General features: G+C 64.0%; 49 protein-coding genes and 1 pseudogene (1 of these 50 cut by a window edge). 23 read left to right on the forward strand and 27 right to left on the reverse strand.

Going from position 1 to position 56,665, the window contains the following annotated elements:
- Positions 1-100: 100 nt before the first annotated feature.
- From FJ434_RS17735 to FJ434_RS17760, 6 genes are all read right to left on the reverse strand, one after another.
- Positions 101-2,155, reverse strand: coding sequence for a M3 family metallopeptidase (locus FJ434_RS17735; RefSeq protein WP_140750584.1), 2,055 nt, complete (start codon positions 2,153-2,155; stop codon positions 101-103).
- Between the two features lie 90 nt (positions 2,156-2,245).
- Positions 2,246-2,680, reverse strand: a complete 435-nt coding sequence (locus FJ434_RS17740) for a nuclear transport factor 2 family protein (protein ID WP_027144540.1) — start codon at positions 2,678-2,680, stop codon at positions 2,246-2,248.
- A complete protein-coding gene (locus FJ434_RS17745; protein WP_027144539.1) occupies positions 2,677-3,321 on the reverse strand; it encodes a carbonic anhydrase in 645 nt (214 codons plus the stop codon). Before FJ434_RS17745 ends, FJ434_RS17740 begins: the two co-directional genes overlap by 4 nt.
- A 146-nt stretch (positions 3,322-3,467) precedes the next feature.
- The gene (locus tag FJ434_RS17750) at positions 3,468-4,259 is read right to left on the reverse strand and encodes a DUF429 domain-containing protein (protein WP_140750582.1); all 792 of its coding nucleotides are present in this window, start codon (positions 4,257-4,259) and stop codon (positions 3,468-3,470) included.
- A complete protein-coding gene (pdxY, locus tag FJ434_RS17755; RefSeq protein ID WP_140750580.1) occupies positions 4,256-5,140 on the reverse strand; it encodes a pyridoxal kinase PdxY in 885 nt (294 codons plus the stop codon). The genes FJ434_RS17750 and pdxY overlap by 4 nt, the downstream gene beginning before the upstream one ends.
- A 12-nt stretch (positions 5,141-5,152) precedes the next feature.
- A complete protein-coding gene (locus FJ434_RS17760; protein WP_140503944.1) occupies positions 5,153-5,404 on the reverse strand; it encodes a hypothetical protein in 252 nt (83 codons plus the stop codon).
- 162 nt (positions 5,405-5,566) lie between these two features.
- On the opposite strand from FJ434_RS17760, the gene FJ434_RS17765 reads away from it, so the two are divergent.
- From FJ434_RS17765 to ppa, 6 genes are all read left to right on the forward strand, one after another.
- The gene (locus FJ434_RS17765; protein WP_140750578.1) at positions 5,567-6,205 is read left to right on the forward strand and encodes a LemA family protein; all 639 of its coding nucleotides are present in this window, start codon (positions 5,567-5,569) and stop codon (positions 6,203-6,205) included.
- 255 nt (positions 6,206-6,460) lie between these two features.
- Positions 6,461-7,315, forward strand: coding sequence for a YgcG family protein (locus FJ434_RS17770; protein ID WP_140750576.1), 855 nt, complete (start codon positions 6,461-6,463; stop codon positions 7,313-7,315).
- Between the two features lie 4 nt (positions 7,316-7,319).
- Entirely contained in the window at positions 7,320-8,210 is an 891-nt protein-coding gene (locus tag FJ434_RS17775) for a YgcG family protein (RefSeq protein ID WP_140750574.1), read from the forward strand.
- 9 nt (positions 8,211-8,219) lie between these two features.
- Complete coding sequence (locus FJ434_RS17780; protein ID WP_140750572.1) at positions 8,220-8,858, forward strand: TPM domain-containing protein; 639 nt, start codon at positions 8,220-8,222, stop codon at positions 8,856-8,858.
- A gap of 144 nt (positions 8,859-9,002) precedes the next feature.
- Entirely contained in the window at positions 9,003-9,509 is a 507-nt protein-coding gene (locus tag FJ434_RS17785; protein ID WP_140503934.1) for a GNAT family N-acetyltransferase, read from the forward strand.
- Positions 9,510-9,698: 189 nt separating this feature from the next.
- A complete protein-coding gene (gene ppa / locus FJ434_RS17790) occupies positions 9,699-10,232 on the forward strand; it encodes an inorganic diphosphatase (RefSeq protein ID WP_140503932.1) in 534 nt (177 codons plus the stop codon).
- Between the two features lie 59 nt (positions 10,233-10,291).
- On the opposite strand, the gene FJ434_RS17795 is transcribed toward ppa, so the two are convergent.
- Entirely contained in the window at positions 10,292-10,885 is a 594-nt protein-coding gene (locus FJ434_RS17795; protein ID WP_140716699.1) for a hypothetical protein, read from the reverse strand.
- A gap of 44 nt (positions 10,886-10,929) precedes the next feature.
- A complete protein-coding gene (locus tag FJ434_RS17800) occupies positions 10,930-11,547 on the reverse strand; it encodes a TetR/AcrR family transcriptional regulator (protein ID WP_140716697.1) in 618 nt (205 codons plus the stop codon).
- Between the two features lie 73 nt (positions 11,548-11,620).
- Between FJ434_RS17800 and FJ434_RS17805 the strand changes: the two genes are divergently transcribed.
- Positions 11,621-12,904: an MFS transporter gene (locus tag FJ434_RS17805; RefSeq protein WP_181166020.1), complete on the forward strand. Its 1,284-nt coding sequence runs from the start codon at positions 11,621-11,623 to the stop codon at positions 12,902-12,904.
- 169 nt (positions 12,905-13,073) lie between these two features.
- Here FJ434_RS17805 and FJ434_RS17810 read toward each other — a convergent pair whose 3' ends face one another.
- The gene (locus FJ434_RS17810; protein ID WP_140503924.1) at positions 13,074-13,355 is read right to left on the reverse strand and encodes a hypothetical protein; all 282 of its coding nucleotides are present in this window, start codon (positions 13,353-13,355) and stop codon (positions 13,074-13,076) included.
- Between the two features lie 198 nt (positions 13,356-13,553).
- Between FJ434_RS17810 and typA the strand changes: the two genes are divergently transcribed.
- Positions 13,554-15,383: a translational GTPase TypA gene (gene typA / locus FJ434_RS17815; RefSeq protein ID WP_027145159.1), complete on the forward strand. Its 1,830-nt coding sequence runs from the start codon at positions 13,554-13,556 to the stop codon at positions 15,381-15,383.
- Between the two features lie 57 nt (positions 15,384-15,440).
- Here typA and FJ434_RS17820 read toward each other — a convergent pair whose 3' ends face one another.
- A complete protein-coding gene (locus FJ434_RS17820; protein ID WP_140503922.1) occupies positions 15,441-16,067 on the reverse strand; it encodes a DUF1062 domain-containing protein in 627 nt (208 codons plus the stop codon).
- Positions 16,027-16,278 (reverse strand): hypothetical protein, encoded by a 252-nt coding sequence (locus FJ434_RS29820; RefSeq protein WP_140503921.1) that lies wholly within the window; start codon positions 16,276-16,278, stop codon positions 16,027-16,029. Before FJ434_RS29820 ends, FJ434_RS17820 begins: the two co-directional genes overlap by 41 nt.
- A gap of 222 nt (positions 16,279-16,500) precedes the next feature.
- Here FJ434_RS29820 and FJ434_RS17825 point away from each other — a divergent pair, with 222 nt between their 5' ends.
- A complete protein-coding gene (locus FJ434_RS17825; RefSeq protein WP_140503919.1) occupies positions 16,501-17,115 on the forward strand; it encodes a LysE family translocator in 615 nt (204 codons plus the stop codon).
- A gap of 131 nt (positions 17,116-17,246) precedes the next feature.
- Here FJ434_RS17825 and FJ434_RS17830 read toward each other — a convergent pair whose 3' ends face one another.
- From FJ434_RS17830 to FJ434_RS17840, 4 genes and pseudogenes are all read right to left on the reverse strand, one after another.
- Positions 17,247-17,573 carry a hypothetical protein gene (locus tag FJ434_RS17830; RefSeq protein ID WP_027145156.1) on the reverse strand — a complete coding sequence of 109 codons (327 nt, stop codon included), beginning with the start codon at positions 17,571-17,573 and terminating at the stop codon, positions 17,247-17,249.
- 195 nt (positions 17,574-17,768) lie between these two features.
- Positions 17,769-18,968, reverse strand: coding sequence for an aromatic amino acid ammonia-lyase (locus FJ434_RS30265; protein WP_348640973.1), 1,200 nt, complete (start codon positions 18,966-18,968; stop codon positions 17,769-17,771).
- A gap of 73 nt (positions 18,969-19,041) precedes the next feature.
- Positions 19,042-19,599, reverse strand: a pseudogene (locus FJ434_RS30270) (aromatic amino acid lyase); the annotation flags it as partial.
- 128 nt (positions 19,600-19,727) lie between these two features.
- Positions 19,728-20,291: a peroxidase-related enzyme gene (locus FJ434_RS17840; protein ID WP_140750569.1), complete on the reverse strand. Its 564-nt coding sequence runs from the start codon at positions 20,289-20,291 to the stop codon at positions 19,728-19,730.
- A gap of 137 nt (positions 20,292-20,428) precedes the next feature.
- On the opposite strand from FJ434_RS17840, the gene FJ434_RS17845 reads away from it, so the two are divergent.
- Both FJ434_RS17845 and FJ434_RS17850 read left to right on the forward strand, forming a co-directional pair.
- Positions 20,429-25,216 carry an NAD-glutamate dehydrogenase gene (locus FJ434_RS17845; protein ID WP_140750567.1) on the forward strand — a complete coding sequence of 1,596 codons (4,788 nt, stop codon included), beginning with the start codon at positions 20,429-20,431 and terminating at the stop codon, positions 25,214-25,216.
- Between the two features lie 85 nt (positions 25,217-25,301).
- A complete protein-coding gene (locus FJ434_RS17850) occupies positions 25,302-26,678 on the forward strand; it encodes an MFS transporter (protein WP_140750565.1) in 1,377 nt (458 codons plus the stop codon).
- 52 nt (positions 26,679-26,730) lie between these two features.
- Here FJ434_RS17850 and purH read toward each other — a convergent pair whose 3' ends face one another.
- Positions 26,731-28,347: a bifunctional phosphoribosylaminoimidazolecarboxamide formyltransferase/IMP cyclohydrolase gene (gene purH / locus FJ434_RS17855; RefSeq protein WP_140750563.1), complete on the reverse strand. Its 1,617-nt coding sequence runs from the start codon at positions 28,345-28,347 to the stop codon at positions 26,731-26,733.
- A gap of 149 nt (positions 28,348-28,496) precedes the next feature.
- Here purH and FJ434_RS17860 point away from each other — a divergent pair, with 149 nt between their 5' ends.
- Positions 28,497-28,805: an antibiotic biosynthesis monooxygenase gene (locus tag FJ434_RS17860; RefSeq protein ID WP_140750561.1), complete on the forward strand. Its 309-nt coding sequence runs from the start codon at positions 28,497-28,499 to the stop codon at positions 28,803-28,805.
- 21 nt (positions 28,806-28,826) lie between these two features.
- Here FJ434_RS17860 and FJ434_RS17865 read toward each other — a convergent pair whose 3' ends face one another.
- From FJ434_RS17865 to htpX, 3 genes are all read right to left on the reverse strand, one after another.
- On the reverse strand, positions 28,827-30,551 hold the full coding sequence (locus FJ434_RS17865; RefSeq protein ID WP_140750559.1) for a heparinase II/III family protein: 1,725 nt from the start codon (positions 30,549-30,551) through the stop codon (positions 28,827-28,829).
- A gap of 140 nt (positions 30,552-30,691) precedes the next feature.
- Complete coding sequence (locus FJ434_RS17870) at positions 30,692-32,083, reverse strand: RsmB/NOP family class I SAM-dependent RNA methyltransferase (protein WP_181166019.1); 1,392 nt, start codon at positions 32,081-32,083, stop codon at positions 30,692-30,694.
- Complete coding sequence (htpX, locus tag FJ434_RS17875) at positions 32,080-33,099, reverse strand: zinc metalloprotease HtpX (RefSeq protein ID WP_140750555.1); 1,020 nt, start codon at positions 33,097-33,099, stop codon at positions 32,080-32,082. The genes FJ434_RS17870 and htpX overlap by 4 nt, the downstream gene beginning before the upstream one ends.
- Before the next feature lie 105 nt (positions 33,100-33,204).
- Here htpX and FJ434_RS17880 point away from each other — a divergent pair, with 105 nt between their 5' ends.
- Positions 33,205-33,426 (forward strand): DUF1674 domain-containing protein, encoded by a 222-nt coding sequence (locus FJ434_RS17880; protein WP_027145146.1) that lies wholly within the window; start codon positions 33,205-33,207, stop codon positions 33,424-33,426.
- Between the two features lie 156 nt (positions 33,427-33,582).
- Here FJ434_RS17880 and FJ434_RS17885 read toward each other — a convergent pair whose 3' ends face one another.
- Positions 33,583-34,248 (reverse strand): HAD-IA family hydrolase, encoded by a 666-nt coding sequence (locus FJ434_RS17885; protein WP_140750553.1) that lies wholly within the window; start codon positions 34,246-34,248, stop codon positions 33,583-33,585.
- Between the two features lie 171 nt (positions 34,249-34,419).
- Between FJ434_RS17885 and FJ434_RS17890 the strand changes: the two genes are divergently transcribed.
- From FJ434_RS17890 to FJ434_RS17900, 3 genes are all read left to right on the forward strand, one after another.
- Entirely contained in the window at positions 34,420-35,289 is an 870-nt protein-coding gene (locus FJ434_RS17890; protein ID WP_140750551.1) for a transglutaminase family protein, read from the forward strand.
- 466 nt (positions 35,290-35,755) lie between these two features.
- Positions 35,756-37,117, forward strand: a complete 1,362-nt coding sequence (locus tag FJ434_RS17895) for a pilus assembly protein (RefSeq protein ID WP_140750549.1) — start codon at positions 35,756-35,758, stop codon at positions 37,115-37,117.
- 363 nt (positions 37,118-37,480) lie between these two features.
- Positions 37,481-38,749 carry a cyclopropane-fatty-acyl-phospholipid synthase family protein gene (locus FJ434_RS17900; protein WP_140503898.1) on the forward strand — a complete coding sequence of 423 codons (1,269 nt, stop codon included), beginning with the start codon at positions 37,481-37,483 and terminating at the stop codon, positions 38,747-38,749.
- Between the two features lie 15 nt (positions 38,750-38,764).
- Here FJ434_RS17900 and FJ434_RS17905 read toward each other — a convergent pair whose 3' ends face one another.
- Positions 38,765-39,511: an MOSC domain-containing protein gene (locus tag FJ434_RS17905; RefSeq protein ID WP_140750547.1), complete on the reverse strand. Its 747-nt coding sequence runs from the start codon at positions 39,509-39,511 to the stop codon at positions 38,765-38,767.
- Positions 39,511-41,466: an acetate--CoA ligase gene (acs, locus tag FJ434_RS17910; protein WP_140750545.1), complete on the reverse strand. Its 1,956-nt coding sequence runs from the start codon at positions 41,464-41,466 to the stop codon at positions 39,511-39,513. The genes FJ434_RS17905 and acs overlap by 1 nt, the downstream gene beginning before the upstream one ends.
- A 305-nt stretch (positions 41,467-41,771) precedes the next feature.
- Here acs and FJ434_RS17915 point away from each other — a divergent pair, with 305 nt between their 5' ends.
- Complete coding sequence (locus FJ434_RS17915) at positions 41,772-42,044, forward strand: usg protein (RefSeq protein WP_140503972.1); 273 nt, start codon at positions 41,772-41,774, stop codon at positions 42,042-42,044.
- 317 nt (positions 42,045-42,361) lie between these two features.
- Here FJ434_RS17915 and FJ434_RS17920 read toward each other — a convergent pair whose 3' ends face one another.
- Together FJ434_RS17920 and FJ434_RS17925 are read right to left on the reverse strand one after the other, a co-directional pair.
- Complete coding sequence (locus tag FJ434_RS17920; RefSeq protein ID WP_140750543.1) at positions 42,362-43,396, reverse strand: aldo/keto reductase; 1,035 nt, start codon at positions 43,394-43,396, stop codon at positions 42,362-42,364.
- Between the two features lie 55 nt (positions 43,397-43,451).
- Complete coding sequence (locus FJ434_RS17925; protein ID WP_140750541.1) at positions 43,452-44,633, reverse strand: MFS transporter; 1,182 nt, start codon at positions 44,631-44,633, stop codon at positions 43,452-43,454.
- A gap of 118 nt (positions 44,634-44,751) precedes the next feature.
- On the opposite strand from FJ434_RS17925, the gene FJ434_RS17930 reads away from it, so the two are divergent.
- A complete protein-coding gene (locus FJ434_RS17930) occupies positions 44,752-45,657 on the forward strand; it encodes a LysR family transcriptional regulator (protein ID WP_140716663.1) in 906 nt (301 codons plus the stop codon).
- A gap of 60 nt (positions 45,658-45,717) precedes the next feature.
- On the opposite strand, the gene FJ434_RS17935 is transcribed toward FJ434_RS17930, so the two are convergent.
- Both FJ434_RS17935 and FJ434_RS17940 read right to left on the reverse strand, forming a co-directional pair.
- Entirely contained in the window at positions 45,718-46,767 is a 1,050-nt protein-coding gene (locus FJ434_RS17935) for an aldo/keto reductase (protein ID WP_140750539.1), read from the reverse strand.
- 101 nt (positions 46,768-46,868) lie between these two features.
- On the reverse strand, positions 46,869-47,531 hold the full coding sequence (locus FJ434_RS17940) for a YggS family pyridoxal phosphate-dependent enzyme (RefSeq protein ID WP_140750537.1): 663 nt from the start codon (positions 47,529-47,531) through the stop codon (positions 46,869-46,871).
- Between the two features lie 152 nt (positions 47,532-47,683).
- Here FJ434_RS17940 and leuS point away from each other — a divergent pair, with 152 nt between their 5' ends.
- From leuS to FJ434_RS17955, 4 genes are all read left to right on the forward strand, one after another.
- Positions 47,684-50,308, forward strand: a complete 2,625-nt coding sequence (gene leuS / locus FJ434_RS17945) for a leucine--tRNA ligase (RefSeq protein WP_140750535.1) — start codon at positions 47,684-47,686, stop codon at positions 50,306-50,308.
- Positions 50,295-50,873, forward strand: a complete 579-nt coding sequence (gene lptE, locus FJ434_RS17950) for an LPS assembly lipoprotein LptE (RefSeq protein ID WP_140503883.1) — start codon at positions 50,295-50,297, stop codon at positions 50,871-50,873. Before leuS ends, lptE begins: the two co-directional genes overlap by 14 nt.
- A gap of 59 nt (positions 50,874-50,932) precedes the next feature.
- Positions 50,933-51,064 (forward strand): hypothetical protein, encoded by a 132-nt coding sequence (locus tag FJ434_RS30500; RefSeq protein WP_281405560.1) that lies wholly within the window; start codon positions 50,933-50,935, stop codon positions 51,062-51,064.
- Between the two features lie 64 nt (positions 51,065-51,128).
- A complete protein-coding gene (locus FJ434_RS17955; protein WP_140750533.1) occupies positions 51,129-53,675 on the forward strand; it encodes a DNA translocase FtsK in 2,547 nt (848 codons plus the stop codon).
- A 79-nt stretch (positions 53,676-53,754) separates the two neighbouring features.
- On the opposite strand, the gene fsa is transcribed toward FJ434_RS17955, so the two are convergent.
- On the reverse strand, positions 53,755-54,411 hold the full coding sequence (fsa, locus tag FJ434_RS17960) for a fructose-6-phosphate aldolase (RefSeq protein WP_027145130.1): 657 nt from the start codon (positions 54,409-54,411) through the stop codon (positions 53,755-53,757).
- A 91-nt stretch (positions 54,412-54,502) separates the two neighbouring features.
- Between fsa and FJ434_RS17965 the strand changes: the two genes are divergently transcribed.
- Positions 54,503-56,665: the 5' portion of a primosomal protein N' gene (locus FJ434_RS17965; protein WP_140750531.1), read on the forward strand. Its footprint extends 21 nt past the window's final position; 2,163 of the gene's 2,184 nt are visible here — the first part of the coding sequence; it begins with the start codon at positions 54,503-54,505; the stop codon falls past the right edge of the window.

A 56,665-nucleotide genomic window follows, 5' to 3' on the forward strand; every position in this document is an offset into this window, starting at 1 on the left:
GAAAAGCCTCCAAAGCAACGAAAATGGCCGCCCTCAATCCTCACAACAAGCCTCCCGCAATATTGCGCAACGGGCCCTCAAGGGGAGAAGGAAAAGGGCGCTACACCAATCCGCGCTTGACCATCATTGCTTCCGGCGAAGGCATCTTGCCGCGAAACGCCGTGTAAAGCTCCTCAGGGTCCTTCGAGCCGCCGGCGGCATAGATGTTCTTCCTCAGCCGCTCGGCCAGCGCCGGGTTGAAGGGATCGCCTGTTTGCTCGAAGGCGGCGAAGGCATCGGCGTCGAGCACCTCGGACCACATGTAGGAATAATAGCCGGCCGAATAGCCTTCGCCCGCAAAGACATGGCCGAAATGCGGGGTGCGATGGCGCATCGCGATCGTGTCGGGCATGTCGAGCTTTTCCAATGTTTCGGCTTCGAAACGAAGCGGCTCTTCCGGTGCATCGGGCAGTGCATGGTAGGCCATGTCGATCAAGGCAGAAGCGGTGAACTCGACGGTGGCGAAGCCGGCGCCGAAAGTGCGCGTGGCCAGCATCTTGTCGAGCAGCGCCTGCGGCATCGGCTTGCCGGTCTTGACATGCAGCGCGTGCTTTTCCAGCACCGCCGGCACCGTCAGCCAGTGCTCGTAGAGCTGCGAGGGCAATTCAACGAAGTCGCGGCTGACCGAGGTGCCGGACACCGACGGCCAGGTAACGTCGGTCAGCATGCCGTGCAGCGCATGGCCAAACTCGTGGAACAAGGTCTTCGCCTCGTCGACCGACAGCAGGGCCGGTTCGCCCGCCGGCGGTTTGGCGAAGTTCATGATGTTGTAGATCACCGGCTGCGAGCCATGCCCGAGCTTGTAGCCGGACTTCAGCGCGCTCATCCAGGCGCCGGAACGTTTTGAAGGCCGCGCGAAATAGTCGGCCAGGAACAGGCCGCGCTCGCTGCCGTCGGCGTTCTTCACGGCGAAGACACGCGCGTCCGGATGCCAGGCGGCGATGCCCTTCTTCTCCTGGAAGGTGATGCCGAACAACCGCGTCGCGACGTCGAAACAGGCATCGATGATGCGGTCGAGCTGCAGAAAGGGTTTCAGTTCGGCCTCGTCGAAGGCGAACTTTTCCGCGCGCAGCTTCTCCTGGTAGAAACGCCAGTCCCAGGCAGCGAATTTTTCGTTGCTGCCGGCCTCGGCCGCCAGCCGCTCCAGCTCCTTCTGGTCGGCGGCGGCTTTTTCCAGCGCCTTTTCCCAGACCGGGTCGAGCAGCGCATGCACCGCCATCGGCGTCTTGGCCATGGTGTCGTCGAGCTTGAGCGCGGCGAAGGAGGCGTAGCCGAGCAGCTTCGCCTTTTCGGCGCGCAGCTTCAGCATGTCGCGCACCACGGTCGTGTTGTCGGACGCGCCGCCATTCTGGCCGCGCATGGTGAAGGCGCGATAGGCGATCTCGCGCAGGTCGCGGCGTTCCGAGAAGGTCGTGAACGGCTCGTAGATCGAGCGCGACAGGGTGACGGCGTAGCGGCCCTTCCGGCCGCGCATCTCGGCGGCCTCGGCCATCGAACTTTTCACGAAATCCGGCAGGCCGGCGAGGTCGGCCTCGTCGAGGAACAGCGCCCAGTCGCGCTCGTCGGCCAGCACGTTCTGACCGAAAGTCGTGCCGAGCGACGACAGCTCCTCGTTGATCTTGGCCAATCGTATCTTGCCGTCGGCGTCGAGTTTGGCGCCGGAACGCACGAAGCCTTTCCAGGTCTTCTCCAGGACGCGCAGCGTCTCGGGATCGAGCTTCAGAGCTTCGCGGCGCTGGTAGAGGTCGTCGATGCGGGCAAACAGCTTCTCGTTCATCGAGATCGCTGAGAAGTGCCTCGACATCTTCGGCGAAATGTCGCGCTCCAGCGCCTGGATCGTCTCGTTGGTATAAGCGCCGGCGCGGCACCAGAAGATTGACGAGACATGATCGAGCGCCTCGCCGCCAAGTTCCAGCGCGGCAAGCGTGTTCTCGATGGTCGGCACTTCCTTGTTGGTGGCGATCGCGTCTATCTCCGCCTCATGCGCCTTCAGCGCGGCGTCGAAGACGGGGGAAAAATCACCGTCGCCAATATGGGCAAAATCGGGCAGACCGAGCGGGCCTCGCCACACGGTCAACGGATGGGCGGCAAGATCGACGACTTTCGTGGAGGGCATGGAGGGTCTTTCGCTGGCGTCAGGAAGGAGGGTATCACCGATGTAGGACGCTGCCTGCTGACCCGCAATATACCAGTTGGCCGCTCCGCCTCAGTAGCCCTCGCAGGTTTCGGCGATCGCTGCTTGCGAGCTGGCGGTGATGCGGTTGTCGCTCACCGCGAAGGTTTCCTGCATCAGCATGTCATTGTTGGGGAAATCGTAGCAGGCGATCACGGTGGTCACCCCGCCTTCGCTCTTCTCGATGCGGTGGCGGATAGCAGCACCGGCAACCGCACCTTTCCATTCGTCGAGCGAAGCGATGAATTCCTGTTTGCTCTGGACGACGCCGAGGTCGTCGAGCTTGATGCGGACGTCGTCGGCGAGCAGGTCCGCCAGTTCGGTGCGATCGGCGACCAGCAGCGCCGAATACCAGCGGCTGATGATGGCGCGGTCATCGGCGCGAGCGGCCATGATCGCCAACAGCAATACGGCTGCCGTGAAGACGACCGGCCGGACGTCCGTCAGCTGTCGCGCGGCCCCGTTCATTCCAGCACCGGCCGCTCGAAATCGCCGGTCTCCTTATTCATCACCCAGAGCTCGCCGGTCGAAATGTCGAACCACGCTCCGTGCAGCGACAGCCGCCCCTTGCCCTCGAGGATCGAGACGCAGGGAAAGGTCCTGAGATTGGCGATGGAATAGCGGACCGAGATGCGCTCGAGGGCCGTCTGGCGCTCTGTCGCCGTCATGAAGGTGCTGGCCGACACCGTCTCGGCAGCCGGCGCGATTAGGCTCATCCATTTGCCGATGAAGTCGCCAGGAGACAGCGGCGCGGAATTGGGGTCGAGCGCGGCGCGAATGCCGCCGCAGCGGCCGTGGCCCATGACGACGATGTTCTTGACCTTGAGGCTCTGCACGGCGAATTCGAGAGCCGCCGAGGTCGAATGGAACTCGCCGTCCGGCTCGTAAGGCGGCACCAGATTGCCGACATTGCGCAACACGAAAAGCTCGCCGGGGCCGGCGTCGAAGATCGCCTCGGGCGCGGAGCGCGAATCGCAACAGGCGACGATCATGGTCTCGGGCGCCTGGCCTTCGCGGGCGAGCTCGCGATAGCGGCCGCTCTCGGTGAGGTAGCGGCCGTTCATGAAATTGCGGTAGCCGGCGAGGAGGTGGTCGGGAAGATGAGGCATGGGCGGCTAAGGCCTTTCCGGTTGGAGGCGGCAGCTCGTTGCGGTCGAGGAAAGGCTCTAACGGCAAAAGCCCGCTGCGAGCAATGCAGAATTGCGGGAGCTGGCCATAAATGCCATGCGCCAAAGCGGGACGCCCGCCGACTTTGTCACGCCCAGATGGCGACCGGTATGCCAAAGCCGTCAGCGAGCGGCGGATTGGGAAACGGCTTTGCTTCGCCACTGGCGATGCGGCCGGCGATCAGCATCATGGCCGCCGCATCGAGGAAATCATCGGCGGCCGCACCACGTGGCGGCGGCTGCTCGAGGAAATCCATGTCATAGCCGTGCCGGCAAAGCAGCGCCTTGCGTTCCGCCATGCCGGCTGGATTGACGCTCCCCTTGATCTTCTTCGGCAACAGCATGGCCCGATCGCCGTTCAGGCGGCAGAAGGCGACTTCCGGGTGCGATTCGAAGACACGGCCGCGCAGCTCGGGCCGCGCGATCAGCAACGCGTCGATCTCGCGGATTTTCGAGAAGATGCCGAAGGCCTGGATGGAAACGCCGCGCGGAGGGTCCGATGTCGTCCTGGCCACGTCGCTTGCCCTGAGATGTGCTGCGTACCAGGCTTCGGTCGTGGTGAAGCCGCTGGTGTCGGCATAGAGCGCGGCGCGCGACGGGATCGAAAAGACGCTGGACTGGCGCGCACCGAGCAGCGGCCGCACCTGCGCCTCCGGTCCGCGCCCGCCTTTGCTGGAAAGTTCGGGCAGGCCGATCGGCATGTCGACGGCGACGATCGCGTCGTGGGGGATCGCCGCCAGCAAGGCGGCGAAGGTGGGGAAGACATCGACCGAAGGCGCGGCGTCGGGGTTACGAGGTGTCGAACCGGGCTCGCGCAGCACGGCGATCCAGCCGGCCTTGTAGCCATCGGCGCCGACGAGCAGGACTTTGGCCGGGGTCACGCCCGGCGGTCCCGCCCCGGATGCGTGAGGTGGCGCAGCTGGACCATGGCCATCGGGTGCGACAGGCTCTGCGCATCGGTCTCGAGTTGCAACTCGTCGCCGCCGCGTTTTGCCGTGCGCGCCAGGATCTCGTAGACCGCCGCCGTGGTCGACTGCAGCGCCTTGATCGCCGGCTGGCCGGACAGGATGCGCGCCAGGTAGACCGCCGCGGTCAGGTCGCCCAGGCCGTTCGGCGGCTTGTCGATCAGGCGGTGTTCAGCGAGCAGCGCCTGGGTGCCGTCGAGCAGCAGATTGCCGGTGCCGCCTGAGATCATCGAAGGTGCCGAGGTGACCAGCATGGTCGACGGTCCGGCATGGAGTGCCGCCGAGATCACCGATTTCAGGTCGGGCAGCGGCGCGCCGGCCATCCATTCCAGCTCATAGCGGTTCGGAGTGGCGATGTCGGCGATCGGCATCAGCCGGTCGCGCATGACGGCGGCGGTGGGCTCGGGCACATAGAGGCCACCGGAATCACCCATCACCGGATCGCAGATATAGACGGCGTCGGGCGTTCTCGTCTTGACAGCGGCGACCAGAGAGGCGACCGCCTCTGCCTGGCCGGCCTCGCCGAGATAGCCCGACAGCACGGCACCGACCTCACCGAGCCACGGCGCGCGCTCCAGATCGGCCATCAGCGCCTTGAACTGGTCGAGCGGCGGCACGATGCGGGTCGCGCGGCCATGGCCGGGATGCCATGGCAGGATGATTGTCGGCACCGCCCAGACCGGAAAGCCCAGTGTCTCCAGCGCGAACACGGCGGCACGGTTGCCGACCGAGCCACGCGCGACATGGCTGGAAATGACGATGACCGCGCGCGGCGCGTCGGTTCTTTCGGCGCTCATTGTTTTTGATTCCTAGCTGCCCCGGGTGAGGAAAAGCACGAGCCAGACCATCAAGCCCAGCGCCAGAAGCAGGCCGAGTATCCTGCCAACGCGCGTACCCCAGACTTCGATCGGGTCCGAGCGGTCGGCATCGGCCGCGGAGACGTGGTCGTGCATGCCTTTTGCCGTCCGTGCCACGAAAGAATTGCCGGCCGGATCGGTCTCCTGCGCGACGCGCTGGAGGATACGGCGCGATTCCCTGTCGCTGTCCTGGCCTTCCGGCATGATGATGTCCCGTTTTGGTGGAACCTTATCGCGTTCGCGCGGCCAATCACAGGGCCTTGCGCGGGGTGATCCATGCCGAGCCTGATGCAGAGGTCGGGGCCGTTTTCTTGCGGGCCGATTGTGGTAATGCTTCGGATGCAACTTCTATCGAGGGACCCCATCATGCTTGCCCAGCGCCTTGCTCGACCATCGACATTACGCACGCTGCCCACCTTCCTGATGATGGCAATCGTGCTGCCGCTGCTTGCCGGCTGCGGCTACAACACGATCCCGACGGCGGAAGAAAACGCCAGGGCGGCATGGAGCGAGGTGTTGAACCAGTATCAGCGCCGCGCCGACCTCATCCCCAATCTGGTCGAGACGGTCAAAGGCTATGCCTCGCATGAAAAGGACACGCTCGACGCTGTTGTCCAGGCGCGGGCCAAGGCGACGCAGATCACGGTAACGCCGGAAACGCTGAAGGATCCGGAAGCGCTCAAGAAGTTCCAGGATGCCCAGGCAGGGCTGACCAGCGCACTTTCGCGGCTGATCGCGGTATCGGAGGCCTATCCCGACCTCAAGGCCAACCAGAATTTCCTGGCGCTGCAGGCGCAGCTCGAAGGCACGGAGAACCGCATCGCGGTGGCGCGGCGCGACTACATCCAGGCCGTCAGGGACTACAATCTGACGCTGAAGACGTTCCCGTCGGTGCTGTGGGCGACCTTCTGGTTCCGCGGCAGCGAGCCCTTCGCCAACTTCACCGTAGAGGAAGACAAGATGCAGCCGCCGAAGGTCGATTTCGGCACGAAGCAGGGCGGGTGAACGGCGACTGTCATCGAAATAAATTCCGCGAAAAGACGGATCGCTGGCGTGCAAACACCCCCCTCTGTCCTGCCGGACCCGGCCCTTCGCTGTCGCTCCGGGCGTTCGTCATTCGGAAAGCCAAGCAATTGGCTTTCCGTCCGCTTCGCGGACCACTCCTCACCCCCCGCAAGGGGGGAGATTGGCCGCTTTGCCGGCTTCCACTCTCAATCCCTGGCGATTGGCGAAACCCTGTATGACATCCAATCTCCCCCCGTGAGGGAAAGGGGTCCTGCCGGACAGAGGGGGGCGCGACAGAACGCCAACCCGGCTTTTCTTGGCGCGTTATTCTGCCTTTTCCTCCTCTTGCCCCTAACCGCCTTCGCTGCCGATCTGCCGGCGCTCACGGGCCGCGTGGTCGACAATGCCGGCATCATCGATGCCGCGACCAAGGCGGCGCTGACGCAGAAGCTGGCGGACTTCGAAACCAAGGGCTCGGACCAGATTGTCGTCGCCACCATCCCCAGCCTCGACGGCGAGGAGATCGAACCCTACGCCAACCGGCTGTTCCGTTTTTGGAAGCTCGGCCAGGCCAGGGAAAACAACGGCGTCCTGCTTCTGGTCGCGCCCAATGACCGCAGGATGCGCATCGAGGTCGGCTATGGGCTTGAAGGCACGCTGACCGACCTGCACACCAAGCTGATCATCGAGAACGACATGGTGCCGGCCTTCCGCGCCGGCGATTTCTCCGGCGGCATCTCGAAGGCCGTCGACGACATGATCATGGTGCTGGAGGGCAATCCGGAGGAGCTGGAGGCGCGCGGCAAGCGCAACGAGCAGGCCCCGTTCAATTCCGACGACCTGTTCTTCGCCATTTTCATCAGCATCTGGGCGATCATTTTCTTCGGCGGCATCGCGGCTTCGGTCCTGCCGCCGATCTTCGGCCAGAAGCTTGGGCCCGGACGCTATCGCTGGCTCGGCATGACCTTCGAGCCGCATCGGAGGTCCTCATCCGGGGGCGGCTGGTCGTCCGGAAGTTCCGGCGGCGGCTGGTCTTCGGGTGGCGGCGGTGGCGGTTTTTCGGGCGGCGGCGGTTCGTCCGGCGGCGGCGGCTCCTCGGGAAGCTGGTAAGGGCATGACGACGCGCAGCATCAGCCTGCTGAGGTCCGGCCACCTTATCCCGGCTATCCATGCTGTCCTGATGGTGCTGGCGCTACTGCTGTCCAGCTTCGCGGGTTTCGCCGCCGAGCTGCCTGTTCTGAGCGGCCGCGTCGTCGACAATGCCGACATCATCGATGCCGCGACCAAGGCGGCGCTGACGCAGAAGCTGGCGGACTTCGAAACCAAGGGCTCGGACCAGATCGTCGTCGCCACCATCCCCAGCCTCGACGGCGAGGAGATCGAACCTTACGCCAACCGGCTGTTCCGCTTCTGGAAACTGGGGCAGGCCAAGGAGAACAACGGCGTCCTGCTTCTGGTCGCGCCAAACGACCGCAAGATGCGCATCGAGGTCGGCTATGGGCTGGAAGGCACGCTGACCGATCTGCACACCAAGCTGATCATCGAGAAAGACATGGTGCCGGCCTTCCGTGCCGGCGATTTCTCCGGCGGCATCTCGAAGGCCGTTGACGACATGGTCATGGTGCTGGAAGGCAATCCGGAGGAGCTGGAGGCGCGCGGCAAGCGCAATCCCGCCGACAGCAGCACTCCCATGGACCCGGTCGTCGCCGTGTTCCTGATCCTGTGGGCGACGATGTTCTTCGGCGGCCTGGCAATGGCATTCCTGCCGCCGATGTTCGGCACGAAGCTGTCGCCGGGCGTGTATAGATGGCTGGGCATGACGTTTCGTTATGGCCAGGGAGCGGGCGGATCCACGCGCAGCAGCGGTTGGACGACGGGGTCGGGCGGCGGCTGGTCCTCGGGCAGTTCTGGCGGCGGGTGGTCTTCGGGGTCAAGCAGCGGCGGCGGCGGGTTTTCGGGTGGCGGCGGCTCGTCCGGCGGTGGCGGTTCTTCAGGAAGCTGGTGAGACAAGATCATGGCAACACGACCAATCAGCCCACAGGATCATGAGCGGATCGCCGCTGCGATCCGCTCGGCGGAATCCAGGACCGACGGCGAAATCTATTGCGTCGTGGCGCATGCCAGCGATGGCTATTTCGCCCCTGCGGCCTTGATGGCGACGCTCGGCATGCTGGTCGTCAGCCTTGTGGTCGCCTATGGGCTGGAGGCCTGGTGGCTCACCATCCGCCTGCCTCATTTCGTCATCGCTGAGTTGCTGGCGCTGGCCTGCGTGCTTGCCCTGCTGTGGACGCTGCCCGGCCTGCGCATCCATATGGTGCCGCGTCGGCTGCGCTATCTGGCCGCGCATGCCAATGCGGTCAAGCAGTTCCTCGCCCGCAACGTCCACCGCACCACAGCGCGCACGGGCGTGCTGATCTTCGTCTCGATCGCCGAACGCTATGCCGAGGTGGTCGCCGATTCAGGCGTCGACGCCAAGGTCGGCCAGCATGTCTGGGACGGAGTGGTGCGCGATCTCACCGCGCATGCCGGCGACGACCGGCTCGCCGACGGCTTCGTCACGGCAATCGAGCAGGTGGGGGCGGTGCTGGCCGAGCACTTCCCGGTCACGCAAGGCGATACCAACGAGCTGGACGACCATCTGGTCGAGATCTGAAAGCTCGCCCGCAAACGCTCCTCAGCCGGATTCCTGACAGGCTTTGCTGGATGTCACCAGCGTCATGGATCGTCTGTGCGAAAGCGCACCATCGGCCGCCAGGACTCTTGCAATCGGGCAATGCGGGTTTATGGTTAACAAATCATGAATACGCTGACGATCGACATTCGGAAGGCAGACCCGCGCGATGCCGGCGCCATTGCCGAGGTGCATCTGGAAGCCTGGCGGGGCGCCTATTCCGGCATCATTCCGCACCGTACGCTGACATCGATGATCAACCGCCGTGGCGCCGACTGGTGGGCGAATGCCATCCGCCGCGCGGCCACCGTGCTGGTCGTCGAGATCGGCGGCAAGATCGCCGGCTATGCGACGATCGGCAAGAACCGCGCCAAGGAACTCAAGCAGCAGGGCGAGATCTACGAATTGTACCTGCGCCCGGAGTATCAGGGCATCGGGCTTGGCAGGCGGCTGTTTTCGGCGGCCAAGGCACGTCTCGCCGACCACGGGCTGAAAGGCATGGTGGTGTGGGCGCTGGAAGACAACCAGAACGCGCTTGCCTTCTATGCCGGGGCCGGCGGCCGCGACATCGCCGAAGGCGTCGAGATTTTCGAGCAGAAGGCGCTCAAGAAGGTCGCCTTCGTCTGGGAGTGACCGCCGGGGAATAATCGGAAGGCGAAGTCCCCGACTCACGCAAAATCACGGCGCTGAAACATCTTGTGCCGATGATTGAACGCGTGGAGCGCCATCGCGTCTCTCCGGATGCATCTAAGCACCATTCGCCGCATTGCACCATTTTGCGCCGCCCGCTATCTCCTGCCAATCGAGAGAGGGACAAAAGCCATGCGCATCGAAGCCATAGCCACTGGAAAGAATCCGCCTGACGACGTCAACGTCATCATCGAGGTGCCGATCGGCGGCGAGCCGATCAAGTACGAGATGGACAAGGAGGCCGGCACGCTGTTCGTCGACCGCTTCCTGCACACCTCGATGCGCTATCCCGGCAATTACGGCTTCGTGCCGCACACGCTGTCAGGCGACGGCGACCCGATCGACGTGCTGGTCTGCAACACGCGCGCTTTGGTGCCGGGCTGCGTCATCAACGTGCGGCCTATCGGCGTGCTGATCATGGAAGACAATGCCGGCCAGGACGAGAAGATCATCGCGGTGCCGTCGCCGAAGCTGACACTGCGATACGAGAACGTCACCGAATACACGCAGCTGCCCGACATCACGCGCCAGCAGGTGCAGCACTTTTTCGAGCACTACAAGGATCTCGAGCCCGGCAAATGGGTCAAGATCGAGGGCTGGCACGATTCCAAATATGCCAAGAAGATGATCATGGACGCGATCGACCGGGCGAAGGCGAGCAAGTAGGTACCCGACTTCGTCATGCCGGGGCGGAGCAGCCGCGAAGCGGCGCTTCGGCGACGTCCTCAGTTATCGACCCGGCCGAAAGCCGGCACGTTGCCGACCACCACGCGCTTGTCCTTGCCACAGGCGAAGCCTTTCGCCTTCTCGTCGGCGATCTTGCGCGCCTGGTCGTTGGCGGTGAGGTTGCCGGTGGCCAGCACCAGGCCGACGGTGCAGCCGTCACGGGCGTCCATCTGGGCGACCTTGGCGACGAGCAGCACCTCGGTCTTCTTGGTCTCGTCCTCGGGATCGCTGATCGAGCGGCGGTGGATGACCGCGAATGGCACGGCTTTGTCGCCATTGGTTTCGATGCGCCACTCGACCTTGGCCCCAGACGAATTCAAGGCCGAAAAACTTTCCCAGGCGGACGTCATGTCGCCGCCGGGCGGAAAGCCGTAGAACAGCGATTCGCGGGCGTCGTCATATCCGATCAGCACGGAATAGCCGCGATAACCGGAGCAGGCGAGGTCGGCCCAGTCGCCGTCGCCCTGCTCGGCCTGCGCATAGGTCACGCAGTCCTTCTTCCAGTCGAGGTCGGTGTAGGCGCTGGATATCTCGCCGGCTTGTGCCGCCTGGCAGAGGCCGGCGAAGGTGAGCGGGATCAACAGGCTGCGCATCGCGGAGATCTCCGTTGGAGGTCGCCCCAGCGTATCGCCAATCGCTATTTCTTCAAGCTCGCTTCGATCAGCAGGTCGGCGTTGCGGGCAACCGACTGCGCCGGTCCGCCGAGACCGAAGAGCTGGCCGCTGATATAGGCGCCTTCGATCAGGAGCAGCAGCCCGTCGCCCAGCGTGTCAGGGTCTTGCGCGCCCATCGCAGCCGCCATGGCGCGCAGGCGGCGGCGCAATTCCTGCTTGTTGGCCTCGCTGACGACGCGAGCCGGATGGCTGTGGTCGGGATATTCGACCGCCGCATTCGTCATGCCGCAGCCACGATAGTCCGCCACTTGCGTTCGCTTGCCGATGCGGGTCAGGAAAGCCTTGATCTGCGCGCGCGGGTCGCCGGGATAGGCGGCAACGGCCTCATCGAAACGCTCCCAGTATTCAAGATCGTATTGCCTGAGGTAGGAGGCGGCCAGCTCGTCCTTGGAAGGAAAGCTGCGATAGAGGCTGGGCTTGGTGACGCCGGCGCGCTTGACGATTTCGTCGACGCCGATCGCCCTGATACCTCGCCGGTAGAACAGGTCATAGGCCACGTCGAGGATCTTCTTGGCGGCCTTGGGTGGCGCGGAAGCATGACCGTCTCTGATGGTCAGTTCAATATTTTTGTCGCTTGGCATCATGGGACTCGATTGACAATGTTACCGATCGGTACGATACATACTCCCACCTTGCAACGTACCGGTCAGTAACATGATAGCTCAATCCCGTCCATTTGGCCAGCGCTACGCTTTCGTCGTGGTTGGGGTCATCTTCCTTTGCCTGCTGATCGCCGCCGGCCTGCGCTCGGCGCCTGCCGTCATGATGCTGCCGCTGGAAAACAGTTTCGGCTGGCGACGCGACGTCGTTTCGCTGGCCGCGGGCGTCGGCATCCTGCTCTATGGGCTAACCGGTCCGTTCGCAGCAGCGCTGATGGAGCGCATCGGACTGCGCCGCACGCTGCTTGCATCGCTGGTGGTGATGTCAGGTTCGACCACGCTCAGCCTGCTGATGACCGAGCCATGGCATCTGTTCATCACCTGGGGCGTTTTTTCCGGCATCGGATCCGGCGCCGTCGCCAGCGTGCTCGGCGCCACCATCGTCAACCGCTGGTTCAAGACCAATCGCGGCCTTGTGATGGGGCTGATGTCGGCCTCCAGCGCCACCGGCATGCTGGTCTTCCTGCCGCTGATCGCCTCGCTGGCGCAAGCCGGCGGCTGGCAGCCCGTTGTCGTCGCCGTCGCGATCGCCACTGCTGCGCTGATCCCCCTGGTCTGGCTGCTGGTGCCGGAGCGCCCGGCTTCGATCGGCATGGTGCGCTATGGCGCCGAGGCGGATGATGTGCCGCCGACTTCGCCCGCGTCACAAGGCAATTTTCTGGCGCATACGCTCAACACGTTGCGCCGCGCCGCCGGCACGCGGGTGTTCTGGTACCTGTTCGCCACCTTCTTCGTCTGCGGCTTCACCACCAACGGGCTGGTTGGCACGCATCTGATCGCATTCTGTGGCGACATGGGCATTGGCGAGGTGCAGGCCGCCGGCCTGCTGTCGATGATGGGCATTTTCGACCTGATCGGCACCACGCTGTCAGGCTGGCTCACCGACCGTTTCGACCCGCGCAAGCTGCTCGGCGTCTACTATGGCATCCGTGGCCTGTCGCTGATTTACCTGCCCTATTCCGGGTTTTCGGCGACCAGCCTGATCATCTTCGCCGTGCTCTACGGCCTCGACTGGATCGCCACAGTGCCGCCGACGCTGCGGCTGGCCAACGAAGCCTTCGGCGACCGCAGCGGGCCGATCGTGTTCGGCTGGATCGTCGCCGGCCACCAGGTGGGTGCCGCCACCGCCGCCGCCTTCGGCGGCACCATGCGTGAACTGCAAGGCAATTACGAACTGGCGTTCCTGATTGCCGGCATGACGGCAATCGCGGCGGCCTGTATTTCGCTCCTGATCAACACCAGCCGGCCGGCCTTCGATCCGGAACCGCAGGCGGCTTGAGGCGCGTCGATATTCAGGTGAGGCCGCCCTGCAAACGGCGGCTTCCTGCGCTTCCGGTGCTCACGTACAAAAGTACGCTCCGCTCCGGTTCTCGGATCCACCATTTTCGACTCGGCCTGACCTGAATCTCAACACGCCTCAGCGTGTAAGAAATGGCGCGAGAGGCGTCTCAGTCGGGGTAGCAGACCATTGGAATGTTGGGCCAAACCGCCGCATCGCAGTTGGCGCTGGCCTGTCTCTGCTTGAAGGCGGCGCTGACCGGGCCGGTGACCACCGGGTCGACGCCGTCGGGCGCGTCGGCAAAGGCCTGCTGCGCGGAAGGCGTATTATCAGGCAGGACAGACCGCGCTTCCTTCAGCGTCGCGGCCGACTGCGCGGCGTTGGCCGCAAGCAGGACGGCAAAGGCAGCGGACGCGATCAGCGGCCAAAATCGGTTGAGTTTATCGGTCATGACGTTCGAACTGCCCGGGGCCTTAAAAGGTTCCCGCCTTGGTTAACAAAATCATTTCACACGCAGATGCTTAAGATTTGATGAGTATTTGGTGTCGCGCGTCCCCTTTCGCAACTGCGAAAAACCTTGTATGAGCCGCGCAACCGAAAGAGGCAGCGCCCTTGGCCTGCTGCCTGCAACGCTTCCGAGACCAGAATCATGAACCTCCGTAATATCGCGATCATCGCGCACGTCGACCATGGAAAGACCACCCTGGTCGATCAGCTTTTGAAACAGTCCGGCTCCTTCCGCGACAACCAGCGCGTCGCCGAGCGCGCCATGGATTCCAACGATCTCGAAAAGGAACGCGGCATCACCATCCTGGCCAAGGCGACCTCGGTCGACTGGAAGGACACCCGCATCAACATCGTCGATACCCCCGGCCACGCCGATTTCGGCGGCGAGGTCGAGCGCATCCTGTCGATGGTGGATTCGGCCATCGTGCTGGTTGACGCCGCCGAAGGGCCGATGCCGCAGACCAAGTTCGTCGTCGGCAAGGCGCTCAAGGTCGGCTTGAAGCCGATCGTCGTCATCAACAAGATCGACCGTCCCGACGCGCGCCATGTCGAGGTGGTCAACGAGGTGTTCGACCTGTTCGCCGCGCTCGACGCCACCGACGAGCAGCTCGACTTCCCGATCCTCTATGGTTCGGGCCGCGACGGCTGGGTGTCGGAAAACCCGGAAGGGCCCAAGGACCAGCAGCTCGCGCCGTTGTTCGACCTCGTCATCAAGCATGTGCCGGCGCCGACCGTCCATCCCGGTCCGTTCCGCATGATCGGCACCATCCTGGAAGCCAATCCGTTCCTCGGACGCATCATCACCGGCCGCATCGAGAGCGGCACGCTGAAGTCCAACCAGGCCGTCAAGGTGCTGCACAATGACGGCACCCAGATCGAAACCGGCCGCATCTCCAAGATCCTCGCTTTCCGTGGCCTCGAGCGCCAGCCGATCGAAGAAGCGCAGGCGGGTGACATCGTCGCCATTGCCGGCCTGTCCAAGGGAACCGTCGCCGACACGTTCTGCGACCTGGCGGTGACCGAGGCGCTGCATGCACAGCCGATCGATCCACCGACCGTGACCATGTCCTTCCTCGTCAACGACAGCCCGCTGGCCGGCACCGAAGGCGACAAGGTGACCAGCCGCGTCATTCGCGACCGGTTGCTTCGGGAAGCCGAAGGCAATGTCGCGCTCAAGATCGAGGAATCGCCCGACAAGGATTCGTTCTTCGTCTCCGGACGTGGCGAATTGCAGCTCGCCGTGCTGATAGAGACGATGCGCCGCGAAGGCTTTGAAATCGCCGTCTCGCGTCCGCGCGTCGTCATGCAGAAGGGCGAGAATGGCGAATTGCTGGAGCCGGTCGAGGAAGTCGTGATCGACGTCGACGAGGAGCATGCCGGCGTCGTCGTGCAGAAGATGTCGGAACGCAAGGCCGAAATGGTCGAACTGCGCCCGTCGGGCGGCAACCGCCAGCGTATCGTCTTCCACGCGCCGACGCGCGGCCTGATCGGCTACCAGTCGGAACTTTTGACCGATACGCGTGGCACCGCCGTGATGAACCGGCTGTTCCATGCCTATGAACCCTACAAGGGCGAATTGCCCGGCCGCACCAACGGCGTGCTGATCTCCAACGAGCAGGGCGAGTCGGTCGCCTATGCCATGTGGAACCTGGAAGACCGTGGCCCGATGGTCATCGATCCGGGCGTCAAGGTCTATCAGGGCATGATCATCGGCATCCACAGCCGGGACAACGATCTCGAAGTGAACGTGCTGAAGGGCAAGAAACTGACCAACATCCGCGCCGCCGGCAAGGATGAAGCGGTCAAGCTCACCCCGCCGATCCGCATGACGCTGGAGCGCGCATTGGCCTGGATCCAGGACGACGAGCTGGTCGAGGTGACGCCGAAGACCATCCGCCTGCGCAAGCTCTATCTCGACCCGAACGAGCGTAAGCGTTTCGAGAAGTCGTCCAAGGCGGTCGGCGCGGCGTAAGGTTTTCCTTTTTCGACAACTGAGAGGGCGGAGCACCTGTGCTCCGCCCTTTTTCGTTCATCCACCAGCAGCCGAGATGATGGTCCGACGGTCGGGCTCGCCGGCGAGATGGATGCGGATTGTCGCTCCCTCTCGGGCCGGTTTGCGCAGGGCCTTTGCTCCATCCGGCCCGACGGTCAGCAACCTCCGTTCGTCCAGCGCCTGAAGCCGCGACCGCGAGATGCGAAGTTCGTTGGCAAGCAGCCGGTCGAGCCTCAGCGATACCGGCATTTCCAGACCGAGCCGGAGTTCCAGCGCCGTCGCGTCTTCCTTCATCTCGCCGATCACCTGCTTGCGCACGGCGGCGTCAGGGAACTCCTCGACGCGTCCCACCTGTTTGCGCAGGGCAACGATGTCGAAGGCATGGCTCCGGACCAGTGCCGGATCATTGCTTTCGAGTGCCGCGAGCAGCGCCGGCGCGATGTCGCGGCGGTTGCAGCGCTCGAAAATACCGAAATTCCAGGAATTGTCGCAATCGACGCAACGATAGATCAGCCACACGTCGATGCGCTTGCCGTTGGCGTTGACGCGGAATTTCCCGCTGCAGCGATAGGCTTTCACGCAGCCGCAGCGATTGCAGTTGATCAGGGGGCGTGGTGCGATTTCAGGCGCGATCGTCCAGTGGATGCGCAGGGCCGAAGACATGCCGGTAAGTCCTTCCCGTCGGGAAGTTCATCCGGTCGGCGATGTCGAGATGCCCATGCGGGCGCGGCGTGGCGGGTGGCTGCGGAGAATGTGAATACAGGTGTCGCTTGCAAAAAGCGTGCGACAGCGGTTCAGCAGTGCCAAACCGGTCTCGAACCGCCGCCCAGAAGAACACATGAAAACGAAACAGGCACTGCTGATGCGGCGCCATGCAGGTGTGTCGGGGGAGTTTGACGAGACCGGCGGTTACTGAGGCAAAGTGAGGCTCGAAATTGTTTCGCGGCGGCCCTTCTAGCGGCGTGACGCCGGGTCTGCAAGGGCTCCGCGAGCACGCGGCAGGTCAGCGCCCACGGCCCATATTGTCTTGCCTTTGCCAGAGCCGCAGCTGTCGGGTTATTGTGGCTGATCGAGCCCCAACGCAGAGACCTTCGCCATGCACCTCGCCTCACTGCTGATCTTCGCCGCCGCCTTGTTCGTGGCCGCCGGTTCGCCCGGTCCGTCGATCGCGGCGCTCGTCGCGCGCGTCATCTCGAAAGGGTTTCGCGATGTGTTTCCGTTCCTGCTTGCCATGTGGATCGGCGAAGGCATCTGGCTGTCGCTGGCTGTGTTCGGGCTGGCGGTGGTGGCGCAGACCTTCCATCTCGCTTTCGTCGTGGTGAAATGGGTTGGCGTCGCCTATCTCGCCTACCTCGCCTGGAAGATGTGGACGGCGCCCGTCGACGCCAAGGAAGGCGAGATGCCGCGCGAGGATTCGGCCGGCAAGCTGTTCTTCGCCGGCATGGCCGTCACGCTCGGCAATCCCAAGATCATGATGTTCTATCTGGCGCTGTTGCCGACCATCATAGACCTCGCTTCGGTCGGCCTCGTCGGCTGGGTCGAGCTGACGGCGACCATGGCGGTGGTGCTGATCGCAATCGATTTCGCCTGGGTGCTTGCCGCCTCGCAGGCGCGCAAGCTGCTCAGGAGCAAGCGCGCCATGAAGATCGCCAACCGCGTCAGCGCCACGACAATGGCCGGTGCCGCGGCGGCCATCGCGGCGCGGTCCTAGGGCAGTTCGCCGTTTTATGGAAACGTCGAACCACTCTAGCTCTTTTTTAACGCAATTCCTTAGGGAAAGCGCTACGCGCTTCTCCGGGGAAAACCGCTTCGCACTTTTCCTGGAATTGCTCTAAGCAGGCGTCAGCCCATCATGTTGATGATCGGCGCGATCTCGACGTTGCAGTTCGGCTCCATCAGGATCGGACACTCCCTGGCCTTGCTGGCCGCATCATCGATGTCCTTCGCCTCGATGATCGAATAGCCGCCGGTCGGGTTGCTGCCGCCATTGTTCTCGACCTTGCCGCCGGGCAGCACCGTCTTCGACATGCCGACAGGATTGCCGCGCTCGACCACGGCCGAGCCGAGTTTTCCGAACCAGCCTGTCCAGGCGTCGGTCATTGCTTTGCGGTCCGCTTCGTTCGCCGGCATCTTGCCCGAGCCATGATAGATGTAGAGAAACTTTGCCATGCTCTCCTCCCTGATCAGCGGCATCGAACCGACATGCGGTCATGCCGCCTGCCGATCATCGGGCCAAAATGACCAGCAGGCAATGAAAATTCGCCAGCGCTAATATTCGTCTCCGCGATGTGATCGCCATATGCTACTCGACCGTCCTGAAGGTGGGCATCGGTATCCTGGATACCCGCCTTGCGGCGGCCTTCATCACTTGGGCAGAACGCCGGCCGTCGGAAATGCGGCACTCTTCGGCGCCTGCGGTCCGCCGGGATAGAATTTCGAGGCCGGGTTCTCCTGCATGAAATCATAGGCGACCATGCCGAGCGGCCGCTTTTGCCGTTCCGATGCCGCCTGATGCCAGGGGATCACCTGGCGCAGCGCCTCGAGTGCCGCGGTTGGCGCCTCACCGAATTTCCGCTGCGGGTTCTGCGCCTTGCGGATTTCCATCCAATAGCTTGCCGTCAACAGGTCCTGAGCCAGCAGGTGAAACGACAGATCGACCGCTTCGCGGGCGCGTTGCGTTTTGATGCGGGTCTGCGCTTCGAGGTCCTCGACGGTGGCGACGATGGCCTGGCCATTCGGTGTCACCGGCGTGCCGAGGTCGGCCAGTTCCTGCCAAAGATCGGTCGGCAGATAGCCGTCGAAGGTCGGGATATCCTTGCGCTCTTCGGGCTTCAGCACATCGACCGGCTTGACCACGGTGAAGAAGGGATTGCGGAAGCGCTCGATGCGCTGCGCCACCGCGACGCCAAGATTGGTGAGAGAGATGGTGAAAGCCTCGACCTGATTGGCCATGGGATAGGGATCCCAGTTGGCGTTGGAGAAGATATAGCCGGACTTGCCGTTACTCAGCGGTCCGCCCTTGATGTAATATTTCAGGAATTGCGGTGTGCTCAGCTCGGGCGAGCTCTGCGGCGTCAGGCCCGGCAGCACGGCCGGATTGTGATCCGACGAGTTGATGGAGAGCAGCACGGATTGGCGCAGATCCGCCCAGGCCTGCCAGGCCGAGCCCTGGCGCTGGCTGGAGGCGCGCATGCTTTCCGGGTCCTGGATGATGCGGGCCGCATCCTCATCGAAGAGATAGCTGCCCTTGATCATGTCCATGATCCTCGCCGCATCCCATGTCAGCCAGGGGTAAGGCCGCATGGATTGCACCGGCACCGATATCGGCGTCACGCTGGAATTCATGCCGTTCAGCCCCATGGCGTAGCTGAGGTCGGTCCATTCCAGCAGTTTTCGCGCGTCCTCCAGCAAAAGCACCGCCTGTGCCTGCGCGTAGGCATTGCTGCTGATCAGCGCGGCCTGGTCGGCGGCGAACGGTTCGAGCGGCTTCAGGCCGGCCTGCGAGAGGGCCTGCGCGGCCGGCATGCGAACGCCGTTGAGGTAGGCCTCGCCTTCGCCGACCATGGCCGCGCCGATTGCCGAGTGTCGCGAGGTCACCTTCGCCGAGCGTGCCGCGCGATTGCACGACCGGCGTCACCCGCTTGTTCAGCATTTCGAGGAGCATATGCGTCAACTGCGGGCTGGCGGCTTCGTAGGACATGGTGTTGGCGCGGATCGCCATGATCGCGCGCACGAGCGCCTCCTCCTGCAGCTCCGGCCCGTAGCCTCTGTTGACCCCGCCCTTGAAGCGGGCGAGCTGCTGATCCTTGAGGAGCTTGCTGTTTTCCGGCGTCGTCGGGTCGCCGGAGAAGATCACCGTTTCGCGCTGGTCGCCGGCGCCGCGGTTGAACCAGTAGATCGTGATACCTTCGGCGGCACCCTCGAGCAGCAGGCCGTAGGCATCCGCCGAGCGCTGCAGCGCTTCCGGGCTGAGTTCGACCTTGGCGCCGTTGCGGGCGATGTCGATGACCTGGTCGATGATCAGGTCGTGGCCGGTCAACGTTACCGTCTTGGCCGCCGCCGTCTCGAAAATGGGCTGGTAGGCTGTCGCCGCCTCGAATGCATGGGCGGGTGGGGATGCGAGCGCCAGCGTCATGGTCAGGGCGCAAAGAACAATCCTGGGTTTGGCAATTCGGTCAAGCATGAGGGCTCCCATTCTCGAAGCGTTAGCCTCGGGCACGAAGTTTCACCCCTCGGAAATTTTGTTCCCCGGAAACCTAGCTGGCAGTGTCTGCCTGTCAACGCTTGATGAGAACGAGGACCGATGGTGGAGCGCGCGTGGCCCTATCGGGCCATGGTGTGATATTCGTCGTTCGGCCGCATGTCGATCGCGGCCGCGACACGATTCGACATGTTGAAGAAGGCCGCGGTCGAGGCGATGTCCCAGATGTCGCGATCACTGAAGCCGGCCTGGCGCAATGCAGCGCGGTCGGCCTCGACGATCCTGGCCGGCTCTTGCGTCAACTTGACGGCGAATTCGAGCATCGCCGTTTGCTTCGGGGAAAGGTCGGCCGCGCGGAAATTCATCACCATCATCTCGCCGAGCAAGGGATCGCCCGAGAGCTGACGCACCGCAGCGCCATGGGCGGTCAGGCAATAGTAGCAGTGGTTGATGGAGGAGACGGCGACAGCGATCATCTCGCGTTCCAGCTTCGACAGGCCGGATTCGCCCAGCATCAGGTCGTTATACATGTCGGTGAAGGCGCGCAGCTTCTTGTCGTCGAAGGCATAGGCCCTGAGCACGTTGGGGACGAGCCCGAGCTTTTCCTCGCATTTGGCGAAATAGGCTTTTGTCGGCTCGCTCAGCTCTCCCGAGGCCAGGTCAAGCGCGGTGATTTTGCCGGTCATGGATCATTTCTCCTCGTCAGGCGATGCCTTGCCGCCGAATTCCGATAATTCTTAGCAAGCCGTCAAACCTTTGTCGCCAAACAGCGGTCATCTGCTACCATAGTCGCAAAAGCATGCGACGGGAGGGAAGAAGCGTCATGGCCAGTGTGAAGTCCGCAGCCAAGTCGAAGAAGAAGGCACCTGCGGCGAAGATCGAGGACAGACCGGCCAGGCTCACCGATTACCTGCTCGCCCGCGCGCCGGCGGAGGATATCGCCGCCTACGACGTGACGGACCTCGAACGTGCCGCCGATCTCGCCGGCCAGGCGGTCGCCGTTCACAAAAAGGGTGAGTGCGTCGTCGCCGTCGAAGCCGATTCGGGCGTCGTTCGCGAAGGCCGCCCGGTGACCGTCATCACGGTCGTCAACGACAACATGCCGTTCCTGTTCGATTCCATCCTCGGCGAGGTCACAGAGACATCAGGTGAACCGACCCTGGTCGCCCATCCGGTGATCACGGTTCGCCATGGCAAGACGGGTGTGGACGAAATCCTCGGCGACGGCAATTTCGCCAGGGATGACGGAAGCCATGACCGGCTGAGCGTGATCCATGTCCACATTCCCCGGCTGACGCCGGAACAGGCAAATGGCTTGACCGAGCGGCTGCGCAAGATGCTTGGACAGGTCCACGCCGCGGTCAACGACTGGCGGCCGATGCTGGCCCGGCTCGATCAGGCAATCTCCGAATTCCGCTATTCGGCGGTGCCGCTCGACAAGAAGAGCGTCGCCGAGGCCATCGCCTTCCTGGAGTGGCTGCGCGACGACAACTTCACCTTCCTCGGCATGCGTGAATTCAAATACACCGGCGGCGAGGAAAGCGGCAATCTGGAACGCGCCGAAAAGCCCGGCCTCGGCATCCTGACCGACCCGGACGTGCTGGTGCTGAGGCGCGGGACCGAGGCGGTGACGACGACGCCGGAAATCCGTGCTTTCCTGCACGGACCGGAGCCGCTGATCGTCACCAAGGCGAATGCAAAGTCGCTGGTGCATCGGCGCATCTATCTCGACTACATCGGCGTCAAGACCTATACCGCCAAGGGTGCGCTGGCGGGCGAACTGCGCATCGTCGGCCTGTTCACCTCGACCGCCTATACGCGGTCGGTGATGAAGATCCCGTATCTGAGGTCCAAGGCCGAAACCATCATCGCCAAGTCCGGGTTCGACCGCCATGACCACTCCGGCAAGGCGCTGATCAACGTGCTGGAAAGCTACCCGCGCGACGAGCTGTTCCAGGTGCCGGTTCCGATCCTGCGCAAGCATGCCGCTGCCATTCTCGGCCTGGTCGAACGGCCGCGCGTGCGAGCGCTGGTGCGCGCCGACCAGTTCGACCGTTTCGTCTCGATCCTCGTCTTCGTGCCGCGCGACCGCTACGACAGCGTCGTGCGCGAGAAGATCGGCGCCTATCTGAAAACCGTGTTCGAGGGCCGGCTGTCGGCCTACTACCCGGCCTTCCCCGAAGGCGGGCTGGCGCGCGTTCACTTCATCATCGGCCGCTCCGGCGGCAAGACGCCGAAGGTCGAGCAGGCGACGATAGAGGCGGCGATCCGCGACATCGTGCGCACCTGGGAAGATGCGCTTGCCGACGCAGCGGAAGCCAGCGGCAGCGATCCGGCGTTGAAAGCGATCGCCGCGCGGCTGCCGGAGAGCTACCGGGATACGTTCAGCGCGGCGGTGGCGCTGGCCGACGCCGGGCGTATCGCCAAGATCAGCGCCGGCAATCCGATCGCCATCGACTATTACCGCCATGCCGAGCAGAAGCCACACCAGGCGGCGCTGAAGATCTATCACCATGGCAGCCCGGTGGCGTTGTCGCGGCGCGTTCCGGTGCTGGAGAACATCGGCTTCCGTGTCATCAGTGAGCGCACCTTCGAGGTCGGCGACGACCAGTCGGGCTTGGTCTTCATCCACGACATGGAGCTGGAGAACAGCTACGGCAAGCCGATCGACCTCGCCGACGGCGGCGCGCTGTTCGAGGACGCTTTCCTGTCGGTATGGCGCGGCGATGTCGACAATGATGGCTATAATGGCCTTGCCCAGACCGCCGGCCTGTGGTCGGGCGAGATCACGATCCTGCGCGCCTATGGCCGCTATTTGCAGCAGGTCGGCATTCCGCAGAGCCAGGATTTCATTGCCGCGGCGCTCAACCGCTATCCCGAGATCGCGCGCGGCCTGCATGACCTGTTCATCGCGCGGCTCGGCCCGACGGCGGAAACGGAAGGCGTGGTGGCGGCCAAGCACCTCAAGGCCAAGATCAGGGATGCGCTGGAAGATGTGCCCAACATCGACGACGACACCATCATCCGCCGCTATTTAAATCTGATCGAAGCCTCGCTGCGCACCAATCATTTCGTTGCCGATACGAAAGAGAAAGGCCAGTCGCTGGCGATCAAGCTCGAATCGCAGGCGGTCGAGGGATTGCCGGCGCCGCGGCCATGGCGGGAAATCTTCGTCTACGGCTCCGAGGTCGAAGGCCTGCATCTGCGCTTCGGCCCGGTGGCGCGTGGCGGCTTGCGCTGGTCGGACCGCGCCCAGGACTACCGCACCGAAGTGCTCGGCCTGGTCAAGGCGCAACAGGTCAAGAATGCCGTCATCGTGCCTGTCGGCGCCAAAGGCGGCTTCTATCCCAAGAAGCTGCCGATGAGCGCCGGCCGCGACGCCATTTTCGAGGCCGGCACCTCGGCTTACAAGAACTTTGTCTCCAGCCTGCTGTCGATCACCGACAATATCGGCCTGGACGGCGTCATTCCGCCGGCCGGCGTAGTGCGCCGCGACCAGGACGATCCTTATTTCGTCGTCGCCGCCGACAAGGGCACGGCGACCTTCTCCGACACCGCCAACGCCATCTCGGAGAAGCACGGCTTCTGGCTCGACGATGCCTTCGCCAGCGGCGGTTCGGCCGGCTACGACCACAAGAAGATGGGCATCACCGCCAAGGGCGCCTGGGAAGCGGTCAAGCGGCATTTCCGCGAGATGAACCGCGATGTCCAAACCTCGCCGTTCTCTGTTGTCGGTGTCGGTGACATGTCGGGCGACGTGTTCGGCAACGGCATGCTGTTGTCGCCGAAAACGCGGCTGATCGCCGCCTTCGACCATCGCGACATCTTCATCGATCCGGATCCTGACATGGCGGCCTCGATGGCCGAGCGCGAGCGCATGTTCGCGTTGCCGCGTTCGAGCTGGCAGGACTATGACAAGACCAAGCTGTCGGAAGGCGGCGTCATCGTCTCGCGCAACCAGAAGTCGATCTCCTTGCCGGTGGCCGCGGCGGTCGCGATCGGCCTCGCCAAGACGACCGCCACGCCGGTCGAGATCATGACCGCCATCCTCAAGGCGCCGGTCGACCTGTTGTGGTTCGGCGGCATCGGCACGTATCTCAGGGCGTCGACCGAAACGAATGCCGAGGTCGGCGACCGCGCCAACGATGCCGTCCGCATCACCGCGCTCGACGCGCGCGCCAAGGTGATCGGCGAGGGCGCCAATCTCGGTGTGACGCAGCGCGCACGCATCGAGTTCGGCATGAATGGCGGCCGCTGCAATTCCGACGCCATCGACAATTCGGGCGGCGTCAACTGCTCCGACGTCGAGGTCAACATCAAGATCGCGCTGGCGTCCGCCATGCGCAAGGGATCGCTGACACGTCCGGCGCGCAACAAGCTGCTGGCCGAGATGACCGACGAGGTCGGCGGCCTGGTGCTGTCCAACAACTACCAGCAGACGCTGGCGCTTTCGATCGCCCGCAAGCGCGGTCTCGCCGACATCGCGCATCAAAGCCGCTTCATGACGGCGCTGGAGGCGCGCGGCCTGCTCGATCGTGTGGTCGAGACGTTGCCGTCGCCGGTAGCCCTTGCCGAGCGCGAGGCACGCGGCGAGCCGCTGACCCGGGCCGAGCTTGGCGTTCTGCTCGCCTATGCCAAGATCGTGCTGTTTTCCGACATCGTCGCCAGCGACGTGCCGGACGATGCGCATTTCGACCGCGATCTGATGGGCTATTTCCCGGACCGGATGGCGAAGAAATACGCTTCCGAGATCCACGGTCATCGGCTGCGCCGCGAGATCATCGCCCGTGTCGTGGCCAACGACCTGGTCAATCGCGGAGGGCCGTCCTTCGTCAACCGGCTGCAGGAAGCGACGGGGCGCACCGCCGCCGATGTGGTGCGCACCTTCGCCGTGGTGCGCGATGGCTTTGCGCTGCCGGCGCTCTATCGCGAGATCGACGCGCTCGACAACCAGATCGACGGCCAGGTGCAGCTCGATCTCTATCAGATGGTGAGCCGGCTCATCTATATGAGCAGCGGCTGGTATCTGAAGAACGATGCCGGCACGGCACCGCTCGGCCAGCGCATCGCCGAACTGCAGGAGGCGCGCAAGGCGCTGGAGCCCAAACTGGTATCGCTGCTGCCGGCTTTTTCCCGCGAGCGGATCGAGGAGAAGCGGCACGGGCTGTTCAAGGCTGGCGCGCCGGAGAAGCTGGCCGAGCAGCTGGCGATGAGCGAGGCGGCGGAGCTCATCCCCGACATCGCGCTGACGGCGCGCACCGCCGGTGCCGATATTGTCGCGGCCGCCAGGGCGTTCTTCGCCGTCAGCGACGCCTTCCGCATCCCGCGCGTCGAGGATGCGGCGCGCTCGATCACGCCTTCGGACTATTATGATCAACTCGCTCTGTCCCGCGCCACCGACACGATCGGCGCGGCACGGCGCGGTATCGCGGTCGCCGCGCTCACCGGCCAGTCCAAGGCGGCCGATCCGGTGGCGGCCTGGCTCGAAGCCGGCGGCGAGCGGGTGGCGCGCATCCGCGATCGGCTACAGGCGCTGACGGAAGGCGGCGACATCACCGTGTCGCGGCTGTCGGTTGCGTCGGGCCTGATGAGCGATCTGACGGGAATGTGAGCCAGCGCTTGTCCATTTGCATGAACATTCGAAACATGCAGACATGGCGCCCGAAATGGGCGGAGCGGGTGCCGGGGGAATCACTATGGCGGTAGAGACAATCCAGCGGGCGTCCGGGCGCGGCATTTGGGGGTGGATGTTCTTCGACTGGGCGGCGCAGCCGTTCTTCACGGTCGTCACCACCTTCATTTTCGGCCCCTATTTCGTTTCGCGCATGGCGGGCGATCCCACCACCGGCCAAGCCGTCTGGGGCTATGGCATCGCCGCTGCCGGGCTGGTCATCGCGGTGCTGTCGCCGATCCTCGGTTCGATCGCCGACCAGACCGGGCCGCGCAAGCCATGGATCGCCTTCTTCGCCGCGATCAAGGTCACCAGTCTCACCTTGCTCTGGTTCGCCGCGCCCGGCTCGAACCTGTTCCTGATCGTGGCGCTGTTCTCGCTGGCGTCGGTGGCGGCGGAGTTTTCCACCGTCTTCAACGATTCCATGATGCCGCGCCTGGTGCCGAAGAGCGAGATCGGCCGCATCTCCAACGTGGCCTGGGGCCTCGGTTATCTCGGTGGCATGATCGCACTGATCTTCGTCGTCACCTGCCTGGCCGGCTCGCCGGAAACCGGCAAGACGATCATCGGCATCACCCCATTGTTCGGTCTTGACCCGCAGCTGGGCGAGGATGCCCGCGCCACCGGGCCGCTGTCGGCCGGATGGTATTTCCTGTTCATCCTGCCGATGTTCTTCTTCACGCCCGACGCCATCAAGGGCATCCCGATCGGGCCGGCGGTGCGCGAAGGCCTGTCGGAGCTGAAATCGACGCTGGCCGAGGTGCGCAAGCGTGGCGGCATCTTCCGCTTCCTCGTCGCCCGCATGATCTACCAGGATGGCGTCAATGCGCTGCTGGCGCTGGGCGGCACCTTCGCGGCGGGCATGTTCCAATGGTCTATCACCGAGATCGGCATGTTCGGCATCATCCTCAACGTCGTCGCCATCTTCGGTTGCTGGATCGCGGCGCGGCTCGACACCGGCCTGGGTTCCAAGGCGGTGGTGATGATTTCGTTGGTCATGCTGTCCATCGCCACCATCGGCGTCGTCTCGACCGGCCCGGGCTTCACGCTGCTTGGCCTGATCCAGCTTTCGACCGCCGACTCGGGAGGCCTGTTCGGCACGGCGGCCGAAAAGGCCTACATCATGTACGGCCTGCTGATCGGCCTGGCTTTCGGGCCGGTGCAGGCGTCGTCGCGCTCCTACATGGCGCGCAGCGTGACTGCAGCCGAATCCGGCCGCTATTTCGGCATCTATGCGCTAGCCGGCCGGGCAACCAGTTTCCTGGCGCCGTTTATGGTGGCGACGATTACCGCAACCAGCGGCTCGGCGCGGCTCGGCATGGCGGCGATTATCCTGTTCCTGGCCATCGGCATGGCGATCCTGGTTCGCACGCCGTATCCGGCGGATCGGCCAGTTGAATAGCAGCGCCTCTTCCTTCTCCCACAATAAGTAAGGGGAGAAGGGAAGAAGCTCCTCAATGCCGGAAATGCCGCACGCCTGTGAACACCATGGCGATGCCGTGTTCGTCGGCGGCGGCGATGACGTCGTCGTCGCGCATCGAACCGCCCGGCTGGATCACGGCGGTGGCACCGGCCTCGATGGCCGACAGCAGGCCGTCGGCGAAGGGAAAGAAGGCGTCCGAAGCGACCACCGAGCCCTTGGTCAACGGCTCCGCCATGCCTGCCGTCTCCGCCGCGTCGACCGCCTTGCGCGCGGCGATGCGTGAGGAATCGACCCGGCTCATCTGGCCGGCGCCGATGCCGACGGTGGCACCGTCCTTGGCATAGACGATGGCGTTCGACTTGACGTGCTTGGCGACGCGGAAGGCGAATTTCAGATCGGCCATTTCGCTGGGCGTCGGCGCGCGCTTCGTCACCACCTTCAGATCGAGGTCGTCGACCACGGCGTTGTCGCGGCCCTGGACAAGCAGGCCACCGGAAACCGACTTGACCGTCGTGCCTGCCGTGCGCGGGTCGGGCAGGCCGCTGGTGACCAGCAGGCGCAAATTCTTCTTGGCAGCTATGATTGCCGCGGCCTCGTCGGTGGCGTCGGGGGCGATGATCACCTCGGTGAAGGTTTTCACGATTTCCTCGGCCGCCTCGGCGTCAAGGGCGCGGTTCAAGGCGACAATGCCGCCGAAGGCCGAGACCGGGTCGCAGGCGAGCGCCTTGGCGTAGGCCGCTTTCAGCGACGTACCTTCGGCCACGCCACACGGATTGGCGTGCTTGATGATGGCGACGGCGGCCGAGCGGTTCGGATCGAACTCGCCGGCCAGTTCGAAGGCGGCATCGGTGTCGTTGATGTTGTTGTAGGATAGCTGCTTGCCCTGCAGCTGCCGCGCCGTGGCGACGCCCGGCCGTTTGTCGCCATTGACGTAGAAGCCGGCATCCTGATGCGGGTTTTCGCCGTAGCGCATGACCTCGGCAAGCCTGCCGCCGAAGGCGCGCCAGGTCGGATGCTCGATCTCCAGCGCCTCGGCGAACCAGCCCGAGATCGCCGCGTCATAAGTGGCGGTGCGGGCGAAGGCCTTGGCCGCCAGCTTCTTGCGGAAATCCAGCGACAGCGAGCCGATGTTCATCTCCAGCGCGTTGAGCACCGCGGCGTAGTCGCCGGGATCGGTGACAATGGCGACATAGGCATGGTTCTTGGCCGAGGCGCGGATCATCGCCGGGCCGCCAATGTCGATATTCTCGACGATCGCCGCGTAGTCGGCGCCGGAGCGGCGGACCTCCTCGAACGGATAAAGATTGGAGACGACGAGATCGATCGGCTCGATGCCGTATTTGCGCATCGCCAATGCATGCTCGGGATCGTCGCGCACGCCAAGCAGCGCGCCGTGCACGGACGGGTGCAGCGTCTTGACGCGGCCGTCCATGATCTCGGGAAAACCGGTGAGCTCGGAGACATCGCGCACCGCCATGCCGGCTTCGGCGATCGCTTTTGCCGTGCCGCCGGTGGAGACGAGCTCGACGCCGGCCGCGGCCAGTGCCCTGGCGAAATCGGTCAGCCCGGTCTTGTCGAAGACGGAGAGCAAGGCACGGCGGACGGGAACGAGGTCCGGGGCGGGAATATTCTTGGCGGCGACGGCCATTGGCTGGCGGCCTTTCACGGCTGGTGTGATGGGTGCCCGCGCCGTAGCATATGAGGCCCGGAAATCAAGCGTGGCGCGTCATTCGACGGTTTCATATGAAATTGAGGGCATCCAGTACAGGCTCATGTGCTCGCGATGGAGGAAAACCTATGGCATTCGTGCGTATTGGCCAGTTCAGGGCGTTGCCGGACACGACGGAGCGGTTGCGGGCCGTCTACGAAGCCGAGGCGATCCCCGCCATCCGCGCTGCCAAGGGCAATATCAGCGCCGTTCTGCTGCAGCAGCACCAGGCGCGCGACACGTTCATGGCAATCACCGTTTGGAGCACGGCAGAGGATGCCGAGCGCTATGACCGAAGCGGCGAGGCGGCGGCGATGGTCGACAAGATCCGCTTCGCCTTCGCCGGCCCGCCATCGCTCAGCACCTATGACGCCTTCGGTATCCCGCAGCAGGCTTGAGCCGACTGGTTTGGCGGCGGTTCAGTTGTTTTCGGGATAACCGGCGATCTTTGTCCGCGTCAGCTGCCAATGGACTTCGGCAATGTCGGACGCCTTGAAGGCCAGCACGATCTGGCGGCTGCGGCGCGGCCCGCCCAGACCGGCGAAATAGATCGATTCCTCAACTTCGGGCACCACTTCGTCCGAGGTGAACACCCAAGTATCGGCCAGATCGGCGGTCAGCACCAGCCGCTCCTGTTCGTCCTGCAGCAGATTGATGTCCGGATGGACGTGAAAGCGCACCGTGATGAAATCGCGGCCGCTGTTGCGGATCGCGGCGTTGCCGGGCCGCTGGAACCGGTCCCGGCCCGCCAGCACATTGCCGTCCGAAGACAGTTTCAGCTCACGTTCGTGCAGGAAGCCGAAACGCTGCAGATATCCGTCATGACGGGCGATGAAGCCGTGGACGCCCTTCTGGTCGATGCGCTTGCACTGCACTTGCTGCGGGCCGCCGATCAATGGTGATCCCAACTGGTCGTTGACCCGCAGCGCGTGGGTGAAACGCGCCGAAGACGTGTCGTTGATGGTGGCTGTCGAATGCGCTGCGGTGGCGCGGGCCAGTGGCCGGAACTCCGCGGCGCCGTAGGTGTCGATGCCGGCATTGACGATATAGTGCTGGCGGCCCGACGACAGTTCGAAGGCGAGGCAGCCGGCATGGGCCGCATTGGACACGTCGACCGGCGGCGGCAGGCCGGTATCGGCGATCACGGTGGTGCCGCCGATCGCCAGCCGTTCATAGCCCGAATGCGGTGCATGCAGCAGCGGGGAGCCGGCGGTGTCGTCATGGCGCAGGATGGTGGCGATGCGGTCATGGATTGTGGCGCCCATACCGTTGAAGCGGGCGAGGCTGCCATCCTGATGGCGGAAGAAGCGCAGCGCCGGCAGCATGCGGTCAATGGCGCCGATCAGCGCCTGCGGCGGCGCTTCGGCCTGGTTGGCGTAGGTCTGGCGCAGCGGCAGGAGGTCGGCGAGGATTTCCAGCACAGCCATTGGATTGCGCGAGATATGGCCGCCGTCTGCAAGGATCTGGCGATTGAGTTCCCCGGCAAGGTTGCGGGTGGCGCCGCGCAGCGCGGAAGCCGGCGCCGGCAGGGACAGTGCCGCGAAGGCCAGCGCGATACGGGCGCGCAGCCGATCCTTGCCGTCGGGCATTTCGCGCGCCATCGACCTGAGATAGCGGATCTGCATGGCGAGCGATTTCAGGAAAGCGCGGTAAAAGGGGAACTCGGCGCCCTGCAGCACGACGGAGGAATGCTGCAGCCAGGCGATGATGCGTTTGGCCGTCGTGCCTGGCTCCCAGGCGATGCCTGAAATATGGTTGCCATGCATGGCGATCCAGTCGGAGACGAGCGCGCGGGCGTTTGCCGCGGCGAGCTCCGTGCCGGCGGCACGCATGTGGCGCAGCCAGCGGAAGCCATGCAGCGTCTTCTGCCACCCGTGATTGGGGACATTGATCTGGAAAGGGGATTTGCCGCCGGTCTCGACCAGATGGCCAGACAGGGGATAGCGGCCGTAATAGATCTCGAGTGCGATCTGCGGGTCGGCGAGGCGCAGGTCCGGCGGCGCGATCAGGACACGTTCGGGCGTGCGGCCGGAATAGCGCCAGCGATAGACCGGGCTGGCACGCAGGCGCCGGCGCGTCTTGCGCCAGAACTCCTTCGCGACCAGCGTCCATAGACGCGTCGTGTTGCTGGCAGCCAGTGCCAAAACCCCTCCTGATCGTCCTCTACCCCAAGCACAAGCTTATATGATTCAAGAACTTATGCGAAGGCGAATTCCATAGGACGGCGCCCGGTCCCCTGCTTTTGGACCGGTTCCTTCCTAAAAAAATCTGCAAATCCCAGTGCTTAGGCCGAGGTTCGACGCATGCGCGCGGCGAAGAAGCCGTCCAGACCGGAGCGCTCCGGCGCGCCGAGGTCAAGATCGGCGGGCGTGGTGCGCAGTGTGCCTTGCGGCGTCAGGAACGAATCGATGCCGGCGATCTCGCCTTGCCGCAGCGGATCGTCAATGGCCGCAGCCGTGTCCTTGAGAAAGGAACGATGCAGTTCTTCGCCCTCGATCGGATCGAGGGAACAATTCGAAAAGACGATCCTACCGCCGGGCCTGACCAGTGTAACGGCGCGCGCGAGCAGCCTGCGTTGCAAGTCGGCGAGTTTTTCGACGTCCGCCGCCGTCTTGGTCCACGGCACGTCCGGATGCCGCCGCACCGTGCCCGTCGAGGAACATGGCGCATCGAGCAGCACGGCGTCGAACAATTCGCTGGGCTCGTATTTGAGCAGATCGGCCTGGACGATGTCGGCGCAGAGGCCGAGGCGGCCGAGATTCTGCGCCAGCCGCGCCAGGCGGTTCTTCGAGGTGTCTACCGCTGTGACCCTGGCGCCAGCGAGAATGAGCTGCGCGGTCTTGCCGCCGGGCGCTGCGCAAAGGTCGGCGACGCGCAGGCCGGCGACATCGCCGAACAGCCGGGCGGGAAGGCTGGCCGCCGCATCCTGGACCCACCATGCCCCCTCCGCGAAGCCCGGCAATTCCGTGACGGCGCAGGCTAGCTTCTCCACCCGAACCGTTCCGGTGGGCAGGACAATGCCGCCGAGCTTTTCGGCCCAGAGTTCGGCATCGGCCTTGACCGAGAAATCGACCGGCGCCTCGTGGCGATGGGCAGCCAGGATCTGCCGGGCCTTCTCGGTGCCATAGGCGGCCTTCAGCCGGTCGGAAAACCATTTTGGCGCTTCGTCTGTGGCGGCAAGCGCGGCCGGAAGCTCGGCTTCCTTGGCTCGCGCCAGCGTGCGCAGCACGCCGTTGACCAGGCCGGAAAAACGCTGCGTGCGGGGGTCGGACTTGGCGTGGGTCACCGCTAGGTCGACGGCGGCGCTGTCGGGAATGTCGAGGAACAGGATCTGCGCTGCCGCCACATGCAATATGTGCGACAAGGCGGTCGCGTTGGGCGGCAGCGGCTTTTCCAGGCGCCGCGCCAGCAGTCCCGAGATGGTCATGCGGTAGCGCAGCGCGGTTACCAGTATGGCGCGCACCAGGCCACGGTCGCGCAAATCGAGGACCCTGTATTGCGGATGGCCGTTCTCGTGGTCGGTCAGGCCATCAAGCGGCGTGCGGGCATCGATGACTGCGGCCAGCAGCCGCGCCGCAGCCTTCCGCGCGGCGAGGCCGGCAACGAACTCGCCGCCGGCATTGTGTTCCTGATCGCCTGCAACCGTGCGTCGAGGTGCTCTGCCCGCCACGCTCACGACCACCGGCCCTTGGGCCCGGTCGGGTTGCGACCCCACGGATTGGATTTCGGGCTGGCCGGTTCGGCCGGCTGTTCCGGTTCGGCCGGCTTGCCCCACGGTCCAGCCGCTTGCGGCTCGTCCATTTGCGATGGCGTCGGTGCCTGGCGCTGCGCGGTTCGCGGAGCGCCATCGCCCATCTGCCGCGCCATTGCCTGCAGGGCGGCGATGCGGTTGTCGGTGCTCGGATGGGTGGAGAACAGACTGTCCATGCGCTCGCCATGCAGGGGGTTGATGATGAAGAGATGCGCCATCGCGGGATTGCGCTCGGCATCGGGGTTGGGAATGCGTTCGGCCCCGCGGGCGATCTTGTCAAGCGCGGAGGCCAGCCATAGCGGGTGTCCACAGATTTCGGCGCCGCGCCGGTCGGCCTCGTATTCGCGGGTGCGGCTGACCGCCATCTGCACGATCATGGCCGCGAAGGGCGCGACGATCATCGCCGCCAGAACGCCGACAAAGCCGAACGGGTTGTTGTCGCGGTTGCCGCCAAGGAAAAAGGCGAAATTGCCGAGCATCGAGATGGCACCGGCAAAGGTGGCGACGATGGTCATGGTCAGCGTGTCGCGGTGCTGGACGTGGGCGAGCTCATGCGCCATCACGGCGGCGACCTCTTCATGGGTCAGCCGCTGCAGCAGGCCGGTGGAGGCGGCGACGGCCGCGTTCTGCGGATTGCGGCCGGTGGCAAAGGCATTCGGCTGCGGATTGTCGATCAGATAGGTTTTCGGCATCGGCAGCCCGGCCTGTTTGGCCAGTGCCTGGACGATGGCGTAATATTCCGGCGCGTTCTTCTCGTCGACCTCGACGGCGCGGTTCATCGACAGCACCATCTTGTCGGCGTTCCAGTAGCTGAACAAATTGGTGCCGGCAGCGACCAGCAGGGCGATCATCATGCCGCCCGAACCGCCGATCAGGAAGCCGACGCCCATGAACAGCGCAGTCATGGCGGCGAGAAGCATGGCGGTGCGAATGGTGTTCATCGTCTGCTCCTGTCCGGATGGTGGTGAGAAAGGGTCGATCCTCGTGACGTCATCGCTATATGATGGGAAACGCCTGTTCCTGTTTCAATCCGCTCGAGATATCGCATGAACGATGAAACCAGTAAAACGCCAGCCGGCACGGATGACGGCGAGCCGCCAAAAGAGCTGACGCCCGCCGCCCGCCGTGCGCTGCAGGAAGCCGAGGCAAGACGGCAAGACTACCGCCGCAAGGAAGCAGCACTGCCCCGGGAAATCGGCGGCCGCGGCGGCAAGGAACCCGGCCGCTATGGCGACTGGGAGGTCAAAGGCCTGACCAGCGACTTCTAGAGTGTGTTGATATTCAGATGAGACCGGCCTGCAAACGGAAGCTGCCTGCGCTTCCGTTGCTCACATACCTCAGTACGCTCCGTTCCGGTTCTCGGCAGCTTCCGTTTTCGACTCGGCCTGACCTGAATCTCGGCACACTCCAGGCCGCGCTGCACTCTAAGCTGCGTTGCGCTGGGGCTCGAGCGCAACCCAGCCGCGTTCGTCGACGGTGATGTCGATGTCATCGTAACCGGCGATCGTGGCATGCTGTGTTGCCAGGGGATGCTGGTGCGTGGCGTTGATCACCATGACCGACGCTCCCGCCGCCTCCGCCGCCGCGATGCCAGCCGGGGCATCCTCGAACACCAGGCAGTCACTCGCGTCGAAGCCAAGCCGTCTTGCGCCGAGCTGGAAACAATCGGGCGCCGGCTTGCCACGGGAAACATCCTCCGCCGCGACGAGGACCCCAGGGACAGGAATGCCGGCGACCTTCATGCGTGCAAGCGCCAACGAGCGTGGCGCCGAGGTTACGATGGCCCAGCGCTCCGGCGGCAGCGCGTTGAGAAACGCCACGGCACCGGAGATCTGGAGGATGCCCTCGAGATCGTCGGCCTCGGCCTTCAGCAGTAAATCGGCTTCGTGTGTCGGGTCGACGCCCGGGAGTGCAAGGGCGGTGATGGTCTCGATCGCCCGCACGCCATGAATTGTCGGCAGGAAGGCCGCGACGTCGAGGCCGTGGCGCAGCGCCCAGTCGCCCCAGACCCGCTCCGCCGAGGCGATGGAATTGATGAGCGTGCCGTCCATATCGAAGAGGAAGGCGGCGAATTTTTTGCCAGCAAACATGATTTTCCTTGAAGTCCGGGGGAGGGTGTCGAGGGAGGACGCAACCGTAACGCCAAGGTGCCGACATGAAAAGGCGCGAGAGCGCTTTTGGGTCGCGATCCAGGGAACCACCGTCACCTTGCAACGTTTGAAATCGTACAATTCCCATCACGCGAACCAGGGACGACGCCCATGCTGATACGCCTCGGCTACGAGATCGCGATTGAATGCGCCGAGGCAACCCCGGTGATTTCTCTGCTCGAAATCCACAAGGACAGGCGGGCCGACATCAAGCGGCAGACACGTGTGCTCATCTCGCCATCGGTGCCGACCAGGCTCTATCACGACCTGCATGGCAATGCCTGCCGCCGTTTCACCGCGCCCGCCGGCGGCTTTCGCATCCTCTACGACGCGGTTGTCGAGGACAGTGGCGAGACGGACGAGGTCAACACGCTGGCCCGGGAAATGCCGGTCGCCGAGTTACCCGACGAGGTGCTCTTCTATCTCCTGGGCAGCCGCTATTGCGAGACAGATCATCTGAGCAATCTCGCCTGGCAGCTTTTCGGCCATCTTCCGTCCGGTTGGGCGCGGGTGCAGGCGATTGTCGACTATGTCCACAACCGCCTGTCCTTCGGCTATGGCTATGCGCGTTCGACCCGCACTGCCGCGCAGGCGCACGAGGAACGCGTCGGGGTGTGCCGCGACTTCGCCCATCTGGCCATCACGCTTTGCCGTTGCATGAACATTCCGGCGCGCTACGTGAACGGCTATCTCGGCGACATCGGCGTGCCGGCCGATCCGGCGCCGATGGATTTCTCGGCCTGGATGGAAGCGTTCCTCGACGGCAAGTGGTACACGTTCGATCCGCGCCATAACCGGCCCAGGGTTGGTCGCGTCGTCATCGCGCGCGGCCGCGACGCCACCGACGTTCCCTTGCTGCACAGTTTCGGCCCCCACCGGCTCACCTTGTTCAAGGTATGGACCTACGAACAGCAAAGCAGGCTGTTCAATCCACCCCACCGCGGTATCGACAGGACGGCCAGCGCGCAGATGCTGGCCTAGCTCTCGGCGTCAGCCATTTTCGGTTCGGCCTGACCTGAATCTCAACGCGTTGGCTAATGCATGTCGCCCGGAAGTGTCCTCGGTTCCGGGACAACGACATGCATTAAATCAGAAACCTACAGCAGGTCGGGCGAATCCCATTCGCCGCGACATGCTGTAGATTTGTGCCATGCCTCGCAACCCTGGGACAGTTGGTCCGCTTCGGCACAGAAGGCCTGTGCCGCAACAGGACGTCGCCAAGACTTCGGCGATTGCCTCGCCTCGAGCATGGTAAGCGTCTGGTAAACGCGGCGAGGATCGTGGTTTTTCGTTTACCAGTCGTTCACTTTCGCGAAGGTCTAAAGCAAGCAAAAACAACAGCTTGATATCTGGCCGAAGGTGTCCCGGCGTGAGGCGGAGTCATCCGGCTGGAATCCTGCATTGCCCTGTCCGCGGCGACGAGGCCGAGGCAAGCGGAGGCTGTTGGATGCGGAATTACGGGGGTCTTGTTCACGCGGTCGGCAGGTTCGCCAGAGATCGCGGTGGAAATTTCGCGGTCCTGTTCGGCTTTGCTGCCTCGGTCTTGGCGCTGGTCGCGGGCTTCTCGGTCAATGTCACGCAGCTCTACAATGCCAAATCGAGCCTGCAGGGCGTCGTCGACGCGGCGGTGACATCGACGGCACGTGACCTGACCACGGGTGCCATCAAGGAGGCCGACGCAAACAAATCCGTGCAGGCCTTTCTCGACGCCAACGCTACCGCCGGAATTCTGCAGGCCGGCCAAGTCGTTTTTGACCGGCTGATCGTCGACAAGATCGCAAAAACGGTCCAGGTGGACGCCCACGTCGATGTTGCCCTGTTCTTCCCGATTTTCGGCACGGACGATGCGAGGCGGGTCACTGCTTCGACAACATCGCTTTATTCGGACAAGACCATCGAAGTGGCGATGATGCTCGATGTAACCGGATCGATGGCCGGTCAGAAAATCAAGGACCTGAGGACCGCCGCCGCCAATGCGGCGGACAGCTTCCTGGGTACTCAGGACCCGAACAAGCCGCGCGTTCGCCTCTCCATCGTGCCCTACGCCAATTCGGTCAATACCGGCCAACTTGCGGCCAGCAGCGTCTATGTGGAAGCCAATGCCAGTCAGCGCAAGCAGGCGCCCGGCAATGCGAGCGCTCAACCTGCTTCGGCATCCCCGCGCCCGGACAATTGCGCCACGGAACGCAAGGGGACCGATCAATATTCGGAGGCGGGTCCTGGCTCCAGCATGGTCAACCGCGACTATCTGTTGTCTAGCTTTGCCGCTAACACAAACACTGCGGCTTGCCCGGCCGCCGCACTCGTCCCTTTGACGGCTGACGTCGCCACGCTCAAGAATGTCATCAAGAATCTTGGCGCCTCGGGGGGTACTGCCGGCCACATCGGCGTTCAATGGACCTGGTATATGCTGTCGGAAAGCTGGGGTGGCGTGCTCAATGCCTCTCAGCGGCCAGCCAAATTCGATCCCAAGAAAGTTGGCAAGTACGCGATCCTTATGACAGACGGCGAATTCAACCTGTCCTATTTCGACGCGACCAGCGTTGGCGGAGTCTATAACGATGCCGGCAAGGAAACGACCCGCACGGCCGCGACAAAACTCTGCGCCGCCATGCGCGACAAAGGCATAGAGATATTCACGATCGGCTTCAAACTCGATGAGACGAATGCCGCTTCGACGCTCCAGAACTGTGCCAGCCCCGATACCGGTTCAGTCAAGCACTTCTATCAGGCCGCCGACGGCGCCGAATTGGATTCGGCCTTTCAGACAATCGCCCGCAACATCGAAACCCTTGCTTTGACCAAGTAGAACCCAGCCCAAACGGAAAAGGCCGCCGCTTCTTTCGAAGCCGGCGGCCTTCCGTGTTTCCGTCCATGGCGCGGCTCAATGGCGGTGACGTTCACGTCACCCGCCGCGCATCTCGCGCCTTAACGGGAAGACTGCTTCCCGAAAGTGCAATCCGCTGAGGCCACGTTCTGGAAAACGAAATCACTCGACATCGGATCACCTCCTTTCGATTTGTTGAACACACCCTCATGATGGGGTGCGTTGCAGCAAATGACAAGTGCCATGCTGAAAAAGGCATCCTTGCCGGAAGATGGCGCCGTATGCTTTGGCTTGCGATCCAGGTCCCGAACGGACAAGATTGAGCCATCGACAGCGGGGAAGGGTATGGACGCCACCGAAAGAGCTGCGCGCATCGTTCGAACGGTAGTCGAGGCGGTGAAGCCCGCCTTCGCGGTCAGGCTGTGGACCGGCGAGCGGATCGGCCCCGCCACCGGCCCCGTGCTCGTCATCAACGACCACGACATCGTCTGGCAGATCGTTCGCCGACCGTCCCTGTCGACCCTTATCGAGATGTGGATTTCCAAGGCAGTCGACATCGAGGATGGATCGCTGTTCGATTTCTACGCCCTGCCTTCGACGGGCAAGCTGCGGTCGAAGCTGAAGACATTGCCGAAACGGGCGCTTCTGCGTGACTTGCCGGCGGTGCTGTTTTCGAGAAAGCAGATGACGTCGCGGGTTGATCTCGCTGGTCGCAACCCGTTCGTCAGCGGCTCCAGCAAGGAGGCGATCCAGCATCACTATGATATCTCGAATGCCTTCTACGGGCTCTTTCTCGACGAGCGCATGGTCTATAGCTGCGGGTATTTCCAGGATTTCGCAAACGGCATCGACGAGGCGCAGGTCGACAAGCTCGACCATATCTGCCGCAAGCTTCGGCTGAAACCGGGTGAAAGATTGCTCGACATCGGCTGCGGCTGGGGCGCGATGCTGATCCACGCCGCGAAAAATTATGGTGTCGTCGGACACGGCGTATCGCTGTCGCAAGCCCAGACCTCACTAGCCCGCGAGCGCATTCGCGCCGAGGGTCTGGAGGACAAGATCACCATCGAGATAAAGTCCTACGCAGAACTCACCGGCACCTTCGACAAGATATCGTCCATCGGTATGTTCGAGCATCTGGGCCTGGCAAACCATGCGGCCTACTTCTCCGCTGTCCACCGGCTGCTGAAACCGGGCGGAATCTATCTGCATCACGCCATCACAAGGCGCAGCAAGGGCGACATCAAGAAGACCCTGCGCAAGGGGCCGGAATACAGGGCGCTGATCAAATACATCTTCCCGGGTGGCGAGCTCGATACGGTCGGCATGACGCTAGGCAATCTCGAAGCCCACGGCTTCCTCGTCTACGATGTCGAGAATTTGCGCGAGCACTATGCCCGCACCTGCAGGCTGTGGGCCGAGCGTCTGCAGGCGCGGTTCGGCGAGGCAATCGCCGAGGTCGGCGAAGCCAAGGCGCGGCTGTGGCTGCTTTACCTGAGCGGCTGCTCCATCACCTTCGAACGCGCCTCGGCGCAGATATTCCAGACCGTCGCCACCAAACGCGCGCGAGGCCCGAGCGGCCTGCCACCGACCCGGGCGGACCTTTATCGATAGGCTTGGGTCGGCAGGTCAGACAAACCGCATCGGCGCACCGATCTCGACACGGCCAGGCTGGTCGACGGTGCAATAGACGCCGAGATTGTGGCCGTTGTGGCGGACCAGATTGCGCAGGATCCCTGGATCATTGTCGAAACCGTCCTGGGCGATGATGGTGAAGCCGCAGCGGCGGCACGGCTCGGAGATGGTCAAGACCAGGTCGCCGATGGCGAGCTTTCGACCGATCCATTCGGTTTCGGGAAACGAGCCCTCGACCGGAGCGGTGTCGACGACGATGTTGGGGCGGAAGCGGCGCGGATCGGCGGCCCCTTCCGGATGCAGTGCCTTCAGCCGCGCCAGCGATGCCGTGGTCAGGAGATGGATCGGCGCCTTGCGGTAGCGTTCCGCGGTCAGCGGACCGGCATAGCCTGCCGCATTCTCCCTGCGGAACGGCCGGATCGAGGCGCCAAAGCCGAGATAGGCCGATACGGCGCGGTCGCATTCGGCGCTGGGTGCGGCGAGCCAGTGGCCATCGGGGATGGCGATTTCCAATTCGCCGCCGTGGCTCAGCCGGGTGCGGATGCTCGGCACCTTGTGCCATTTGGCGTCACGATCGGGCCGGGCGATCTCGTTGTCCGAGATATCGACGAGGCCGAACATACGGTCGCCCTCGATGCTGTGGGTGCCGACCAGGATGGCGTCCTGGCGCTCGCCGGCGAGCGAACTCGCCGGATAGCGCCACAACTGGGTGACGGTGCCCAACGCCGCGTCTTCCCGCATCAGCCCTTCTTGTTCTGCCGGTTGGCGATGAGATCGTCGACCACGGCCGGATCGGCAAGCGTCGAGGTGTCGCCGAGTGCGGAAAAATCGTCCTCGGCGATCTTGCGCAGGATGCGGCGCATGATCTTGCCCGAACGCGTCTTGGGCAGGCCGGGCGCGAACTGGATCTTGTCGGGCGTCGCGATGGCGCCGATCTCCTTGCGGACATGGGCGACGAGTTCCTTGCGCAACTCTTCGCTCGGCTGCTCGCCGGCCATCAGCGTGACATAGCAATAGATGCCCTGGCCCTTGATGTCATGGGGATAGCCGACCACGGCGGCCTCGGAAACCTTGTCATGGCTGACCAGAGCCGATTCGACCTCGGCCGTGCCCATGCGGTGGCCGGAGACATTGATGACGTCGTCGACGCGGCCGGTGATCCAGTAGTAGCCGTCCGCATCGCGGCGGCAGCCGTCACCCGTGAAATATTTTCCCTTGTAGGCGGAGAAATAGGTCTGCACGAAACGGTTGTGATCGCCATAGACGGTGCGCATCTGGCCCGGCCAGGAATCGGTGATGCAGAGGTTGCCATCGGCCGCACCGTCCACCACCTTGCCCTCGCTGTCGACCAGTTGCGGCTGGACGCCGAAGAAGGGCCGTGTCGCCGAGCCTGCCTTGAGGTCGGTAGCGCCCGGCAGCGGCGTAATCAGGATGCCCCCGGTCTCGGTCTGCCACCATGTGTCGACGATCGGCACCTTGCCGTCGCCGACGACGTTGAAATACCACTCCCAGGCTTCCGGGTTGATCGGCTCGCCGACCGAGCCCAGCACGCGCAGCGATTTTCGCGATGTCTTGGTGACATGCGCGTCGCCGGCGCCCATCAGCGCGCGCAGCGCTGTCGGGGCGGTGTAGAAGATGTTGACCTTGTGCTTGTCGATGACTTCCCAGAAGCGCGACTGCGAGGGGTAGTTCGGCACCCCCTCGAACATCAGCGTGGTGGCGCCGTTGGCGAGCGGTCCATAGACGATGTAGCTGTGGCCGGTCACCCAGCCGACATCGGCGGTGCACCAGTAGATGTCGCCGTCATGACAGTCGAAGACATATTGGTGCGTCATCGACACATAGACGAGATAGCCGGCGGTGGTGTGCAGCACGCCTTTGGGCTTGCCGGTCGAGCCCGACGTGTAGAGGATGAACAGCGGATCCTCGGCCTTCATCTTCTCCGGCTTGCACTCAGGCTTCACCGTCGCGACTTCGTCGTGATACCAGACATCGCGCCCCGGCGCCCAGCCGATCTTGCCGCCCGTGCGGCGCACGACCACGACGGTCTTGACCTTGACATGGTGCTTGGCGGCAACGTCGATCGCCTTGTCGGTGTTCTCCTTCAGAGGAATGGGTTTTCCTCCACGCAGACCCTCGTCGGCAGTGATGACGAAGGTCGATTCGCAGTCGACGATGCGGCCGGCCAAGGCATCCGGCGAAAAGCCGCCGAAGACGACCGAATGAATGGCGCCGATACGCGTGCAGGCCAGCATCGCGTAAGCCGCCTCCGGGATCATCGGCATATAGATGGTGACGCGGTCCCCTTTCTTGACGCCGTGCTTCTTCATCACATTGGCAAGCCGGCAGACATGCTCGTAGAGCTCGTTGTAGGTGACCTTCCTGTCGTCGTAGGGGTTGTCGCCTTCCCAGATGATGGCGGTCTGGTCGCCGCGCTTCTTCAGGTGGCGGTCGATGCAATTATACGAGACGTTGGTCTGGCCATCCTCGAACCACTTGATCGAGACCTTGCCGTCGAAGGAGGTGTTCTTGACCTTGGAGAAGGGCTTGAACCAGTCGATCCGCTTGCCGTGCTTGCCCCAGAACTTGTCCGGGTTCTTCACGCTGTCGGCATACCATTTGAGGTAAGTGTCATTGTCGATCAGCGCGTTCTTCTTCCACGCCGGCTGGACGCGATGGACATGAACCTCGGACATTTCTTGGCTTTCCTCCCGAACAATCCGCGGGCTTGAAACGCCCGCGGGATCGCGGCCACGCAGCCGCGAATTCGGCGGCATTATTACCAGTTCCGCCGCGACGGCAACATTAGACGTTGGATTCGCGTGGCGGGATGCCGCAGGAGCGCTTTCCGAGGCTGTCAGCACTCGACGCGGTTCGCTGCTAACTGCATGTTTTTGTGGGAAAAGTTCGTTCTGCGATCAAGAAAAATCAATAGACAGTTAAGTAACGGCGCGCACAATTGGTGCTTGGGAGGACAGGAGAATCAACCTTGGGGACCGCAATGCGCGACCATCTGGAAATGGACCTGATGCTCAAAGGCTACGGCCTGACCACGGCCAAGATTCTTTATCATTTTCCCGACCACCCGCATCTCCTGCAGAGCTTCGTCTGGCAGGATTACGACATCGCTCCGACATTTCCGGTGCTGATCAGGTTCATCGAATTCTGGAAGGCCAAGCTCGACGGGCCCCTGCATTCGGTCAGCTACACGCACCAGAAGCTGATCGCGCCGAACGAATGGCGCAAGGTGGATGGCGAGTTCGTGCTGCACTGAGGGTCCGGCGCAGAAGCTTTGAGGCTCGCTTGCGTTGACGGGCCGATATGCATGGCGATTGACGGAACGCCTATCGCTTCGTCATCCTAGGGCGCAGCGAGGAGCGGAGCGACGAGAGCAGACCCTAGGATCCATGCCGCGACCTCTCGACGTTGCAGCGGTCCAGAATTCTGATCCGCCGCATTGCTCAACAGCCGTCACGGCATGGATCCTCGGGTCTCCGCGACGGAGCTTCGCTCCTGCTTCGCCCGTGGATGACGAAACTGAGAGGCGTCGGCCAATCCCGAACGTTGCCGCCCAAATGAACGATCGCGAGTTTAAACCGCCGGCGGGTTCAGCCGGGCAAAGCCTTCCTGACGCCGATAGGGGAAATAGGGGTAGGGCGCGGTGACCTCGCTTGCGGCGTCGAGCTTTTTCATGTGCTCCGGCGTCAGCGTCCAGCCGACGGCGCCGAGGTTCTGTCGCAGTTGCTCCTCATTGCGGGCGCCGATAATGACGGAGGAAACGGTCGGGCGCCGCAGCAGCCAGTTGATCGCGATCTGCGGAACCGTCTTGCCGGTTTCCTCAGCCACGGCGTCGAGCGCATCCATGACCCGATAGAGATGCTCATCCTCGACCGGCGGGCCGAAGCTCGCGGTCTCGTGCAGCCGGCTCTTTTCCGGCAAGGGCTGGCCGCGGCGGATCTTGCCGGTCAGGCGGCCCCAGCCGAGCGGGCTCCACACCAGTGCGCCGAGGCCCTGGTCGAGGCCGAGCGGCATCAGCTCCCATTCATAGTCGCGGCCGAGCAGCGAATAGTAGACCTGATGCGCGACATAGCGTGGGTAGCCGTGCATCTCCGCGAGGCCGAGCGACTTCATCACTTGCCAGCCGGAGAAGTTGGAGACGCCGACATAGCGCAGCTTGCCGGAGCGAACGAGGCCGTCCAGCGTCGACAGAACTTCCTCGATCGGCGTGCCGGCATCGAAAGCGTGCAGCTGCAGCAGGTCGATGTAGTCGGTGCCGAGGCGCTTCAGCGCGGCGTCGACCGACTTGATCAGCCGCGAGCGCGATGAGCCAAAGTCGGCCGGCCCGTCGCCCATGGGCAGCGCGGTCTTGGTCGAGATCAGCACCGCGTCGCGCCGGCCCTTGATCGCTTCGCCGAGCACCTCCTCCGAGGCGCCGTTCGAATAGACGTCGGCGGTGTCGAACAAATTGACGCCGGCCTCGAGGCAGATGTCGATGAGGCGCCGCGCTTCGCTGGCGTCACTGTTGCCCCAGGCACCGAACAGCGGGCCGGAACCGCCAAAAGTTCCGGCGCCGAATGAGAGCGCCGGCACATTCAGGCCCGATGCGCCGAGACGTCGATAGTCCATTTTCTTGCTCCTGGTGGTTTGTGAAGAGGAGAGGCGATTCCGGTGTCGGCTGATGTCACGACCGGACGGTGGCAGGCGCGCCTGATGTGGTGCCACGATCGAGGCGAAGCGCCAGTCCGGCCACGGCGAGTGCCGCCAGCGGCAGCAGGGCGGCGACCCAGGTGAGCGAACCCAGCCCAAGGCCATGGGCGATGACCGTGCCGCCAAGCCAGGCGCCGGCCGCATTGCCGAGATTGAAGGCGGCGATGTTGAACGATGAGGCCAGGCTTTGGCCGGCGCCTTGCGCCTTCTCCAGCATCCACATCTGCAGCGGCGCCACGGTGGCGAAGGCGGCCGCGCCGAGCAGGCCGACATAGATCACGGCCATGACCTGGCTGTGGATGGCGAAGCTCATCGTGGCAAGCACCAGCGCCAGCACCACGAGGCTGCCGAGCACCGCCGGCACCAGCCAGCGATCGGCGACCTTGCCGCCGGCGAGATTGCCGGCGATGAGACCGCCGCCGAAGACGAGCAGGATCGGCGACACGGCCGCTTCCCTGAAGCCGCTGATCTCGGTGAGCAACGGGGCGATGTAGGTAAAGACGGCGAAGACGCCGGCATAGCCGAGCACCGTCGTGGCGAGGCCGAGCAGGACGGGCGTGCGGCGCAGCACGGCGAGATCGGTGCGCAAATCGCTCTTCTCGAGCGTTGCGTGGCCGCGCGGCACCAGGGCCAGGATGACGGCGAAGGCGGCGAGGCCGACGGCGGTCACCGCCCAAAAGGTCGCGCGCCAGCCAAAGGCCTGGCCGAGCCAGGTGCCGAAGGGTACGCCGAGGATGTTGGCGATGGTGAGCCCGGTGAACATCAGCGCGATCGCCGAAGCTTTCCTGTTGGGCGCGACCAGGCCAGTGGCGACCACCGAGCCGACGCCGAAGAAAGTGCCATGGGCAAAGGCGGTGATGATACGGGCACCCATCAGGGTCCAGTAATCTGGCGCCAGCGCACAGGCGAGGTTGCCAATCGTGAAGATTGCCATCAACGCCAGCAGCACGGTTTTGCGCGGCCAGTTGCCGGTGGCGATGGTCAACAGGGGTGCACCGATGACAACACCGAGCGCGTAACCCGAGATCAATTGGCCAGCGGCCGAGATCGACACACCAAGATCCTTACTGACATCTATGAGCAGGCCCATGATGACGAATTCGGTGACACCGATGCCAAAGGCGCCGGCAGCGAGGGCATAGAGAGCAAGAGGCATGGCGGTCCCATCTGTCAGCAAAGGACGCCCAGTCCGCGCCCCAGCCCGGAAGATCGTGATCCGCCATGTTGTGAACCAGACTTGCCGAAGGCATATTTCCTGTGAAATAGATTCACAGGTGGCCAGGCCCGATATCAACCGCTCCGGCGAGATCGAAGTCTTCGTATGCGTCGTCGAAGCGGGGAGCTTCTCGGCCGCGGCGCGCCGCCTGCGCATGACACCGTCGGCGGTGAGCAAGCTGATCGCGCGGCTCGAAACACGGCTTGGCGCGCGGCTTGTCAGCCGCTCGACGCGCAAGCTCCAGCTCACGCCGGAAGGGACGTCCTTCTACGACAGCGGCGTGCGCGTCCTGGCTGACCTCGATGCCGCCGAGCGGGAAGCGGCGGCGGGTGCGGCGCCGCGCGGGCGGCTGAGGGTCAATGCCTATGTGCCGTTTGGCCAACACAGGCTAATGGCACTGCTGCCGCGCTTTCTGGCACGGTATCCGGAGATTTTCGTCGAGGCTGTGCTGACCGACAGCGTGATCGATCTGTTGGAAGAGCGCGCCGATGTCGCGATCCGCGCCGGGCCGCTTCGCGAGTCACGGCTGGTGGCGCGCAAGCTCGGCCAGAGCCGGATGGTGGTGGTTGCCGCGCCTGCCTATCTCGAAGCGCGCGGTACGCCGCTGACGCCCGGCGATCTCGGCCGTCACAACATGCTTGCCTTCGGTTTCGTCCGATACATCGACGGCTGGCCGTTCATCGACGCGGCCGGCGCACCGGTCATGGTCCCGATCGCAGGCTCTGCCACGGTGAGCGACGGCGAGGCGATGCGGCTGTCCGCCCTATCAGGGGCGGGCATTGCGCGGCTGGCGCGCTGGCATGTCGAGCCCGACATCGCCGCCGGCCGGCTGGTGCCGCTGCTGGAAGACTTCAACCCCGGCGACGAAGAGCCGACGCATGCCGTCTATGTCGGTCAGGGCAAACACCTGCCTGCACGTGTGCGGGCCTTTCTCGACTTTCTCGCAGAGACCGTCCGGCTGTAGTCGAAGCCGCGCGTCCATGGGACACGCGGCGTCGAAAAGACTGGCTTGCCAGCGGTAGGGCTATGCCTTCGGGACGAAAGGCGCCGGACGACGGCCGGCGCCCTGGCGTTCGACCATCCAGCCGGGATATTCGGCCGGCAAGGCGCTCACTTGGTCCAGCCTGGCGAGGTCGTCGGCATCGAGCTTGAGGCTGGTGGCGGCGAGGTTCTGCTCGAGTTGCTCCATGCGGCTGGCGCCGATGATCACACTCATGACGAAAGGCTTGGCCAGGACACAGCCGAGCGCCACGGTGGCGACGCTGACATCATGTTTCTTGGCGACCTCGCGCATGACGGCGACCGCTGCCCAGGCGCGGTCCTCGTTGACCGGCGGGAAGTTGAAGGACGCGCGGCGGCCCTCGCCGTTGCCCGGCGCGCCGGGGCCATATTTGCCGGACAGCAGCCCGCCGGCCATCGGCGACCATACCATCAGGCCGAGCTTCTCCTCGTTGATCAGCGGTACGATCTCGCGCTCGAGGTCGCGGCCGGCGATCGAATAATAGGACTGGATGGTCTCGAAACGGGCAAAACCCTTGCGGTCGGCGATGCCGAGCGCCTTGGCGATGCGCCAGGCCTGCCAGTTGGACACGCCGACATAGCGGACCTTGCCACTAGTGACGAGATCATCGAGTGCCCGCAGCGTCTCGTCGATCGGCGTCACCGCGTCGGTGCCGTGCAACTGATAGAGATCGATGTGATCGAGCTGCAGCCGTTCGAGGCTGGCATCGACCGAATCCATGATGTGGCCGCGTGAGGAGCCGCGCTGGTTCGGCCCGTCGCCCATGGCGGCATGGACCTTGGTGGCGATGACCACGTTCGACCTGGCAACACGGAGATCTCTAAGCGACTGGCCGAGCAGGCGTTCGGACTCGCCGACGGAATAGACGTCGGCCGTATCGAAGAAGTTGATGCCGGCGGCGATCGAGCGGCCGACGATTTCGTTGACGCCCTTCTGGTCGAGGCTGGCGATCAGGCCCCATTGGGCGTTCTGGCCGGCGGCGCCGAAGGTCATGGTGCCGAGGCAAAGTTCGGAGACGAAAAGCCCGGTATTTCCAAGCTGATTATAACGCATCGTGATGCTCCAGGAGGATGTGGTGACATCCGGACAAATAGGAACGGTACGTTTCGTTTCAAGGCGCTGGGGTAATGAACTAGCCGGGCTGGCCTAAGCGACTACCGGTTGCCGAAGATCGCCGAACCCACGCGGACGCTGGTAGCACCGAAGGCGATCGCGATCTCGTAATCGCCGGACATGCCCATCGACAGTTTGGCGACGCCGGCCTCTCTCGCCATTTTTTCCAGCAGTGCGAAATGCGGTCCGGGATTCTCGTCCGCCGGCGGAATACACATAAGGCCTTCGACGGCGAGGCCATGAACTTCCCGGCAGCGCTTGACGAAGGCGACCGCCTCGCGCGGTTCGATGCCGGCTTTCTGCGGTTCGGAACCGGTATTCACCTGAACATAGAGCTTTGGCGCACGGCCTTGCCTGGCAATTTCCTTGGCTAGCTCGGCGGCGATCTTGTCGCGGTCGATGGTCTCGATGACGTCGAACAGCGCCACCGCCTCCCTCGCCTTGTTCGACTGCAGCGGGCCGATCAGGTGTAGTTCGATATCGGGAAAAGCCTTCTTCAGCGCTGGCCATTTGCCTTGTGCTTCCTGGACGCGGTTCTCGCCGAAGACGCGTTGGCCGGCCTCGATCACCGGCTGGATATCGAGGGCGTCGAAGGTCTTGGAGACCGCCACCAGCGTCACCGCGCCGGCTTCACGGCCGGCCTCCTGCTCGGCGGCGGCGATCTTCGCCTTGACCGCGAAAAACTGCTGAACGGTGTCGCCCATATGCAAATCCCGCTGTTTGACTCGCGTTTTTGTCAGCCGCGACGCCCATATGGTTGACGGGTTTGCCAAACCATGGTGAACACCCGGACCACATTTCGTGAACTGCCGGGCTCTTGCCCGCAGTTCGCATGCTTTTAAGTGAAAAACGTCCCATGGCAACCGAACGATACAATCCGCGCGCGTCAGAACCCAAATGGCAGAAGGTCTGGGCCGAAAAGAAGCTTTTCGAAGCGCACAATGACGATCCGCGCCCGAAATACTACGTGCTGGAGATGTTCCCCTATCCGTCGGGGCGCATCCATATCGGCCATACCCGCAATTATACGATGGGCGACGTGGTGGCGCGCTACAAGCGGGCCAAGGGCTTCAACGTGCTGCATCCGATGGGCTGGGACGCCTTCGGCATGCCGGCCGAGAACGCGGCCATGCAGAACAAGGTCCATCCCAAGGAGTGGACCTACCAGAACATCGCCACCATGCGCGAGCAGCTCAAGGTGATGGGCCTGTCGCTGGACTGGGCGCGCGAATTCGCCACCTGCGACGTAGATTATTACCACCGCCAGCAGATGCTGTTCCTCGACTTCGTCGCGAAGGGGCTGGTGACGCGCAAATCTTCCAAGGTCAACTGGGACCCGGAGGACATGACGGTGCTCGCCAACGAGCAGGTCATCGACGGGCGCGGCTGGCGCTCCGGCGCGCTGGTCGAACAGCGCGAGCTGACGCAATGGTTCTTCAAGATCACCGACTTCGCGCAGGACCTGCTGGATTCATTGGACGGCCTCGACGAATGGCCCGAAAAAGTGAAGCTGATGCAGCAGAACTGGATCGGCCGTTCGGAAGGCTTGCTGATCCGCTGGCCGCTGGCCTCGAAAATTGCCGGCGAGCATGAGTTGGAGGTCTACACGACGCGGCCCGACACCATTTTCGGCGCCTCGTTCATGGCGATCGCCGCTGATCACCCGCTGGCCAAGAAGGCCGCGGAGACCAATCCGGCGCTGGCGAAGTTCATTGATGAAGTGCGCCATATGGGCACTTCGGTGGCGTCTCTCGAGACGGCCGAGAAGAAGGGCTTCGACACCGGTATCCGCGTCGTCCATCCCTTCGACGATACCTGGACGCTGCCGGTCTATGTCGCCAATTTCGTGCTGATGGAATACGGCACCGGCGCCATCTTCGGCTGCCCGGCGCATGACCAGCGCGACCTCGACTTCGCCAACAAATACGGCCTGCCGGTGGTACCGGTGGTGATGCCGGACGGCGAGAACCCGTCGGCTTTCCAGATCATCGACGAGGCCTATGTCGACGATGGCGCGATGATCAATTCGCGCTTCCTCGACGGCATGAAGCCGGACCGGGCTTTCGACGAGGTCGCGAACCTGCTGGAACAGAAGACGATCGGCGACCGGCCGATGGCCCAGCGCAAGGTGAATTTCCGCCTGCGCGACTGGGGCATTTCGCGCCAGCGCTACTGGGGCTGCCCGATCCCGATGATCCATTGCGAGGATTGCGGCGTGGTGCCGGTGCCGAAGGCCGACCTACCGGTCAAGCTGCCGGACGACGTCGATTTCGACCGGCCAGGCAATCCGCTCGACCGTCACCCGACATGGCGGCATGTGAAGTGCCCGCAATGCGGCAAGGACGCGCGGCGCGAAACCGACACGATGGACACGTTCGTCGATTCGTCCTGGTACTTCGCCCGCTTCACGGCGCCCTGGGCCCATGAGCCGACCGATCCCAGAGCAGCGAACGAGTGGCTGGCCGTCGATCAGTATATTGGCGGTATCGAGCATGCGATCCTGCATCTGCTCTATTCGCGCTTCTTCACCCGCGCCATGCGCGAGACCGGCCATGTCGACCTGGCCGAGCCGTTCAAGGGCCTGTTCACGCAAGGCATGGTGGTGCACGAAACCTACCGTGTCGGCTCGGCATCGAATGGCCGCTGGCTGGCGCCGACCGAAGTGCGTCTGGAGGAAGTCGACGGCAAGCGCCGCGCCATCGACGTCGCCACGGGCGAGGCGGTCACCATCGGCCCGCTCGAGAAGATGTCGAAGTCGAAAAAGAACACGGTGAGCCCGGAAGACATCACCGATGGCTACGGCGCTGACACGGCGCGCTGGTTCATGCTGTCGGATTCACCGCCCGAACGCGATGTCGAGTGGACCGACGAAGGTGCCGCCGGCGCACATCGTTTCATGCAGCGCATCTGGCGCCTGGTGTCGACGGCGGCCGAGACGCTGGCAGGGGTCACACCCAAGGCGGTCAATGACGGCGAGGCCGGAGCGGTTTCCAAGGCCGCGCACAAGATCCTGAAGGCGGTCGGCGAAGACATCGAGAAGCTCGCCTTCAACCGTGCCATCGCCCGCATCTATGAACTGGCCAACGCGCTGACCACCCCGCTCAACGAGGTGGCGGAAGCCAAGGCCGATCCGGCGCTGAAAAACGCCTGCCGCGAGGCCGTCGAGATCATGGTGCACCTGATCGCGCCTGTCATGCCGCACCTTGCCGAAGAGTGCTGGGAGACGCTGGGCGGCAGCGATCTGGTGGCCGAACGGCCGTGGCCGGTCTTCGATCCGGCGCTGGTCGTCGACAATGAAGTCACCTATCCGGTACAGGTCAACGGTAAGAAGCGGGGGGATTTGACAATTGCCCGCGACGCGGACCAAGGTGCGGTCGAAAAAGCGGTCTTGGCTCTCGACTTCGTGCAGAAGGCACTTGAAGGCAAGACTCCGCGCAAGGTGATCATCGTGCCGCAGAGGATCGTCAATGTCGTTGCCTGATCGGGAAAAGACAGAGTTGAGCCGTTTGCTGCGCCGCATCGCGCTTGCCGGTCTTGTCGGCTCGCTTGCGCTCGTCTCGGCCTGTCAGGTGCGGCCGCTCTATTCGAGCGCGCCGCTGTCGACCGGCTCCACAGCCAATGCCGAGCTGGCGTCGATCGCCGTCAAGCCGGTCCGGACGCGTTATGCCCAGCAGGTGCGCAACAATCTGATCTTTGGGTTCGGGCGCGGTGCCGGCGAACCGGCTTCGGCACTTTATTCGCTCGATCTCGGCGTGACCGAAGCCGTTGAATCCTCGGCACTCGTCCAGGTTGGAACCGATCAAGACGAGCCGACCGCCGGTTCGGTGACGCTGACCGCCGGCTACACGCTGACCGATGCGAAAACCGGCGCGGTGATCGCGGTCGGCAGGCGGGCGATCACCTCGTCCTTCGACAGGCCGCGTCAGGAATTTGCCTCCTACCGGGCGCAGATCGACGCCGAGAACCGTGCCGCGCGCGAACTGGCCGAGGCCCTGCAACTGTCAATCGCGCAGGATCTGGCCCGACACGGCAAGGCAGCCAGCTAGCGCCACTCTTCGTTCACGAAAGACGTCCCGTCGATCCTGGTGCCCCCGGCTGTTTTCCGATGGCCAAGGGCCGGCGCTTGCACATGCTCGGCCCGCATATGTGGATGATCGTCGAATACGATCCAGCGCTCGAATCTGTATCGTTCGGCATCGCCGCGAAAGATATTTTTCGCTCGCTCCAACGGCACTGACGGAAGCAACTGTTAACCACTCGCTCCCTATTGCTCAGCAGACGTTCCACAGTGAGTCTTGAGCATGGAAGCCAGGCGTTTTTCTCGGGTCAATTCGTTGCACACAGCTTCGCCCGATGACCCCGAAAGGGAGCGCTCCGGCGGCCCGCACGGCAAGGTGGATGTCCGCCAATCCGGTGCTTCCCATGCGGGCCAGTCCGGACGGGTAGCCGATCCCGGCGACGACCGCAGACCCTCCGTCGGGCCGAATGGAAAACCCGCGGCGGACAATGCTTTCCCGCAGGGCTACACCGAAAGCCCCGCCTGGCAAGAGTATTTTTTCCTTGCGCCCAATGTGCGTTTTACACGCACGCCGGACTATGAACCCAAGCATCGCCAACCGCATGACGAGGTTGCCGCGCAGGGCGATCCGCAGGCGCCCCCAACGCAGCAGGTCGGGCCTGGCGCCGTCATGCATCGCGGACCGTCACCGGCCGCGTCCGCTCAGCCGGCGCGCGGCGGCGAGACGTCGCAAGGTGTTCAGCCGACGGCTCCGAAGATGCCCGCAACGGCACGAGCGGCCACGCGCCCGGCGCCCGTTGTCGTGAATGGCGCGCCGGTCAGAACAGCCACCGCTGAAAAAGCCCGGCGGCCCTATCTTTCGGATCACGCCTTCTTCGAGGGCTTGGCTCCGCTTCTGGTTGACGTGACGTCGCCGCCCCGCTCAGTCAGCCCGGTTTCGCGTGTACCGGTCGCGGCAGCGCCGGTCGCTGCGGCACGGGCCGACATCTCCGCGTCCGCCGTGGCCGATGTCACCACCTTGTTCCGTGTCATCGAATGCCTTCCGGGCCAGGCCTCGTCCGCACTGCCGGACGTCTTTCCGGCCAACTCCAACAAGGCCTTGGTCGAGCCGTCCGTTCCGGCGGGCAGGGCTGTCCGGCAGGGCCGGACGACGGCAGTGGTCGCATCTGCCGCAAGCAGCGCCGCCCCACTTGTGCAGCGCGTGGAGGAAACCGTTGCCACCGTGCGCGGGCCGTCGCTGCCCATGGCTGGCAAGGTTGCGCGGCCGGTGACGGGCGAAAGCTACGAGGTTCCCTCGAAGGAACTGCTGCAGCAGCCGCCGGAAGGGCAAGGCTTCTACATGTCGCAGGAGCGGCTCGAGCAGAATGCCGATCTCCTGGAAAGCGTGCTGGAGGATTTCGGTGTTCGCGGCGAGATCATCCACGTTCGCCCTGGCCCGGTCGTTACCCTCTACGAGTTCGAGCCGGCGCCAGGTGTCAAGTCGTCGCGCGTCATTGGCCTCGCCGACGATATCGCCCGCTCCATGTCGGCGGTCTCGGCGCGCGTCGCCGTCGTGCCCGGCCGCAATGTCATCGGTATCGAGCTGCCGAACGAGACCCGCGAAACCGTCTATTTCCGCGAACTGATCGAATCGCAGGGCTTCCGCAAGACCAGCTGCAAGCTGGCGCTTTGCCTTGGCAAAACGATCGGCGGCGAACCTGTCATTGCCGAGCTGGCGAAAATGCCGCACCTGCTCGTCGCCGGCACCACCGGCTCCGGCAAGTCGGTCGCCATCAACACCATGATCCTGTCGCTGCTCTACCGGCTGAAGCCGGAAGAATGCCGGCTGATCATGGTCGACCCGAAAATGCTTGAGCTCTCCGTATATGACGGTATCCCGCACCTTCTGACCCCCGTCGTCACGGATCCCAAGAAGGCCGTTACCGCGCTCAAATGGGCGGTGCGCGAGATGGAGGATCGCTATCGCAAGATGGCGCGGCTCGGCGTGCGCAACATCGACGGCTACAATGAGCGCGCCGCCCAAGTCCGCGACAAGGGCGAGACGGTCGTCATGACCGTGCAGGCCGGCTTCGAGAAGGGCACCGGCGAGCCGCTGTTCGAACAGCAGGAAATCGATCTCGCGCCGATGCCCTACATCGTCGTCATCGTCGACGAGATGGCCGACCTCATGATGGTTGCCGGCAAGGAGATCGAAGGCGCCATCCAGCGCCTGGCGCAGATGGCGCGCGCCGCCGGCATCCACCTGATCATGGCAACGCAGCGGCCTTCGGTCGATGTCATCACCGGCACGATCAAGGCCAATTTCCCGACCCGCATCTCCTTTCAGGTCACCTCCAAGATCGACAGCCGCACCATCCTGGGCGAGCAGGGCGCCGAGCAACTGCTCGGCCAGGGCGACATGCTGCACATGATGGGCGGCGGGCGCATCGCCCGTGTGCACGGCCCCTTTGTTTCCGACGCCGAGGTCGAGCATGTCGTGGCGCATCTGAAGGCGCAGGGCCGTCCCGAATATCTGGAGACCGTGACGGCCGACGAGGATGAAGAGGAAGAGGAGGGCGACCAGGGTCCGGTCTTCGACAAGGGAGCCGTTGCCGCCGAGGATGGCGATCCCAGCTATGACGAAGCGGTCAAGGTGGTGTTGCGCGACAAGAAATGTTCGACGTCCTACATCCAGCGCCGCCTCGGCATCGGCTACAACCGCGCGGCTTCACTGGTCGAACGCATGGAGAAGGAGGGTCTGGTCGGCGCACCCAACCATGTCGGCAAGCGCGAGATCATGGCGGGCAAGCGCCCGTCGCCTATCGCGCCACCCGACGACGGCACGGACTGATCGGGCGGTCAGCTCTTGATCCGCAGCGTATGAAAAAGGCCGGTTGCCCGGCCTTTCTTCGTATCTGGTGTGGGACCGCTCAGCCGATCTTCTGGCCGGTCTTGGCCCAATCGGCGAGGAAGGCGGCCAGGCCCTTGTCGGTCAGCGGATGGTTGACCAGCGCCTTCAGCGTCGCCGGCGGCGCGGTGATGACGTCGGCGCCGATGAGAGCCGCCTGCTTGACGTGGTTCACCGTGCGCACGGAAGCGGTCAGGATCTCGGTCTGGAAATCGTAATTGTCGTAGATCTGACGGATCTCCTGGATCAGCTCCATGCCGTCCGAGCCGGTGTCGTCGATGCGGCCGACGAAGGGCGAGATGAAGGACGCGCCGGCCTTGGCCGCGAGCAGCGCCTGGGTGGCCGAGAAGCACAGCGTGACGTTGACCATGCGGTTCATCTCGGTGCGGATCGTCTTGCAGGCCTTCAGGCCGTCCAGCGTCAGCGGCACCTTGATGGCAATATTGGGCGCGATCTTGGCCAGCACCTCGGCCTCGGCCATCATCTGCTTGAACTCGGTCGCCACGACCTCGGCCGAGACCGGGCCTTCGACGATGTCGCAGATCTGCTTGGTGACCTCGATGATCTTGCCGCCCGATTTCAGGATCAGGGAGGGATTGGTGGTGACGCCATCGAGCAGTCCCAGATCGTTCAGTTCCTTGATCTCTTTGATATCGGCGGTGTCGGCAAAAAATTTCATGGCGGGTCTCCTGACGATTTCGTCGTGCTTGGGAAGGCACGTTCAGCGTTGCTCTTTGATCTAGACCAAAGTCAGGGCAAGGTCACGCCTCATGATCGAAGATTCGCCCTTTGTCGTGGCCGCGCCGGTGCTGGTGCCGATGCCGGCCGAACGCCCCTACACCTATGCCGTGCCGGCCGGCATGCGCGTGGTGCCGGGTTCGATCGTGCGCGTGCCGCTCGGGCCGCGCCAGGTCGCCGGCATTGTCTGGGACGGCGTTGTCGAGCAGGTCGATGCCAGGAAATTGCGCCCGATCGAGCAGGTTTTCGACTGTCCGCCAATCGACCGCGCCATGCGCCGCTTCGTTGACTGGGTGGCGCAGTACACGCTGTCGCCGCCGGGCATGGTGGCGCGCATGCTGCTCAGGGCGCCGGAGGCCTTTGATCCCGAACCCTGGATCGAAGGGCTTCAGCGCACCCTGCTCGTGCCCGATCGGATGACCGATGCCAGGGCCCGCGTGCTGGAGACGGCCGAAGGCGGGCTGGCCTGGACGCGCTCCGGGCTCGCGCACGCCGCGGGCGTATCGTCGACGGTGATCGAGGGGCTGAAAGCGCAAGGCGTGTTCGAGACGGTGATGATCCCGCCGCGCCCGGTGGTGGCCGCGCCTGATCCCAGCTATGCCGTTCCCGAACTGATGCCGGACCAGAACGAGGCCGCGTCGATGCTGCGCGCCAATGTCGCGGCCGGCGAGTTCAATGTCACGTTGCTCGACGGCGTCACCGGTTCGGGCAAGACGGAGGTTTATTTCGAGGCGGTGGCGGCCGCGCTCGAGCAGGGCAAGCAGGTGCTTATCCTGCTGCCGGAAATCGCCTTGACGCACGCCTTTCTCGAACGCTTCCAGCAACGTTTCGGCGCCAAGCCGGGCGAATGGCATTCGGATTTGCCACCGCGAATGCGTGAAAAAGTCTGGCGGCAAGTGGCGGAAGGCGGCGTGCGCGTCGTTGCCGGCGCGCGCTCGGCGCTGTTCCTGCCGTTCCGGGAGCTTGGCCTGATCGTCGTCGACGAGGAGCACGACCCCGCCTACAAGCAGGAAGACCGCGTCTTCTACAATGCGCGAGACATGGCTGTCGTGCGCGGCCATATAGGCGGCTTCCCCGTGGTCCTGGCATCGGCGACGCCGTCGGTCGAGAGCCGGGTCAATGCCAGCCAGGGCCGTTATGCCAGGGCTGTGCTTTCCGCCCGCTTCGCTGAGGCGGCACTTCCCGATCTCAAGTCGATCGACATGCGCCGCGCCCCGCCCGCCCGTGGCGGCTTCCTGTCGCCGGTGCTGATCGACCATATGCGCCGGACGCTGGAGAAGAAGGAGCAGTCGCTGCTGTTTCTCAACCGGCGTGGCTATGCGCCGCTGACGCTGTGCCGGGTCTGCGGCCATCGCTTCGGCTGTCCGGTGTGCTCGGCCTGGCTGGTCGAACACCGCTTTCGCGGCCAGTTGGTGTGTCATCACTGCGGTCACAATGAGCGCCGTCCCGAAGCCTGCCCGGAATGCGGCACGCTCGACCATCTGGTGGCTTGCGGGCCGGGGGTCGAACGCATCGCCGAGGAGGTCGTGACGCATTTCCCGGACGCGCGCACCATCGTGCTGTCCTCGGACATAATGGGCGGTGTACGACGATTGCGGCTGGAGCTGGAGGCAATCGCCAATGGCGAGGCCGATATCGTCATCGGCACGCAACTGGTCGCCAAGGGCCACAATTTCCCGAACATGACGCTGGTCGGTGTCGTCGACGCCGATCTCGGCCTTGCCAATGGCGATCCGCGGGCCGCCGAGCGCACGTTTCAGCTGCTCAGCCAGGTGACCGGCCGTGCCGGCCGCACCGGCAAGAAGAGCCTTGGCCTGCTGCAGACCTTCCAGCCCGACCATCCGGTGATGCGGGCGATCGTCTCAGGCGATGCCGAGTCTTTCTACCAGCGCGAGATTTCGGAGCGCGAACGCGCTGCCTTGCCGCCCTTCGGCCGGTTGGCCGGCGTCATCGTCAGCGCGGTGACGCGGGCGGAAGCGGAAGGCCATGCACGCGGCCTGCGCCGCGCGGCACCGGAAGCGTCGGACCTGTTCGTGCTCGGGCCGGCGGAAGCCCCGCTGTCGCTGCTCGGCGGCCGCCACCGCTTCCGCCTGCTGATCCAGGGCGAACGGCGCGCCGACATGCAAGGTTTTATCAGAGCCATGCTCGCCAACGGACCGAAGCAGCGCGGCTCGGTCCGGGTGCAGGTTGACATC

This window comes from Mesorhizobium sp. B2-5-13, assembly GCF_006440535.1.
GTDB classification, from domain to species: Bacteria; Pseudomonadota; Alphaproteobacteria; order Rhizobiales; family Rhizobiaceae; genus Mesorhizobium; species Mesorhizobium salmacidum.

What these genes read in the sequence shown, in the direction of transcription:
- FJ434_RS17795 (WP_140716699.1), bottom strand. Translation starts at nt 10,885, where the DNA reads ATGCGCAGCCTGTTGATCCCGCTCACCTTCGCCGGCCTCTGCCAGGCG.
- FJ434_RS17810 (WP_140503924.1), bottom strand. Translation starts at nt 13,355, where the DNA reads ATGACCGATAAACTCAACCGATTTTGGCCGCTGATCGCGTCCGCTGCC.
- FJ434_RS17885 (WP_140750553.1), bottom strand. Translation starts at nt 34,248, where the DNA reads ATGTTTGCTGGCAAAAAATTCGCCGCCTTCCTCTTCGATATGGACGGC.
- FJ434_RS17935 (WP_140750539.1), bottom strand. Translation starts at nt 46,767, where the DNA reads ATGCGTTATAATCAGCTTGGAAATACCGGGCTTTTCGTCTCCGAACTT.
- FJ434_RS17940 (WP_140750537.1), bottom strand. Translation starts at nt 47,531, where the DNA reads ATGGGCGACACCGTTCAGCAGTTTTTCGCGGTCAAGGCGAAGATCGCC.
- FJ434_RS17880 (WP_027145146.1), top strand. Translation starts at nt 33,205, where the DNA reads ATGAACGATGAAACCAGTAAAACGCCAGCCGGCACGGATGACGGCGAG.
- FJ434_RS17745 (WP_027144539.1), bottom strand. Translation starts at nt 3,321, where the DNA reads ATGCCTCATCTTCCCGACCACCTCCTCGCCGGCTACCGCAATTTCATG.
- purH (WP_140750563.1), bottom strand. Translation starts at nt 28,347, where the DNA reads ATGGCCGTCGCCGCCAAGAATATTCCCGCCCCGGACCTCGTTCCCGTC.
- FJ434_RS17955 (WP_140750533.1), top strand. Translation starts at nt 51,129, where the DNA reads ATGGAAGCCAGGCGTTTTTCTCGGGTCAATTCGTTGCACACAGCTTCG.
- FJ434_RS17890 (WP_140750551.1), top strand. Translation starts at nt 34,420, where the DNA reads ATGCTGATACGCCTCGGCTACGAGATCGCGATTGAATGCGCCGAGGCA.
- fsa (WP_027145130.1), bottom strand. Translation starts at nt 54,411, where the DNA reads ATGAAATTTTTTGCCGACACCGCCGATATCAAAGAGATCAAGGAACTG.
- FJ434_RS17920 (WP_140750543.1), bottom strand. Translation starts at nt 43,396, where the DNA reads ATGGACTATCGACGTCTCGGCGCATCGGGCCTGAATGTGCCGGCGCTC.
- FJ434_RS17760 (WP_140503944.1), bottom strand. Translation starts at nt 5,404, where the DNA reads ATGCCGGAAGGCCAGGACAGCGACAGGGAATCGCGCCGTATCCTCCAG.
- FJ434_RS17915 (WP_140503972.1), top strand. Translation starts at nt 41,772, where the DNA reads ATGCGCGACCATCTGGAAATGGACCTGATGCTCAAAGGCTACGGCCTG.
- lptE (WP_140503883.1), top strand. Translation starts at nt 50,295, where the DNA reads ATGTCGTTGCCTGATCGGGAAAAGACAGAGTTGAGCCGTTTGCTGCGC.
- pdxY (WP_140750580.1), bottom strand. Translation starts at nt 5,140, where the DNA reads ATGAGCGCCGAAAGAACCGACGCGCCGCGCGCGGTCATCGTCATTTCC.
- leuS (WP_140750535.1), top strand. Translation starts at nt 47,684, where the DNA reads ATGGCAACCGAACGATACAATCCGCGCGCGTCAGAACCCAAATGGCAG.
- typA (WP_027145159.1), top strand. Translation starts at nt 13,554, where the DNA reads ATGAACCTCCGTAATATCGCGATCATCGCGCACGTCGACCATGGAAAG.
- FJ434_RS17830 (WP_027145156.1), bottom strand. Translation starts at nt 17,573, where the DNA reads ATGGCAAAGTTTCTCTACATCTATCATGGCTCGGGCAAGATGCCGGCG.
- FJ434_RS17740 (WP_027144540.1), bottom strand. Translation starts at nt 2,680, where the DNA reads ATGAACGGGGCCGCGCGACAGCTGACGGACGTCCGGCCGGTCGTCTTC.
- FJ434_RS17765 (WP_140750578.1), top strand. Translation starts at nt 5,567, where the DNA reads ATGCTTGCCCAGCGCCTTGCTCGACCATCGACATTACGCACGCTGCCC.
- FJ434_RS17800 (WP_140716697.1), bottom strand. Translation starts at nt 11,547, where the DNA reads ATGCCAAGCGACAAAAATATTGAACTGACCATCAGAGACGGTCATGCT.
- FJ434_RS17895 (WP_140750549.1), top strand. Translation starts at nt 35,756, where the DNA reads ATGCGGAATTACGGGGGTCTTGTTCACGCGGTCGGCAGGTTCGCCAGA.
- FJ434_RS17845 (WP_140750567.1), top strand. Translation starts at nt 20,429, where the DNA reads ATGGCCAGTGTGAAGTCCGCAGCCAAGTCGAAGAAGAAGGCACCTGCG.
- FJ434_RS30500 (WP_281405560.1), top strand. Translation starts at nt 50,933, where the DNA reads ATGGCCAAGGGCCGGCGCTTGCACATGCTCGGCCCGCATATGTGGATG.
- FJ434_RS17860 (WP_140750561.1), top strand. Translation starts at nt 28,497, where the DNA reads ATGGCATTCGTGCGTATTGGCCAGTTCAGGGCGTTGCCGGACACGACG.
- FJ434_RS17825 (WP_140503919.1), top strand. Translation starts at nt 16,501, where the DNA reads ATGCACCTCGCCTCACTGCTGATCTTCGCCGCCGCCTTGTTCGTGGCC.
- FJ434_RS17905 (WP_140750547.1), bottom strand. Translation starts at nt 39,511, where the DNA reads ATGCGGGAAGACGCGGCGTTGGGCACCGTCACCCAGTTGTGGCGCTAT.
- FJ434_RS17925 (WP_140750541.1), bottom strand. Translation starts at nt 44,633, where the DNA reads ATGCCTCTTGCTCTCTATGCCCTCGCTGCCGGCGCCTTTGGCATCGGT.
- htpX (WP_140750555.1), bottom strand. Translation starts at nt 33,099, where the DNA reads ATGAACACCATTCGCACCGCCATGCTTCTCGCCGCCATGACTGCGCTG.
- ppa (WP_140503932.1), top strand. Translation starts at nt 9,699, where the DNA reads ATGCGCATCGAAGCCATAGCCACTGGAAAGAATCCGCCTGACGACGTC.
- FJ434_RS17850 (WP_140750565.1), top strand. Translation starts at nt 25,302, where the DNA reads ATGGCGGTAGAGACAATCCAGCGGGCGTCCGGGCGCGGCATTTGGGGG.
- FJ434_RS17900 (WP_140503898.1), top strand. Translation starts at nt 37,481, where the DNA reads ATGGACGCCACCGAAAGAGCTGCGCGCATCGTTCGAACGGTAGTCGAG.
- FJ434_RS29820 (WP_140503921.1), bottom strand. Translation starts at nt 16,278, where the DNA reads ATGGCGCCGCATCAGCAGTGCCTGTTTCGTTTTCATGTGTTCTTCTGG.
- FJ434_RS17775 (WP_140750574.1), top strand. Translation starts at nt 7,320, where the DNA reads ATGACGACGCGCAGCATCAGCCTGCTGAGGTCCGGCCACCTTATCCCG.
- FJ434_RS17780 (WP_140750572.1), top strand. Translation starts at nt 8,220, where the DNA reads ATGGCAACACGACCAATCAGCCCACAGGATCATGAGCGGATCGCCGCT.
- FJ434_RS17805 (WP_181166020.1), top strand. Translation starts at nt 11,621, where the DNA reads ATGATAGCTCAATCCCGTCCATTTGGCCAGCGCTACGCTTTCGTCGTG.
- acs (WP_140750545.1), bottom strand. Translation starts at nt 41,466, where the DNA reads ATGTCCGAGGTTCATGTCCATCGCGTCCAGCCGGCGTGGAAGAAGAAC.
- FJ434_RS17735 (WP_140750584.1), bottom strand. Translation starts at nt 2,155, where the DNA reads ATGCCCTCCACGAAAGTCGTCGATCTTGCCGCCCATCCGTTGACCGTG.
- FJ434_RS17820 (WP_140503922.1), bottom strand. Translation starts at nt 16,067, where the DNA reads ATGTCTTCGGCCCTGCGCATCCACTGGACGATCGCGCCTGAAATCGCA.
- FJ434_RS17785 (WP_140503934.1), top strand. Translation starts at nt 9,003, where the DNA reads ATGAATACGCTGACGATCGACATTCGGAAGGCAGACCCGCGCGATGCC.
- FJ434_RS30265 (WP_348640973.1), bottom strand. Translation starts at nt 18,968, where the DNA reads ATGGTCGGCGAAGGCGAGGCCTACCTCAACGGCGTTCGCATGCCGGCC.
- FJ434_RS17840 (WP_140750569.1), bottom strand. Translation starts at nt 20,291, where the DNA reads ATGACCGGCAAAATCACCGCGCTTGACCTGGCCTCGGGAGAGCTGAGC.